Annotated in this window: 51 protein-coding genes, 1 tRNA gene, 1 pseudogene and 3 riboswitches (2 of these 56 only partly in view); of the genes and pseudogenes, 25 read left to right on the top strand and 28 right to left on the bottom strand. The window is 72.6% G+C overall.

Translation table 11 applies throughout. From position 1 onward, the window contains the following. Positions 1-3,350: the 5' portion of a cobaltochelatase subunit CobN gene (gene cobN / locus LPU43_RS27150; RefSeq protein WP_229403388.1), read on the bottom strand. 250 nt of this gene lie to the left of the window's left edge; the window shows 3,350 of its 3,600 coding nt (coding positions 1-3,350); the start codon lies at positions 3,348-3,350; its stop codon lies beyond the left edge, outside the window. Next, the gene (locus LPU43_RS27145) at positions 3,347-4,000 is read right to left on the bottom strand and encodes a (2Fe-2S) ferredoxin domain-containing protein (protein WP_229403387.1); all 654 of its coding nucleotides are present in this window, start codon (positions 3,998-4,000) and stop codon (positions 3,347-3,349) included. The genes cobN and LPU43_RS27145 overlap by 4 nt, the downstream gene beginning before the upstream one ends. Before the next feature lie 125 nt (positions 4,001-4,125). Further along, positions 4,126-4,304: riboswitch (cobalamin riboswitch) on the bottom strand. 47 nt (positions 4,305-4,351) lie between these two features. On the opposite strand from LPU43_RS27145, the gene LPU43_RS27140 reads away from it, so the two are divergent. The 3 genes from LPU43_RS27140 to LPU43_RS27130 are packed head-to-tail and all read left to right on the top strand — an operon-like array spanning position 4,352 to position 7,391. Then, on the top strand, positions 4,352-5,230 hold the full coding sequence (locus LPU43_RS27140) for a ferredoxin-like domain-containing protein (RefSeq protein ID WP_229403386.1): 879 nt from the start codon (positions 4,352-4,354) through the stop codon (positions 5,228-5,230). After that, positions 5,227-5,892, top strand: coding sequence for a precorrin-8X methylmutase (locus tag LPU43_RS27135; RefSeq protein WP_229403385.1), 666 nt, complete (start codon positions 5,227-5,229; stop codon positions 5,890-5,892). Before LPU43_RS27140 ends, LPU43_RS27135 begins: the two co-directional genes overlap by 4 nt. Beyond that, a complete protein-coding gene (locus tag LPU43_RS27130) occupies positions 5,889-7,391 on the top strand; it encodes a precorrin-2 C(20)-methyltransferase (RefSeq protein WP_229403384.1) in 1,503 nt (500 codons plus the stop codon). Before LPU43_RS27135 ends, LPU43_RS27130 begins: the two co-directional genes overlap by 4 nt. Here LPU43_RS27130 and cobM read toward each other — a convergent pair whose 3' ends face one another. Beyond that, the gene (cobM, locus tag LPU43_RS27125; protein ID WP_229403383.1) at positions 7,392-8,147 is read right to left on the bottom strand and encodes a precorrin-4 C(11)-methyltransferase; all 756 of its coding nucleotides are present in this window, start codon (positions 8,145-8,147) and stop codon (positions 7,392-7,394) included. After that, the gene (cbiE, locus tag LPU43_RS27120) at positions 8,144-9,352 is read right to left on the bottom strand and encodes a precorrin-6y C5,15-methyltransferase (decarboxylating) subunit CbiE (protein ID WP_229403382.1); all 1,209 of its coding nucleotides are present in this window, start codon (positions 9,350-9,352) and stop codon (positions 8,144-8,146) included. Before cbiE ends, cobM begins: the two co-directional genes overlap by 4 nt. A 68-nt stretch (positions 9,353-9,420) precedes the next feature. Further along, positions 9,421-9,565: riboswitch (cobalamin riboswitch) on the top strand. A gap of 46 nt (positions 9,566-9,611) precedes the next feature. On the opposite strand from cbiE, the gene LPU43_RS27115 reads away from it, so the two are divergent. From LPU43_RS27115 to LPU43_RS27085, 6 genes are all read left to right on the top strand, one after another. Further along, positions 9,612-11,594: a VWA domain-containing protein gene (locus tag LPU43_RS27115; RefSeq protein ID WP_229403381.1), complete on the top strand. Its 1,983-nt coding sequence runs from the start codon at positions 9,612-9,614 to the stop codon at positions 11,592-11,594. Continuing rightward, positions 11,594-12,208 carry a cob(I)yrinic acid a,c-diamide adenosyltransferase gene (gene cobO / locus LPU43_RS27110; RefSeq protein WP_229403380.1) on the top strand — a complete coding sequence of 205 codons (615 nt, stop codon included), beginning with the start codon at positions 11,594-11,596 and terminating at the stop codon, positions 12,206-12,208. The genes LPU43_RS27115 and cobO overlap by 1 nt, the downstream gene beginning before the upstream one ends. Next, the gene (gene cobBC / locus LPU43_RS29080; RefSeq protein ID WP_505846389.1) at positions 12,202-14,625 is read left to right on the top strand and encodes a bifunctional hydrogenobyrinic acid a,c-diamide synthase/histidinol phosphate aminotransferase CobBC; all 2,424 of its coding nucleotides are present in this window, start codon (positions 12,202-12,204) and stop codon (positions 14,623-14,625) included. Before cobO ends, cobBC begins: the two co-directional genes overlap by 7 nt. Continuing rightward, positions 14,616-15,668 carry a uroporphyrinogen-III C-methyltransferase gene (cobA, locus tag LPU43_RS27095; RefSeq protein ID WP_229403379.1) on the top strand — a complete coding sequence of 351 codons (1,053 nt, stop codon included), beginning with the start codon at positions 14,616-14,618 and terminating at the stop codon, positions 15,666-15,668. The genes cobBC and cobA overlap by 10 nt, the downstream gene beginning before the upstream one ends. Continuing rightward, a riboswitch (adenosylcobalamin (AdoCbl) riboswitch) is annotated at positions 15,660-15,743 on the top strand. (Overlaps the previous gene by 9 nt.) 41 nt (positions 15,744-15,784) lie before the next feature. Further along, positions 15,785-15,994: a CbtB domain-containing protein gene (locus LPU43_RS27090; protein ID WP_229403378.1), complete on the top strand. Its 210-nt coding sequence runs from the start codon at positions 15,785-15,787 to the stop codon at positions 15,992-15,994. A gap of 103 nt (positions 15,995-16,097) precedes the next feature. Beyond that, a complete protein-coding gene (locus LPU43_RS27085; RefSeq protein ID WP_229403377.1) occupies positions 16,098-16,883 on the top strand; it encodes a CbtA family protein in 786 nt (261 codons plus the stop codon). Positions 16,884-16,910: 27 nt separating this feature from the next. Here LPU43_RS27085 and LPU43_RS27080 read toward each other — a convergent pair whose 3' ends face one another. From LPU43_RS27080 to LPU43_RS27070, 3 genes are all read right to left on the bottom strand, one after another. Beyond that, positions 16,911-17,651, bottom strand: a complete 741-nt coding sequence (locus LPU43_RS27080; RefSeq protein ID WP_229403376.1) for a cobalt-precorrin-6A reductase — start codon at positions 17,649-17,651, stop codon at positions 16,911-16,913. A 284-nt stretch (positions 17,652-17,935) separates the two neighbouring features. Beyond that, positions 17,936-18,703 (bottom strand): SDR family oxidoreductase, encoded by a 768-nt coding sequence (locus LPU43_RS27075; protein ID WP_229403375.1) that lies wholly within the window; start codon positions 18,701-18,703, stop codon positions 17,936-17,938. Between the two features lie 5 nt (positions 18,704-18,708). Beyond that, positions 18,709-19,524 (bottom strand): alpha/beta fold hydrolase, encoded by an 816-nt coding sequence (locus LPU43_RS27070; protein ID WP_229403374.1) that lies wholly within the window; start codon positions 19,522-19,524, stop codon positions 18,709-18,711. A 105-nt stretch (positions 19,525-19,629) separates the two neighbouring features. On the opposite strand from LPU43_RS27070, the gene LPU43_RS27065 reads away from it, so the two are divergent. Then, positions 19,630-20,958: an aminotransferase-like domain-containing protein gene (locus LPU43_RS27065; protein WP_229403373.1), complete on the top strand. Its 1,329-nt coding sequence runs from the start codon at positions 19,630-19,632 to the stop codon at positions 20,956-20,958. A gap of 61 nt (positions 20,959-21,019) precedes the next feature. Here the strand turns inward: LPU43_RS27065 and LPU43_RS27060 are convergent, their stop codons facing one another. Next, entirely contained in the window at positions 21,020-21,772 is a 753-nt protein-coding gene (locus LPU43_RS27060) for an IclR family transcriptional regulator (protein ID WP_229403372.1), read from the bottom strand. A gap of 69 nt (positions 21,773-21,841) precedes the next feature. Between LPU43_RS27060 and LPU43_RS27055 the strand changes: the two genes are divergently transcribed. Genes LPU43_RS27055 through dmpG form a run of 3 tightly spaced genes read left to right on the top strand, consistent with a single transcriptional unit; the run spans position 21,842 to position 24,614 of the window. After that, positions 21,842-22,648, top strand: a complete 807-nt coding sequence (locus tag LPU43_RS27055) for a 2-keto-4-pentenoate hydratase (RefSeq protein WP_229403371.1) — start codon at positions 21,842-21,844, stop codon at positions 22,646-22,648. Beyond that, complete coding sequence (locus LPU43_RS27050; RefSeq protein WP_229403370.1) at positions 22,648-23,592, top strand: acetaldehyde dehydrogenase (acetylating); 945 nt, start codon at positions 22,648-22,650, stop codon at positions 23,590-23,592. Before LPU43_RS27055 ends, LPU43_RS27050 begins: the two co-directional genes overlap by 1 nt. Beyond that, positions 23,589-24,614: a 4-hydroxy-2-oxovalerate aldolase gene (gene dmpG, locus LPU43_RS27045; RefSeq protein WP_255686659.1), complete on the top strand. Its 1,026-nt coding sequence runs from the start codon at positions 23,589-23,591 to the stop codon at positions 24,612-24,614. The genes LPU43_RS27050 and dmpG overlap by 4 nt, the downstream gene beginning before the upstream one ends. Before the next feature lie 148 nt (positions 24,615-24,762). Here dmpG and LPU43_RS27040 read toward each other — a convergent pair whose 3' ends face one another. Then, positions 24,763-25,125, bottom strand: coding sequence for an alpha/beta fold hydrolase (locus LPU43_RS27040; protein ID WP_229403369.1), 363 nt, complete (start codon positions 25,123-25,125; stop codon positions 24,763-24,765). Between LPU43_RS27040 and LPU43_RS27035 the strand changes: the two genes are divergently transcribed. Continuing rightward, complete coding sequence (locus LPU43_RS27035) at positions 25,124-25,795, top strand: IclR family transcriptional regulator (protein WP_229403368.1); 672 nt, start codon at positions 25,124-25,126, stop codon at positions 25,793-25,795. The genes LPU43_RS27040 and LPU43_RS27035 overlap by 2 nt on opposite strands. Positions 25,796-25,921: 126 nt before the next feature. Here LPU43_RS27035 and LPU43_RS27030 read toward each other — a convergent pair whose 3' ends face one another. The 5 genes and pseudogenes from LPU43_RS27030 to LPU43_RS27010 all read right to left on the bottom strand — a co-directional run. After that, complete coding sequence (locus tag LPU43_RS27030) at positions 25,922-26,254, bottom strand: hypothetical protein (protein ID WP_229403367.1); 333 nt, start codon at positions 26,252-26,254, stop codon at positions 25,922-25,924. Between the two features lie 474 nt (positions 26,255-26,728). Next, a complete protein-coding gene (locus LPU43_RS27025) occupies positions 26,729-28,888 on the bottom strand; it encodes a TerD family protein (RefSeq protein ID WP_229403366.1) in 2,160 nt (719 codons plus the stop codon). A 55-nt stretch (positions 28,889-28,943) separates the two neighbouring features. Further along, a tRNA-OTHER gene (locus LPU43_RS27020) sits at positions 28,944-29,073 on the bottom strand. 164 nt (positions 29,074-29,237) lie between these two features. Next, positions 29,238-30,503 carry a COG1361 family protein gene (locus tag LPU43_RS27015; RefSeq protein WP_229403365.1) on the bottom strand — a complete coding sequence of 422 codons (1,266 nt, stop codon included), beginning with the start codon at positions 30,501-30,503 and terminating at the stop codon, positions 29,238-29,240. Positions 30,504-30,906: 403 nt separating this feature from the next. Next, positions 30,907-31,143, bottom strand: a pseudogene (locus LPU43_RS27010) (NADPH:quinone reductase); the annotation flags it as partial. Positions 31,144-31,151: 8 nt separating this feature from the next. Here LPU43_RS27010 and LPU43_RS27005 point away from each other — a divergent pair. Continuing rightward, positions 31,152-31,832, top strand: coding sequence for a helix-turn-helix transcriptional regulator (locus tag LPU43_RS27005; protein ID WP_229403364.1), 681 nt, complete (start codon positions 31,152-31,154; stop codon positions 31,830-31,832). Positions 31,833-31,842: 10 nt separating this feature from the next. Here the strand turns inward: LPU43_RS27005 and LPU43_RS27000 are convergent, their stop codons facing one another. Further along, positions 31,843-32,658 carry a leucine-rich repeat domain-containing protein gene (locus LPU43_RS27000; protein ID WP_229403363.1) on the bottom strand — a complete coding sequence of 272 codons (816 nt, stop codon included), beginning with the start codon at positions 32,656-32,658 and terminating at the stop codon, positions 31,843-31,845. A gap of 75 nt (positions 32,659-32,733) precedes the next feature. Beyond that, entirely contained in the window at positions 32,734-32,868 is a 135-nt protein-coding gene (locus LPU43_RS28605) for a hypothetical protein (RefSeq protein ID WP_255686657.1), read from the bottom strand. Between the two features lie 173 nt (positions 32,869-33,041). Here LPU43_RS28605 and LPU43_RS26995 point away from each other — a divergent pair, with 173 nt between their 5' ends. The 6 genes from LPU43_RS26995 (at position 33,042) to LPU43_RS26970 (ending at position 39,332) form a co-directional block, all read left to right on the top strand. After that, positions 33,042-33,674: a hypothetical protein gene (locus LPU43_RS26995; protein ID WP_229403362.1), complete on the top strand. Its 633-nt coding sequence runs from the start codon at positions 33,042-33,044 to the stop codon at positions 33,672-33,674. A gap of 654 nt (positions 33,675-34,328) precedes the next feature. Beyond that, complete coding sequence (locus LPU43_RS26990) at positions 34,329-35,261, top strand: GNAT family N-acetyltransferase (RefSeq protein ID WP_229403361.1); 933 nt, start codon at positions 34,329-34,331, stop codon at positions 35,259-35,261. A gap of 616 nt (positions 35,262-35,877) precedes the next feature. After that, the gene (locus LPU43_RS26985; RefSeq protein ID WP_229403360.1) at positions 35,878-36,687 is read left to right on the top strand and encodes an ABC transporter permease; all 810 of its coding nucleotides are present in this window, start codon (positions 35,878-35,880) and stop codon (positions 36,685-36,687) included. An 11-nt stretch (positions 36,688-36,698) separates the two neighbouring features. After that, a complete protein-coding gene (locus LPU43_RS26980; RefSeq protein WP_229403359.1) occupies positions 36,699-37,709 on the top strand; it encodes a taurine ABC transporter substrate-binding protein in 1,011 nt (336 codons plus the stop codon). Beyond that, positions 37,696-38,466, top strand: a complete 771-nt coding sequence (locus LPU43_RS26975) for an ABC transporter ATP-binding protein (RefSeq protein ID WP_229403358.1) — start codon at positions 37,696-37,698, stop codon at positions 38,464-38,466. Before LPU43_RS26980 ends, LPU43_RS26975 begins: the two co-directional genes overlap by 14 nt. Beyond that, positions 38,463-39,332, top strand: coding sequence for a TauD/TfdA dioxygenase family protein (locus LPU43_RS26970; protein ID WP_229403357.1), 870 nt, complete (start codon positions 38,463-38,465; stop codon positions 39,330-39,332). Before LPU43_RS26975 ends, LPU43_RS26970 begins: the two co-directional genes overlap by 4 nt. A gap of 203 nt (positions 39,333-39,535) precedes the next feature. On the opposite strand, the gene LPU43_RS26965 is transcribed toward LPU43_RS26970, so the two are convergent. From LPU43_RS26965 to LPU43_RS26910, 12 genes are all read right to left on the bottom strand, one after another. Next, a complete protein-coding gene (locus LPU43_RS26965) occupies positions 39,536-39,790 on the bottom strand; it encodes a hypothetical protein (protein WP_229403356.1) in 255 nt (84 codons plus the stop codon). 141 nt (positions 39,791-39,931) lie between these two features. Beyond that, positions 39,932-41,050: an LLM class flavin-dependent oxidoreductase gene (locus LPU43_RS26960; RefSeq protein WP_229403355.1), complete on the bottom strand. Its 1,119-nt coding sequence runs from the start codon at positions 41,048-41,050 to the stop codon at positions 39,932-39,934. Between the two features lie 28 nt (positions 41,051-41,078). Beyond that, the gene (locus LPU43_RS26955) at positions 41,079-42,146 is read right to left on the bottom strand and encodes an LLM class flavin-dependent oxidoreductase (RefSeq protein ID WP_229403354.1); all 1,068 of its coding nucleotides are present in this window, start codon (positions 42,144-42,146) and stop codon (positions 41,079-41,081) included. A gap of 28 nt (positions 42,147-42,174) precedes the next feature. Further along, entirely contained in the window at positions 42,175-42,657 is a 483-nt protein-coding gene (locus tag LPU43_RS26950) for a GNAT family N-acetyltransferase (protein WP_229403353.1), read from the bottom strand. After that, on the bottom strand, positions 42,654-44,009 hold the full coding sequence (locus tag LPU43_RS26945) for an NtaA/DmoA family FMN-dependent monooxygenase (protein WP_229403352.1): 1,356 nt from the start codon (positions 44,007-44,009) through the stop codon (positions 42,654-42,656). The genes LPU43_RS26950 and LPU43_RS26945 overlap by 4 nt, the downstream gene beginning before the upstream one ends. Before the next feature lie 15 nt (positions 44,010-44,024). Continuing rightward, positions 44,025-45,233, bottom strand: coding sequence for an LLM class flavin-dependent oxidoreductase (locus tag LPU43_RS26940; RefSeq protein ID WP_229403351.1), 1,209 nt, complete (start codon positions 45,231-45,233; stop codon positions 44,025-44,027). Then, the gene (locus LPU43_RS26935) at positions 45,230-46,873 is read right to left on the bottom strand and encodes a dipeptide ABC transporter ATP-binding protein (RefSeq protein ID WP_229403350.1); all 1,644 of its coding nucleotides are present in this window, start codon (positions 46,871-46,873) and stop codon (positions 45,230-45,232) included. The genes LPU43_RS26940 and LPU43_RS26935 overlap by 4 nt, the downstream gene beginning before the upstream one ends. Further along, complete coding sequence (locus LPU43_RS26930) at positions 46,873-47,763, bottom strand: ABC transporter permease (protein WP_229403349.1); 891 nt, start codon at positions 47,761-47,763, stop codon at positions 46,873-46,875. Before LPU43_RS26930 ends, LPU43_RS26935 begins: the two co-directional genes overlap by 1 nt. Positions 47,764-47,767: 4 nt before the next feature. Further along, positions 47,768-48,697, bottom strand: a complete 930-nt coding sequence (locus tag LPU43_RS26925) for an ABC transporter permease (RefSeq protein ID WP_229403348.1) — start codon at positions 48,695-48,697, stop codon at positions 47,768-47,770. After that, positions 48,694-50,337, bottom strand: coding sequence for an ABC transporter substrate-binding protein (locus LPU43_RS26920; protein ID WP_229403347.1), 1,644 nt, complete (start codon positions 50,335-50,337; stop codon positions 48,694-48,696). Before LPU43_RS26920 ends, LPU43_RS26925 begins: the two co-directional genes overlap by 4 nt. A 440-nt stretch (positions 50,338-50,777) precedes the next feature. Then, positions 50,778-51,311 (bottom strand): flavin reductase family protein, encoded by a 534-nt coding sequence (locus LPU43_RS26915; protein WP_229403346.1) that lies wholly within the window; start codon positions 51,309-51,311, stop codon positions 50,778-50,780. Positions 51,312-51,344: 33 nt separating this feature from the next. Further along, the gene (locus LPU43_RS26910) at positions 51,345-52,208 is read right to left on the bottom strand and encodes a DUF1684 domain-containing protein (protein ID WP_229403345.1); all 864 of its coding nucleotides are present in this window, start codon (positions 52,206-52,208) and stop codon (positions 51,345-51,347) included. A 750-nt stretch (positions 52,209-52,958) separates the two neighbouring features. On the opposite strand from LPU43_RS26910, the gene LPU43_RS26905 reads away from it, so the two are divergent. The 4 genes in view from LPU43_RS26905 to LPU43_RS26890 are tightly spaced (each overlapping or abutting the next) and all read left to right on the top strand, a layout consistent with a single transcriptional unit that may run on beyond the window. After that, the gene (locus tag LPU43_RS26905; protein ID WP_229403344.1) at positions 52,959-54,023 is read left to right on the top strand and encodes an ABC transporter substrate-binding protein; all 1,065 of its coding nucleotides are present in this window, start codon (positions 52,959-52,961) and stop codon (positions 54,021-54,023) included. Continuing rightward, positions 54,020-54,856 (top strand): ABC transporter permease, encoded by an 837-nt coding sequence (locus LPU43_RS26900; protein ID WP_229403343.1) that lies wholly within the window; start codon positions 54,020-54,022, stop codon positions 54,854-54,856. The genes LPU43_RS26905 and LPU43_RS26900 overlap by 4 nt, the downstream gene beginning before the upstream one ends. After that, positions 54,832-55,569 (top strand): ABC transporter ATP-binding protein, encoded by a 738-nt coding sequence (locus tag LPU43_RS26895; RefSeq protein WP_229403342.1) that lies wholly within the window; start codon positions 54,832-54,834, stop codon positions 55,567-55,569. Before LPU43_RS26900 ends, LPU43_RS26895 begins: the two co-directional genes overlap by 25 nt. Continuing rightward, on the top strand, positions 55,566-56,689 hold the 5' portion of the coding sequence (locus tag LPU43_RS26890; protein WP_229403341.1) for an LLM class flavin-dependent oxidoreductase. It continues 214 nt past the right edge of the window; only the first 1,124 of its 1,338 coding nucleotides appear in the window; the start codon lies at positions 55,566-55,568; its stop codon lies off the right edge, out of view. The genes LPU43_RS26895 and LPU43_RS26890 overlap by 4 nt, the downstream gene beginning before the upstream one ends.

Raw genomic sequence — 56,689 nt, 5'->3', positions numbered from 1 at the left:
AGGTAGTCCACGGTCGCGGCGAGCTCGAACGCGCCCTTGTACCCGTGGCGCTGCATCGCCGCGATCCAGCGCGGGTTGACCACGCGTGAGCGGAAGACGCGGTGGGTCTCCTCCTGCAGCGTGCGGGTGCGCACGGCGTCCGGCGTGGTCGAGTCCCCGACGTACGCCTTCGGCTCGGCGCCGGTCAGCGCGCGGACCGTGGCGATCATGCCGCCGTGGTACTGGAAGTAGTCGTCGGAGTCGGCGATGTCGTGCTCGCGCGAGTCGATGTTCTTCGCCGCGACGGCGATGCGCCGGTAGCTGGTGCGCATGTCGTCGGTGGCGGCGACGCCGTCGAGCCCGCGGCCGTACGCGAAGCCGCCCCACGCGGTGTAGACCGCGGCCAGGTCGGCGTCGTCGCGCCACGTGCCGGACTCGACGACCTGGAGGATGCCGGCACCGTACGAGCCCGGCTTCGAGCCGAAGATGCGGGTGGTGGCCCGCCGCAGGTCGCCGTGCTCGGCGAGGTCCTCGCGGGTGTGCGCGCGGACGAAGTTCAGCTCGTCGGGCTCGTCCAGCGCGGCGACGATCCGCACGGCGTCGTCGAGGATCTCGATGACGTGCGGGAAGGCGTCGCGGAAGAAGCCCGAGATGCGCACGGTCACGTCGATGCGCGGCCGGCCCAGCTCGTCGAGGTCGACCACCTCCAGGCCGTTGACGCGTCGCGAGGCCGGATCCCAGGTCGGGCGCACGCCCAGCAGCGCGAGCACCTCGGCGACGTCGTCGCCGGACGTGCGCATGGCGGACGTCCCCCACACCGACAGGCCGACCGAGCGCGGGTGCGCGCCGGTCTCGGCGAGGTGCCGGGCGACGAGCGACTCGGCCATGGCCTGTCCGGTCTCCCACGCGAGGCGCGACGGGACGGCACGGGGGTCGACGGTGTAGAAGTTGCGGCCGGTCGGCAGGACGTTGACCAGTCCGCGCAGCGGGGAGCCGGACGGCCCGGCCTCGACGAAGCCGCCGGCGAGCGCGTGCAGGACGTTGGTCAGCTCGTCGGTGGTGGCGGCCAGGCGCGGGACGACCTGCTCGGCGGCGAACCGCAGGACGTCGCGCACGACCGGGTCGCCGTGCAGCGCGTCGATCGCGTCGACGGCCCAGCCGGCCTTCTCCATCGCCTCGACCAGGGCGCGGGCCTGCCCCTCCACGGCGTCGACCGCGGAGAGCGGGGCGTCCTCCGCGAGCCCCAGGGCGGCACGCAGGCCGGGCAGGGCGCGGTTCCGGCCGCCCCACACCTGGGCGGCCCGGAGCACGGCGAGCACGAGGTTGACCCGCGCCTGCCCCGTCGGCGCCTGGCCCAGCACGTGCAGCCCGTCGCGGATCTGGACGTCCTTGATCTCGCACAGCCAGCCGTCGACGTGCAGCAGGAAGTCGTCGAACTCCTCGTCGTCGGGTCGCTCCTCCAGACCGAGGTCGCGGTGCATCTGCGCGGACTGCATGAGCGTCCAGATCTGCTGGCGGATCGCGGGCAGCTTCGCCGGGTCCATGGCCGCGACGTTGGCGTACTCGTCGAGCAGCTGCTCGAGCCGGGCGACGTCGCCGTAGCTCTCGGCGCGCGCCATCGGCGGCACGAGGTGGTCGACGATCGTGGCGTGCGCCCGGCGCTTGGCCTGGGCGCCCTCGCCGGGGTCGTTGACGAGGAACGGGTAGATCAGCGGCAGGTTGCCGATGGCCGCGTCCGTGGCGCACGCGGCCGAGAGCGCCGCGTTCTTGCCCGGCAGCCACTCCAGCGAGCCGTGCTTGCCCAGGTGCACGACCGCGTCGGCGCCGAAGCCGTGCTCGAGCCAGCGGTACGCCGCCAGGTAGTGGTGCGACGGTGGCAGGTCGGGGTCGTGGTAGATCGCGACCGGATTCTCGCCGAAGCCGCGCGGCGGCTGGATGAGGATGACGACGTTGCCCGCCCGCAGGGTGGCCAGCACGATGTCACCGGCGTCGTCGACGAAGAGCGAGCCGGGGGCCTCGCCCCAGGTCCCGACCATGGCGGCACGGAGTTCGTCCGGCAGGTGGGCGGTCCAGCGCAGGTAGTCGTCGCGGGCGATGCGCACGTGCGACCGGCTGAGCTGGGCCTGCGTGAGCCACTCCTCGTCCTGGCCACCGGCCTCGATCAGCGCGTGGATGAGCGCGTTGCCGGCCGTCGTGTCCGGGTCCTCCCCCTCGACCGGCGGGAGCGGGTCGAGCCCGGGGATCTCGCCGGGCCCGCCCAGGTCGTAGCCGGCGTCGCGCATCGCGCGCAGCAGCCGGATCGCCGACACGGGCGTGTCGAGGCCGACAGCGTTGCCGATGCGGCTGTGCTTGGTCGGGTAGGCCGACAGGACGAGGGCGACCTTGCGCTCGGCCGGTGGAACGTGTCGGAGCCGCGCGTGGTTCACCGCGATGCCCGCGACGCGGGCGCACCGCTCGGCGTCGGTCTGGTAGCGCGGCAGACCGTCGGCGTCGATCTCCTTGAACGAGAACGGAACGGTGATGAGCCGGCCGTCGAACTCGGGGATGGCGATCTGGGTCGCGGAGTCGAGCGGGGTGACGCCGTCGTCGGACGCCTCCCACTCGGCCCTGCTGGACGTGAGCGCCAGCGCCTGCAGCACGGGGACGTCCAGGGCGCGCAGCCGCTCTACGTCCCAGGACTCGTCGTCGCCGCCGGCCCCGGCGGTGGCGGGCCTGGAGCCACCGGCGGCGAGGACGGTGACGACGAGCGCGCCGAGCGTGGCGAGCTCGGTGAACAGCTCGTCGGGCGCCGCCCGCAGCGAGGAGACGAAGATCGGCACGCCGACCGCCCTGCCGGTCGCGTCGATCGCGTCGGCGAGTTCGCGCGCGAACGCGTTGTTGCCGCTCACCTCGTGCGCCCGGTAGTACAGGACACCGACCCGGGGCAGATCGCTCGCCGCCGCCTGCCGGCTCACTCCCCACTCGGGCAGGACGGCCGGCGGCTCGAAGCCCTCGCCGGTCAGCAGCACCGTGTCGGAGAGGAAGGCGTGCAGCTGGCGCAGGTTCTCCGCGCCGCCCTCGGCGAGGTAGCGGTGCGCCTCGGCGCAGACGCCGATCGGCACGGTCGACAGCTCCATGAGCGCGGCGTTCGGCGTCCGCTCCCCGCCGAGGACGACCAGGGGACGGCCGGCGTCGCGCACGAGGGCGGCGACGTCCCGCACGTCCTCCGGCGAACCGAGCACGCGCAGCACGACCAGGTCCGCCTCGGCGGTCAGGGCGTCGCGGCGCTCGTCGGTGACCCGGGCAGGGTTGGCCCAGGTGTAGTCCGAGCCGCTGGCGCGCGCCGACAACAGGTCGGTGTCCGACGTCGACATGAGAGCGATGCGGGTCATGCTTCTCCTTCGGTGGCGGCGGGCCGGGAGCCGAGGCGCAGGTCGTCGACCGGGCGGCCGGCGCGCAGGTGCTCGCCGACGAGCCGTGCCGCGTCGCCGGGCCGCACCGGCCCGTACCAGGTGCCGTCGGGGTGGACGACGGCCACGGGGCCGTGGTTGCACGGGAACAGGCACCCGGTCTGCGCCATGAGGACGTCGGAGTCGGTGAGCCGGTGCGCGACGAGCGCGCCGACGAGCGCGCGGTAGGTCTCGTCCGCGCCCCGCGCGCTGCAACGCGGGCCGCGGCACAGCAGCAGATGGTGCCGGTACGGCGGGGGCGCGTCCCAGGCCGGTGACGACAGCGGCGCCTCGCGACCGGTGATGGTCCGCTCCCCGAACCGGATGACCGGCGGGTCGATCTGCTGGCGGTGCCAGTGGCCGGCGACGCGTCCCACCCACGAGCGCGCGTAGGTCAGGTCGTCGGTGCTCACCGGCTCGAGGCGGACCTCTCGGACGCCGTCGGCGTGCAGCAGGTCGAGCACGTGGGTGAGCGTCGGCTCGCCGCCCTGCAGGAAGGCCAGGCGGGCGCCGGCGGTCTCGGCCTCCCGGCGCAACACCGCCGGTCGGGCGGCGTCCGGCAGCGCGGTCGCGACGTGCACGAGGACGCTCACAGGTCAGGAGCGGACGAGCCGGGCGTGGGGATAGGAGCCGATCAGCTGCGAGCGGGGCTGACGAGACACGACGGTCTTCCTTCGTCCGGAGGCCTGTGCGCGAGGCCTGGCTGGGCAGGTGTCGCAGACGGGGTCTGCGGCCAGCAGGTCTTCGGACTCGGGATCGACCGGACGGAGCGCCTTCCCAGACCGTCGGCCCAGTGGCGTCGTGCTCCGCCCGTCACCCTCACCGCTGCGCGTCAGTCCCGGACTCTCACCGGGTTCCCTGGCTCATTGCTGAGTGTGGCTGGCACGACGAACGTAGCACCGCCGACCGACAATGTCCGCGACGGGTTCTGGCACGATGGCGCCGTGACCCGGAGGACCCGCCGCGATCTGTGCCCCGGCCTGCTGCGCCCCTGGATCGCCGACGACGGCGCGCTCGTCCGGCTGCGCGTCCCCGGTGGCGCCGTGCCGGCCGAGGCGCTCGGCGCGCTCGTCCGGGTGGCGGGCAGGTACGGCGACGGCACGGTCCACCTGACCAGCCGCGCCAACCTCCAGGTGCGCGGCATCGCGCACGACCACGGGCGCCTGCCGGACGCGGTCGTGGACGCGATCACGGCTACGGGGCTGGTGCCGTCGACGTCGCACGAGCGGGTGCGCAACATCCTCGCCTCACCACTCACCGGGCGCAGCGGTGGCCGCGCCGACCTGCGGCCGGTCGTCGCCGGCCTCGACGCCCGGCTGTGCGCGGAGCCCCGGCTGGCCGCGCTGGCCGGCCGGTTCCTGTTCGTGCTCGACGACGGCCGCGGCGACCTGGTCGAGCGCGACCTGGACCTCGGTCTCGTGGCGCTCGACGCGGGCACCGCGCAGCTACGCGCCGGAACGTCGGCGTGGGGGCCGGTCGTCCGGCTGGACGAGGCCCCCACCGCGCTGACGGCACTCGCCGTGCGGTTCGTCGAGCTCGCCGGCGGCGAGCCGGGTTCCCCCTGGCACGTCGACGAGCTGCCCGGCTCCGGCGCGGCGGTGCTCGGCGAAGAGCACGAGCGTGCCGCGCCGACCCGGGTGGGCGCGCCGCCACCCCCGCTTGGCAGGATCACGCAGGACGACGGCCGCGTCGCGCTGCACCTCGCGGTCCCCGACGGCCGGGTGGACGCCCGCCTCATGGCCGAGGTCCGCGCCCTCGGTGCCGGCGACCTCGTCGTCACGCCACGGCGCACCCTGCTCGTCCCCGATCTGGAGAACGCATGACTCTCGCCCCACCGAAGCGCCGCTACGACTACGTCACCGACGGCGCGGCGATCTACGCCGACTCGTTCGCGACCATCCGGGCCGAGGCCGACCTGTCGCGCGTCCCCGCCGACGCCGAGAAGGTCGCGGTGCGGATGATCCACGCGTGCGGGCAGACCGACCTGACGCGGGACCTGGTGATCCACCCCCGCCTCGTGACGGCGGCCCGGGCGGCGCTGGAGGCGGGAGCGCCGATCCTGACCGACGCGCACATGGTCGCCGCCGGCGTCACCCGCGCCCGGCTGCCCCGCGACAACGAGGTCCGCTGCTTCCTGCGCGAGCCCGAGGTCCCGGCGCTCGCCCGCGAGTGGGGCACGACCCGGTCGGCGGCGGCGGTGTCCCTGTGGGCCGAGCACGTCGGGGGTGCCGTCGTCGCGTTCGGCAACGCCCCCACGGCCCTGTTCCACCTGTTGGAGATGCTGCGTGACGGCGCCCCGCGTCCGGCCGCGATCATCGGCACGCCGGTGGGTTTCATCGGTGCGGCCGAGTCCAAGCAGGCGCTCGTCGACCTCGCCGCCGACGCGCCCGGGCTCGACGTGCCCTACCTCGTGGTGACCGGGCGGCGCGGCGGCTCGGCGCTGGCTGCCTCGGCGCTCAACGCCCTGGCGCGGGAGGCGGAGTGAGCGGGCGGCTGTTCGGGGTCGGCGTCGGCCCGGGGGATCCCGAGCTCGTCACGCTGAAGGCCGCCCGGCTGATCGGCGCGGCGGACGTCGTCGCCTACCACCGGGGCGTCGGCAAGCAGTCCAACGCGCGCCGCATCGCCGCCGACCTGCTTCCGGACGGCGTGATCGAGGAGGCCCTCGTCTACCCGGTGACGACGGAGACCACCGACCACCCGGGCGGGTACGCCGGCGCGATGGCGGACTTCTACGCCGAGTGCGGCGAGCGGCTCCGCGCGCACCTCGAAGCGGGCCGGGACGTCGTCGTGCTGGCCGAGGGCGACCCGATGCTCTACGGCTCGTTCATGTACCTGCACGACCGGCTCGCGGACGACTTCGAGACGCAGGTCGTCGCAGGCGTGCCCGCCTTCGCCGCCGCCACGGCCGCGACCGCCCTGCCCCTGGTCCGGCAGACCGACGTGCTGACCGTGCTGCCCGGCACGCTTCCCGAGCCGGAGCTGGCCCGCCGCCTCGCCGACACCGACGGCGCCGTGATCATGAAGCTCGGCCGCACGTTCGCCAAGGTCCGCTCGGCGCTCGAGCAGGCCGGACGCGTCGAGGGGTCCTGGTACGTCGAGCGGGCGTCGATGGACGCCGAGCGGGTGCTCCCGGTCGCCGACGTGGAGCCCGAGACGGTGCCGTACTTCTCGATCGTCCTGGTCCCCGGCGACACCCGTCCCGGTGTGGCCCGCTACGACCGCCCGGTGGGCGAGGCCGCCGAGCCCGTCGCCGGTGCCGAGGTCGTCGTCGTGGGCCTCGGTCCCGGTCCCGACCGGTGGCTCTCCCCCGAGGCGTCCCAGGTGCTCGCCGAGGTCGGCCACGTCGTCGGCTACGGGCCGTACGTCCAGCGCGTGCCGCAGCGCCCGGGCCTGACGCGTCACCCGTCCGGCAACACGGTGGAGGTGGACCGGGCCCGCGAGGCGCTCGAACTGGCGCTCGCCGGTGAGCGCGTCGCGGTCGTCTCCGGCGGCGACGCGGGCATCTTCGGCATGGCGTCGGCGGTGTTCGAGGCCGCCGAGGACCCGCGCTACGCCGACGTCGCCGTGCGCGTCGTGCCCGGAATCTCCGCCGTCCAGGCGGTCGCGGCGCGGGCCGGCGCCCCCATCGGCGCCGACTTCGCGGTGCTGAGCCTGTCGGACCGGCTCAAGCCCTGGGACGTCGTGGTGCGGCGGCTACGCGCCGTCGCCGAGGCGGACCTCGTGCTGGCCCTCTACAACCCACGGTCGCGCTCGCGCACGGAGCAGGTCGCGCAGGCCCGGGCGGTGCTGCTGGAGCGCAAGCCGCCCGAGACCGTCGTCATCGTGGGGCGCGACGTCGGCCGCGCCGGGGAGAGCCTCACCGTCACGACGCTGGGCGAGCTCGACCCGGAGACCGTCGACATGAAGTGCCTGCTGCTCGTCGGCGCCTCGTCGACACGGGTCACGGCGGCCGGCCGCGTCTGGAGCCCGCGCTTCGTCGCCTAGTCAGCCCCGGGCGCGGCGTTCGCGGCCGGCGGCGTACAGGAACGACTCGCCGCCGCGGACGTCGGGAGCCAGCGCCGGGCCGACCAGGATGACCGCGGCCTGGCGCAGCCCCGCGGCCTCGACCTGGTCGCCGATGTCGGCCAGCGTGCCGCGCAGGACGAGCTCGTCCGGCTGCGTCGCCTTGGACACGACGGCGACCGGGCACCCGTCGCCGTAGTGCCCGGCGAGTTCGGCGGCCAGCTCGCGGGTGCGGGTGACGGCCAGGTGCAGGGCCAGGGTCGCGCCGGTCGCGGCGAACGCCGCGAGCTTCTCCCCCGGCGGCATGACCGTGGAACGGGCCTGGGCGCGGGTGAGCACCACCGACTGGGCGAGCTCGGGGACGGTCAGCTCGGCGCCGAGGATCGCCGCGGCAGCCGCGTAGGCCGGCACGCCGGGGGTGACGTCCCACGGGACGTGCGCCGCGTCGAGCCGGCGCGCCTGCTCGTGCACGGCGGAGTACAGCGACGGGTCGCCCGAGCAGAGCCGCACGACCTCCAGGCCGTCGGCGTGCGCCCGCACCAGGTGGGCGGTGATCTCGTCCAGGTCGAGGTGCTGGGTGTCGATCAGCCGGGCGTCGTCGCGGCAGTGGCCGAGCACGGCGGCGTCGAGGTAGGTGCCCGCGTAGAGGCACACGTCCGCGGCCTCGAGCAGGCGCACCGCGCGCAGCGTGAGCAGGTCGGCGGCACCGGGTCCGGCCCCGACGAAATGGACGGTCATGGCTCTCCCTTGGTGACGGTCCACTGGCTGACGGCACGCGCGGGCGTCCAGCCGGTGAAGTCGCCGAGCGGCTCGGCGCGCTCGACGTGCAGGCGGACGAGTTCGCCGCCGTGGCGACGGTACCGCTCGAACAGCACCGACTCGGTCTCGGCCGTGACGCCGTGGACGACGAGCCGGCCACCGACGCCGAGCGCGTCCCAGGCCGCATCGAGCACGCCGGGGACGGTCGCTCCCCCGCCGACGAACACCGCGTCGGGGCGTTCGAGACCGGCCAGGGCGCCGGGTGCCGAGCCCTGGACGAGGCGCAGGCCCGGTACGCCGAGCGCGGCGGCGTTGCGCCGCACGAGCGCGGCGCGGTCGGCGCGGGGCTCGATCGCGATCGCCCGCGCCGTCGGCCAGGCACGCATCCACTCCACGCCGATCGCGCCGCTGCCGGCGCCGACGTCCCACAGCAGGTGGCCGGGAGCGGGCGCGAGCCGGGCCAGGGCGCTGGCCCGCACGTCGCGCTTGGTGATCTGCCCGGTGTGCGCGAACGCGTCGTCGGGCAGCACCCCGCCCGCAGCCCAGCCCGGTCCGCTGCCCCGGACCTCGACGGCCAGGACGTTCAGCCGGGGCACGTCCACGACGCTCCACGAGGCCGCGGTCGACTCGGCACGCGACTCGCATTCGGCGCCGAGGTCACCGAGCACGACCAGCCTGGACTCTCCCCAGCCGAGGCCGGTGAGCAGCGCGGCGACGGCGGCGGGCGTCGTCTCGTCGCTGGAGAGCACGAGCAGCCGCCGCCCCGGTGCGAGCGCGGGGACGACGAGGCGCACGTCGCGGCCGACCAGGCTGACCGTGGTGGCGGTCTCCGCCGGCCACCCGAGACGGGCCCGGGCGAGCGCCACGGAGGAGACGGCGGGCACGATCGTCACCCGTCGCGGCCCCAGGACGTCCAGCAGGGTCGTGCCGACGCCCGACACGAGTGGGTCGCCCGACGCCAGCACGACGACGGGCCCGCGCGCGGCACCCAGCAGGCCCGGCAGGTTCTCCCGCAGCGGCGACGGCCACGCGACGCGCTCCTGGCCGTCGACCGGCGGCACCGCACCGAGGTGCCGGGCCCCGCCGAGCAGCGTCGCCGCCCCGCGCACCAGCGCCCGGGACGGCTCCGGCAGGCCCGCCCAACCGTCGGCCCCGAGCCCCACCACGGTCACCTGCGCCTCCACGGTTGCACCCTAGCCCGCCCCCGTCCCGACGGCGGGACCGCTACCGGGGCCGGCAGGACGGCGTCTAGGGTAGTGCCCAGGTTCGAGGTGCCCCACGGCCGATGGCCACGGGGAGAATCTGGGAAGCCGGTGAGATTCCGGCACAGGGCCCGCTGCGGTGACCCAGGCACAGACCTGGGAAGTCCGAAGACCGGCCTCGATCCGAGCCGCGACGCGTCCGCGTCGTGGACGGTCATGGCAGATCGAGCGGGAGCCCTACATGCCAGCGCAGTACCCCTTTTGTGCCGTCGTCGGCTCCGACGACATGACCCTCGCCCTCACCCTGGTCACGATCGACCCGCTCATCGGCGGCGTCCTGGTGCGCGGGGAGAAGGGCACCGCCAAGACCACCACCGTGCGCGGCCTCGCCGAGGTGCTGCCGCTGGTGCGGACGTACGCGGGCGACCGGTTCTCGGTCGACCCGGACGACCCCGTGGCGCTCCGCCCCGACGGGCCCGTCGACGCGTCCACACCCGTCGTCGAGCGGCCGGTGCGGCTCGTCGAGCTGCCCGTCGGTGCGAGCGACGACCGCGTGACGGGCTCCCTCAAGCTCGACGCGGCGCTGCGCGACGGGGTCGTGGCGTTCGAGCCGGGCCTGCTCGCCCGGGCCCACCGCGGCCTGCTCTACGTCGACGAGGTCAACCTGCTCCCCGACCATCTCGTCGACCTGCTGCTCGACGCGGCGGCGACCGGCCGGGTCAGCGTGGAGCGCGACGGCGTCTCGGTCGAGCACGCCTGCCGGTTCGTGCTGATCGGCACGATGAACCCGGAGGAGGGCGAGCTGCGCCCGCAGCTACTCGACCGGTTCGGCCTGACCGTCGAGGTCGCCGCGCCGCGCGACCCCGCCCTGCGGGTGGAGGTCGTGCGTCGCCGGCTGGCGTTCGACGCCGACCCGGAGGGCTTCGCCGCGCGCTGGGCCGGCGAGCAGGACGCCCTGCGCGCGCGGCTGGCGGCGGCGCGGCGGCTCGTGCCGGACGTCGTGCTCGACGACGGAACACTCACGACCATCGCCGAGGTCTGCGCCGCCTTCGACGTCGACGGCCTGCGCGCGGATCTCGTCACCGCCCGTGCCGCCGTGGCGCACGCCGCCTGGCAGGGGCGCGCACACGTGACCCGCGAGGACGTCCGCGTCGCCGCCCGCCTCGCGTTGCCGCACCGCCGACGCCGCAACCCGTTCGACGAGCCCGGCCTGGACGCCGACCGGCTCGACGACCTGCTGGGCAACGACGACGCCGATCCCGGACCGGACGACCCCGGTGGTCCCGGCGGCGGGCCGCCGGACGGCCCGTCCCACGACGCCCACGACGCCCACGACGGAGGCTCGCCCGCGCCGGACGGCGCGCCGCAGCCGACCGGCGCCACCTCGGTCGCGTCCGCCGGCCAGCCGGCACGCGCCCGCCTGCTCGTCGTACGGGGCACCGGCGAGGGCCAGGCCGGCCGGCGGTCCCGGGCACGCACGCCCCAGGGCCGGGTCGTCGGGCAGCAGCCCGGAGCGTCCGTCGCCGGCCGCCTGCACCTGGCGGGCACCATCACCGCGGCGGCACCGCACCAGCGTTCCCGTGGCGGCCTGGCCCAGGGCCGCGGTCTCGTCTTCGCCCCGGGCGACCTGCGCCGCGCGGACATCGTCGGGCGGGAGTCGAACCTCGTCCTGCTCTGTGTCGACGCGTCCGGCTCGATGGCCGCGCGACGCCGCATGGAGCAGGTCAAGACCGCCGTGCTCTCGCTGCTGCTGGACGCCTACCGCCGTCGGGACAAGGTCGCGCTGGTGACGTTCCGCCAGCACACCGCCGACGTCGCCCTGCCGCCGACCGGGTCCGTCGAGGTCGCCTCCCGGCGTCTGGCCGACCTGCCGGCCGGCGGACGGACGCCGCTCGCCGAGGGCCTGGAGCGTTCCGCGCAGGTGCTGCGCCGCGAGGCGCTGCGCGACCCGTCCCGCCGGCCGCTGCTGGTCGTGGTGACCGACGGTCGTGCGACCTCCGGTCCGGACGCGCTCGGTCGTGCCCACCGCGCCGCGGCGCGCCTGGCCGCGTCCGGCGTGCAGGGCGTCGTGGTCGACTGCGAGACCGGACGCTTCCGGCTCGGACTCGCCGCGCGACTGGCCGGGCACCTGCGGGCCGAGCACGTGCCGCTCGGCGAGGTGACCGCCGACGGGCTCACCGGCGTCGTCCACGCGGCGACCGCGCCGCGCGAGGGGGTGGCCTGATGCCGCAGGGCAAGCCGCTGGTCGTCCCGGACGACGGCAGCACCACCCGGGCCCGGCGCAACCGGCCGCTGCTGATGGTCCACACCGGCAACGGCAAGGGGAAGTCGACCGCCGCCTTCGGCCTGGCGATGCGCGCCTGGAACCAGGGCTGGGACATCGGGATCTTCCAGTTCGTCAAGTCGGCCAAGTGGCGCATCGGCGAGCAGACGGTGTTCGAACGGCTCGCCCGCCTGCACGAGGAGACCGGCGAGGGCGGGCCCGTCGAGTGGCACAAGATGGGCTCGGGATGGTCGTGGAGCCGCAAGGGCGGCACCGAGGCGGACCACGCCGCCGACGCCGCCGAGGGCTGGGCGGAGGTGAAGCGGCGCATCCAGGCCGAGCGGCACCACCTGTACGTCCTGGACGAGTTCACCTACCCGATGCAGTGGGGCTGGGTCGACGTCGACGACGTCGTGGAGACCCTCACCAACCGCCCCGGCCGCCAGCACGTCGTCGTCACCGGCCGCCGCGCCGACCCCCGCCTCGTCGCGGCGGCCGACCTGGTGACCGAGATGCTGCACGTCAAGCACCCGATGGACGTCGGCCAGAAGGGTCAGCGAGGCATCGAGTGGTGAGGCTGCCGCGCGTACTGCTCGCGGCGCCGGCCTCCGGCCACGGCAAGACCACCGTCGCGACCGGGCTCATGGCCGCGCTGGCCGCCCGGGGGCACGCCGTCTCCGGGCACAAGGTCGGGCCCGACTACATCGACCCCGGCTACCACTCGCTGGCCACCGGGCGGCCGGGCCGCAACCTCGACCCGCACCTGACCGACCCCGCGCTCGTGGTCCCGCTGCTGCTACACGGGGCCCGGGACGCGGACGTCGCGGTCGTCGAGGGGGTCATGGGCCTGTTCGACGGCCGCATCGGCGGCGACGGGTTCGCCTCCACCGCCCACGTCGCGACGCTCACCCGGACGCCGGTCGTCCTGGTCGTGGACGTCTCGCACGCCTCGCGCAGCGTGGGGGCGGTGGTGCACGGGATGGCCACGTTCCAGCCCGGCGTCACCATCGCCGGGGTCGTGCTCAACAAGGCCGGCTCCCCACGGCACGCCGCCGAGGCGGCCCGCGCGGTCGAGTCCGCCGGCGTCGCCGTGCTGGGCATCCTGCACCGCGACCACGGTGTCAGCGCTCCGTCGCGGCACCTCGGGCTCGTCCCCGCAGCCGAGCGCGACGAGGCTGCCGCCTCGCTGGGCAGGCTGGCCGAGCAGGTCGCCCGCCACGTCGACCTCGATGCCGTGCTGGAGGTGGCGCGGACCGCGCCCGACCTCGACGGCGAGCCGTGGGACCCGGCCGCGCACGTCCGGCGCTCCGGCACCGGGTCCCCCGTCGTCGCGGTCGCGGCCGGGCGGGCGTTCACCTTCCGGTACGCCGAGACGACCGAGCTGCTGCGGGCGGCGGGCTGCACCGTCGTGCCGTTCGACCCGGCCCGGGACGAGCGGCTTCCCGCCGGGACGCGCGGTCTCTACCTCGGCGGAGGCTTCCCCGAGGTGCACGCCGCCTCGCTGAGCACCAACACGGCCCTGCGCGACGAGCTGCGTCAGGCCGTCCTCGACGGCGTCCCGACGGTGGCCGAGTGCGCCGGACTGCTGTACCTGTGCCGCTCGATCGACGGGCACCCCATGGTCGGGGCGCTCGACGCCGACGCGGTCATGACGCCCCGGCTCACCCTCGCGTACCGCCGGGCCGAACTCGGCTCGGACCAGCTCCTCGGCCCGCGCGGGACCGTCGCCACGGCGCACGAGTTCCATCGCACCACGGTCACTCCCGGGCAGGGCGGGCGTACCGCGTGGACGGTGGAGGGCGGGAACGTCGGGTTCGCGGGCCCGACGCTCAGCGCGTCCTACCTGCACGTGCACTGGGCCGGGCACCCACGCCTGGCCCAGTCGTTCGCGGACGCCGCGCACCGGGCGGACGCCGTCGCGACACCCGGTGCGCGACGGAGACCCGCCGTCGCCGCGCCACCGGTCCCCGGACCGGCCCCGGCCCCGGTGCGCCAGCACGGCGGCGTGGAGCTGCCCGCCGGCCTGCTGGACCTGACTGGCGACGGCAGCCACCTCCCCCGCCCCGAGTGGCTCGACCGGGCGCTGCACGACGCCATCGCGGCCTCCGACACCTACCCGGAGGCGACGGCGGCTCACGTCGCCACGGCGCGTCGGCACGGCCGTGACGAGGCCGAGGTCCTCGTCACGGCCGGCGTCGCCGAGGCGTTCTTCCTGCTCGCCCGAGCGCGTCCCTGGCGGCACCCGGTCGTCGTGCACCCCCAGTTCGCCGAGCCCGACGTCGCGCTCCGCGCCGCGGGCCACACCGTCACCCGTGTCCTGTGTCGACCCGAGGACGGTTTCGTCCTCGACCCCGGTGCCGTCCCCGAGGACGCGGACCTCGTCGTGGTGGACAACCCCGCCAACCCGACCGGGCGCCTGCACGCCGCCGCGACCCTGCGCGCCCTGTGCCGCCCCGGGCGCGTCGTCGTCGTGGACGAGACGTTCATGGCCTTCGTGCCGGGCGAGCCCCAGACGCTCACCGCGCACCGGCTACCCGGGCTGGTCGTGCTGCGCAGCCTGACCAAACTGTGGTCGATTCCCGGCATCCGCGCCGGTTACGTGGTGGGCGACGCCACCGTGGTCGCCGACCTGCGCGCCCAGCAACCGCCCCGGTCGGTCACCACCCCGGCGCTGCACGCCGTCGTCGCGGCCACCGGGCCGCAGGCCGAGGCCGAGGCGGGGCGCCGGGCCGCGCTGTGCGTACGGCAGCGGGGCACGCTCGTGGACGGGCTGAGCGAGCTCGGCCGCACGGTCGTGGAGTCCCACGCCCCGTTCGTCCTCGCCCGCCTGGGCGCACGCGCGCACGCGCGCCTGCGGGACGCGGGCGTGGCCGTACGCCGGACCGACACCCTCCCCTGCCTCGACGGCTCGTGGGCGCGCATCGCCGTCCGCGAGCCGACAGCCACCCGCCGTCTGCTCACCACGTTGGGACTTGCCGTCACATGGAGCTGAACGTCACCGGTCGCCGCGTGCTCGTCCTCGACGGGGGCCCGCGCGCCGTCGCCACGGTCGCCGCGCTGCTGCGTGAAGGCGCCGCCGTCACCGTCGCGGCGCCGACCGTCTGCGCCGCGCTGGAGGACCTCGCCCTCCGTCGGCGGCTGGTCTGGGCCACGCAACCCGTGGACGAGAGCCGCTTCGACGTCGTGCTGCGGGCCGTCGCGCCCCCGACGGCTGCGGCACCCGCCCGGACGGACCGGGCCGGTCACGTCACGCTGGTCGGCGCCGGCCCCGGGGACCCCGGTCTGGTCACCGTCGCCGGGCGTGCGGCCATCGAGCAGGCCGACGTGATCGTCGCCGACCGGCTCGCGCCGTGGGAGGCGCTGGCGTGGGCGCGCCCGGAGGCCGAGGTCGTCGACGTCGCGAAGATCCCCTACGGGCGGAGCACGAGCCAGGAGGAGATCAACCGCCTCCTCGTGGAGCACGCCCGCGCCGGGCGTCACGTCGTGCGGCTCAAGGGCGGCGACTCCTACGTGTTCGGTCGCGGCTTCGAGGAGGTCGTCGCGTGCGCCGACGCCGGGATCGCCACGACCGTGGTGCCCGGCGTGACGTCCAGCGTCGCGGGCCCCGAGCTCGCCGGCATTCCGGTCACCCACCGCGGCCTCGTCCAGGGCTTCACCGTCGTCTCCGGCCACGTGCCGCCCGGCCACCCCGATTCCTCGATCGACTACGCCGCCCTCGCCCGCTCCGGCACCACGCTCGTGGTGCTCATGGGCGTGCGCACCCTTCCCGCCATCGCCGAGGCGCTCATCGCGGCCGGCCTGGACGAGGGCACGCCGTGCGCGGTCGTGGCGGACGCCAGCCTGGCCAGCCAGCGGGTCGTCCGCAGCACCCTCGCCCGCGTCGTCGCCGACACCGCCGCAGCCGGCATCGGCGCCCCCGCCGTCGCCGTCATCGGCCGCGTGGCCGCGCTCGAGCCGCGTCCCGCGCAGGCAATCGCGACAGTCGCCACCCCCCGTTCCCGCTCGATACCTGCTATGGTCGTGCCACCTTGCTGAAGGAAGCCGGTGTGATTCCGGCGCAGTCGCGCTACTGTGACGCCGCTCGCGGCGAAGCCAGACCCTCCAGCCAGGCGAACATTCATCGATGGGACGCAGAATTCCCGAGGAGTGTCATGTCTCAGGCGACCACGGCCGCTCCGGCCGCCGTTCCCACCATCCCCGTGCGCGAGATCGCCCCCTGGGCGCTGTTCTTCGCGCTGCTCACCGCCGTCGTCCTGTTCTTCGTGGGCGCCGAGCAGGGAGCGTTCTCCGTCTTCGAGGGCACCGCCGTCCACGAGTTCGTGCACGACGCACGGCACGTCCTGGGCTACCCCTGCCACTGACGCTCGCGCGTCTGGCGTCCGGTCGGCCGGATTCGTCTTCCTCCCTCTCCCGGCCCCGCCGGCGGCTCGTGCTGCCTGCGGCCGGCTCTCGAACGGACCCCCGATGGCCCCTCGTACCTTCCTCGTACACGGCCTGCTGGCCGGCCTGATCGCCGGCTTCGCGGCCTTCCTCGTCGCCTACGTCGTCGCCGAGCCCCACGTCAACGCCGCCATCGCCCTGGAGGAGGCGGGCCCGGCCGAGGACGGGCACCCGCACGACGCCGCAACCGCCGGGCAACCACACAGCCACGGCGAGGAGGCCGAGGTCTCCCGCGACACGCAGTCGACCTGGGGCCTGGCGACCGGCACCGTCCTGCTGGGCGCCGTCCTCGGCGGCGCCACGGCGCTCGCTGCCGCGTTCGCTGTCGGGCGTCTGGGCAGGCTCTCCGCGCGGGCCTCCACGGCGATCGTGGTCGGCGTCGGCTTCGTCGCCACGGCGCTGGTGCCCTTCCTCAAGTACCCCGCCACGCCCCCGGCGGTGGGCTCGGGCGACACGATCCGCGAGCGGACCGCCCTGTACTTCGGCTTCTGGGCGCTGAGCCTCGTCGCGGCGATCGGCGCGGTGCTCCTGGCCCGACGGCTCCTGCCCCGGCTGGGCGCGTACGGCGCGGTGCTGGCCGGTGCCGCCGCGTACCTCGTGGTGGTCGTGATCGCCGGCGCCGCCCTGCCGACGGTCAACGAGGCCGGCGACTTCCCGGCCGACACGCTCTGGAACTTCCGCCGCTCGTCGATCGTGACCATGGCCGCGATGTGGGTCGTCCTCGGCTTCGCGCTGACCGGCCTGGTCGGGCGGGACGCGGACCGGGCCGCCGAGCGGCTGCGCCGCCGGGAGCTGGCCGCCACGCTGTGAGCCGCCCCGTCGGCTGCGCGGCTGCGGTCAGCGCGCCGGCGACGCCCGCACCCAGGCCAGCGCCGCGTCGACGTCGCCGACGACCCGCACGCCGTCCGGCGGGCCGGCCCGGCGGACGACGACCACCGGCAGCGCCCGCTCGGCCGCGACGTCGAGCTTCGCGACGGTGTGGTCGCCACCGGAGTCCTTCGTCACCAGGACGTCCGCGTCCGCCATCACCTGCCGCTCGTGGTCGAGCGTGTACGGGCCACGGCTGCGCAGCAGCAGCCAGGCGGCCGGGAGACGGATCTCCGGCTCGTCCACCACGCGCACGAGGCACGCGTGGCGGCGCAGCGGCTCGACGAAACGGTCGAGCGACTGCCGCCCGACGGTGAGGAACGGGCGTTTCCCCAGCCCCGCGGCCAGGTGGGCGGCCTCGTCGTGGTCGCCGGCCCAGTGCCAGCCGGAGGCGTCGGGCCGGCCAGCCCAGCCGGGGCGCTCCAGGCGGAGCAGCGGAACGCCGACCGCCGGGCACGCCGCGGCCGCGTTCGCGCTGATCCTCTCCGCGAAGGGGTGTGTCGCGTCGACGACGGCGTCCACCCCGGTCTCCCCCAGGTACGCCGCCAGCCCGTCGACGCCGCCGAAGCCACCGACCCGCACCTGTCCGACGGGCAGCCGGGGACGCGCGACACGTCCCGCGAGGGAGGTCACCACGTCGGCACCGTCCTCGACGAGCGCGGCTGCCAGGGCGCGGGCCTCGCCCGTTCCGCCGAGCACGAGGACCCTCACGCGCGAGGTCCGCTCACGGCGACCCTGACGCCGCGCCGCGCGAACGCCCGGCACAGGGCGGTCGTCACGAGGCTCCTGCCCGCGTCGGAGGTCGTGCCCGCCGCCATGAGCCGGGCGGTACGGCGAGCCGGTGCGTCCACCACGTCAGTATCGCTTCCCGCCTGCCCGGCGGTCCGGCGGCCCACCTCGTTGGCCGAGACGTTCTTCACCACCCTCGGAACCGGGCCGGTCCACACCCGGGCGGGGCGGGGTCGACGTGCGGGCATGAGCACCGCCTGCCCGGATCAGGCCGGCGTGGGAAGGTCTCGGTGCACCTGAAACGGTGCGAAGCTCTGGGCGACGGGCATGAGCTCGATGACGTTGATGTTGACGTGCGCCGGCTGTGACGTCGCCCAGGACACCGCTTCGGCGATGTCGGCGGGGCCGAGCGGCCGCATTCCGGCGTAGACGGCATCGGCCCGCTCCCGATCCCCGTCGAACCGTACGGTGGAGAATTCGGTGTCCCCGCACATGCCGGGTTCGACGCAGGTGACGCGGACGCCGGTGCCGTGCAGGTCACTGCGCAGGTTCTGGCTGAACTGGTGGACGAAGGCCTTGGTCGCGCCGTAGACGTTGCCTCCGGGGTAGGGGTAGGTGCCAGCGACCGAGCCCACGTTGACCACGTGGCCACGGCCGCGCGCCACCATGCCGGGGAGGATCGCCCGGGTGCAGTACATGAGGCCCCTACAGTTGGTGTCGAGCATCTGGTCCCAGTCGTCCGGGTCGGCGTCGTGAGCGGGTTGCAGTCCCTTGGCGAGACCGGCGTTGTTGACCAGCAGGTCGATCTCGGCGAACGCGGCCGGCAGGGTCGCGATCGCGCGCTCGACCGCCGTCCTGTCCCGGACGTCCAGTGCGAGCGGGTGGACGGTGTTCGGGTAGTCGGTCGCCACCTTGACGAGCAGGTCCACTCTCCGCGCCGACGCGACGACGCGGGCGCCGTCGGCCGCCAGGCGGCGGGTGATCGCGGCGCCGAAGCCGGTGCTGGCCCCGGTCACGAACGCGGTCGTGGTCATGGGCTTCATCGCTCCTGGGGGATCGAGTCGAGGAACTTGCCCAGCGCCTCGTTGAATTCGGCCGGCCGTTCGAGGTTGGGCATGTGCGCGGTGTCCTCGATGACGACGAGCGTGGAGTCGGGGATGAGCCGGTGCATGAGCCGGGCGTCGTCGACCGGGGTGAACTCGTCGTCGCTGCCGACGACGATGAGGGTGGGCACGCGGACGCGCGCCAGTGACGCCGTATAGTCGGGGCGCGTTGCGCGGCCGCGCAGCGCGGCGGCTGCGCCGTCCGGCGGCGTCCTCCGCATCATGTCGAGGACGTGCCCGGTCACCGCGGGGAACCGCCGGATGTTGGCGGGCGCCACCATCTTGGCCAGGACCTCGTTCGCGTAGCCGCCCATACCCTCCCGGAGCAGTCGGTCGGCCATGGCGTCGCGGGCTCGCCTGCCCTCCTCGGTCTCCGCCTGCGGGGCGGTGTCGGCGAGCACGAGGCCGCGCAGCCGGTCCGGAAACAGGCGATGAAACTCCATGACGATCTGTCCGCCCATGGACAGGCCACCGAGGACGATCTCTGCGACGCCGAGGTGGTCGAGAAGGTCGGCGACGTCCTGGGCGAAGGTCTGCAACGGTGTTCTGCCCGGGACGACGGTGCTCCGGCCGTAGCCGCGCAGATCCGGGACGATCACCCGGCGCCCGCCCCGGCCGACGTGCTCGACCTGGGGTGCCCACATCGAGCGATCGAAGGGGTGCCCGTGGATGAGCACCAGCGGCGGCCCGTTGCCCTCGGGGTGGTGGTCGTCATATGCGATGGCGACCTGTCCGGTGACGAACGTGTCCATAGTGGCTCCTTCCCGATTGGCCAGGCTTGACGGCTCGATGCTATGGGAGGCAATATCTCGGTGCAATGAAGAAATTGCACTCGGTGCAATATCGTTGGAGATGAGATGGACGACTACCGGCGGATCGCGGACGTGCTCGCGGCGGAGATCGCCTCCGGTCGGCTCAGGGCCGGGGACCGACTGCCGCCGCAGCGGCACTTCGCCCGCAGGCACGGCATCGCCAGCTCCACGGCGGCGCGGGTGTACGGCGAGCTGATCCGCCGCGGCCTCGCGGTCGGCGAGACGGGGCGGGGCACGTTCGTGCGCGCTGCCGCGCCGTCGAGCGAGCCCGCACTCGCCGAGCCGGCCCGCGCACGGGTGGACCTGGAGCTGAACTTCCCCATGCCCCCGGAGCAGCCCGCGCTCCTCGCGGAGAGCCTGGGCGGAATGCTGCGCCCCGACGTGCTCGCGGGAGAGCTCATCCCCATGGGCGCGGCAGGCACGCCAGCGGTGCGGGAGGCGGCGGCGGCGATGATGTCCCAACCGGGCTGGATCCCCGATCCCGGACGCCTGCTGCTCGCGGGCAACGGGCGGCAGGCGATCGCGGCCGCGCTCGCGGCCCTCGTCCCGGCCGGTGACCGCGTCGGCGTGGAGGAGCTGACCTACCCCCTGGTCAAGGGCATCGCCTCCCGACTCGGCATCACGCTGGTCCCGCTCACCATGGACGAGTGCGGGGTGCTCCCGGAGGCCATCCGGTCGGCCGGGCCGCTGCGTGCGGTCTATCTCCAGCCGACGCTGCACAATCCACTCGGTGTCACCATGCCCGAACAGCGGCGCGCGGAAATCGCGGCCACTCTCCGGGAGCTCGGGATCTACGCGGTCGAGGACCGCATCTACGCGTTCCTCCGCGACGGCCCGCCGCCGCTGGCCGCGTTCGCGCCGGAACACGTCATCGTCGTCGACAGCCTCTCGAAGCGGGTGGCCCCGGGTCTGACCGTCGGCTTCGCGGTCACACCGGAATCGATCGGCGGCCGGGTCGCCTCGGCGTTGCGCTCCGGCGGCTGGACCGCCCCGCGATTCGCCGTCGGGGCCGCGACGCGATGGCTCACCGAAGGCACCGTCGCGACCCTCCAGGAGATCAAACGCCGCGACGCGGCGGCACGCCAGCAGCTCCTACGCGAGCACCTCGCCACGTTCGCCGTCGCCGCCGACCCGCAGGCCTTCCACTGCTGGTGGCGGCTGCCCGACCCGTGGCGGGCCGACACCTTCGTCGCGGCCGCCGCCCGTCGTGGCATCGCGGTCACCCCCGGCGCCGCCTTCACCGTCGTCGTGGCTCACGCACCCAACGCCGTACGCCTCGCCCTGTCAGCGCCGCCGCTCGGCACCCTCGCCACGGCGCTGGCGACACTCGCCGCCCTGGCCAGGAGCGGTCCGGAGGACAGCGAGGTCGAGTAGGAGCCGTCGGACGTACCCGGGCTGACCGACCTGGTCTTCTTCCTGACCTGGGGTTTCCCGGTCAGCGGAGGCGGCGACCGGCGAGTTGGTTGGCCAGGCCGGTGGCCGCCGCGCGGATCGCGTTGACGTGGACGTCGGGGCGGAACCGGCCCACGGGGCCGGACACGCTGATCGCGAGGTCGGTGCGGCCCTCCGTGTCGAGGACCGGGGCGGCCACGCAGAGCAGCCCGGGGGCCGACTCCTCGTGCTCGAAGGCGACCCCCGCCTCTAGTACGTTCCCGAGCTGGCGTTCCAGCATCCCCGGCGCCACGATCGTGTGCGGCGTGCGCCGTTCGAGGGGGCCGCCCAGGACCTGACGGCGCAGCTCGGGTGCGGCGTGGGCGAGCAGCACCTTCCCGATCGCCGTGCAGTAGAGGGGCATGCGCCCGCCGGTGCGCGAGGGGCTGGCGGCCTGACGATGGCCGCCGATCTTGGCGATGTAGACGACCTCGTCGCCGTCGCGGACGCCGAGGTGAACGGTCTCGTGGGTGCGTTCGTACAGGTCCTGGAGGAAGGGCATGGCCAGCTCCAGCAGCGTGCGCTCCACGGAGGCGCGCAGGCCGAGCTCGAACAGCCCTCCGGAGAGCCGGTAACCGTACGGGTCCCGGTCCAGGAGCCGGTGCGCGACCAGGTCCGCGGCGACGCGGCTGACCGTGGCCTTGGGCAGCCCGGTGCGTCGCACCAGCTCGGCCAGGCTGAGGACCCGGTCGTCGCCCGTGAACGAACGCAGGATGGCCACGGCCTTGCCCAGCACCGTCTTGAGCTGCGGATCCACTCGAAGAGCGTATCGCTGGGTGGAACGTTTCCCTTGGTCGCCGCCCGTCGCGCTGCGAGTGTGGTCGGCATGACCCATATCCCGGTGACCGAGGACGCGGTGACCCAGGCAGCCGACCGGCTCCGCACCGCTCAGTCCGTCGGCGTGCCGTGCCCGCCGGTGCGGGACCTGATCGGCCGCGAGGACGTACACGCGGCGTACGCCGTCCAGCAGCGCATCACCCAGGCATGGGTCGCCGACGGCGCCCGCGTGGTGGGCAGCAAGATCGGCCTCACCTCGGAGGCGGTCCAGGCCCAACTGGGCGTGGACCAGCCCGACTTCGGCACCCTCTTCGACGACATGCGGTACGCCGACGGCGACGTCGTTCCCGCCGGCTCGGTCCTGCAGCCGCGCGCCGAGGCGGAGATCGCCTTCGTGCTGAAGGAGGACCTCGCCGAGGGCGACCTGTCGCTCCCGCAGATCCGCCGCGCGATCGACTACGCGGTCGCGGCGATCGAGATCTGCGGCAGCCGTGTCGAGAACTGGGACATCAGCTTCGCCGACACGGTCGCCGACAACGCCTCGGGGGGTGCCTTCGTGCTCGGCCGGGACCGGAGGAGCCTTGCCGACTTCGAGCCGCGCGACGCCGTGATGCGGCTGGTCGTCGACGGCGAGGAGGTCTCCACCGGCACCGGGGCGGCCTGTCTGGGCGACCCCCTCGTCGCCGTCCAGTGGCTGGCCCGTCAGGTGCGTGAGTTCGGGGAACCGCTGCGCGCCGGCCAGGTGATCCTCTCCGGCGCCCTCGGCCCCATGCGGTCCGTCGACGCCGGGAGCGCCGTCCAGGCCACGGTGGCCCCGATCGGCACGGTCCGGTTCACCCTCGGTAAGGAGCAGTGATGACGAGGACGAAGGTCGCCATCATCGGGTCGGGCAACATCGGCACCGATCTGATGATCAAGGTGCTGCGCGCGTCGCAGCACCTGGAGATGGGCGCGATGGTCGGTATCGACCCCGACTCCGACGGGCTCGCGCGAGCCCGTCGGCTCGGCGTCGCCACCACCGCCGAGGGCGTCGACGGGCTGACGGGGCTCCCCGGGTTCGACGACATCGAGATCGTCTTCGACGCCACCTCCGCCAAGGCCCACGAGTACAACGCCGGCAGGCTGCAGCCCCTGGGCAAGCGGCTGATCGACCTGACGCCGGCGGCCATCGGGCCGTACGTCGTTCCGGCGGTCAACCTCGACGAGCATCTGCACGCGCCGAACGTCAACATGGTCACCTGCGGTGGCCAGGCGACCATTCCGATCGTCGCCGCGATCTCCCGGGTCGCGCCGGTGCACTACGCCGAGATCGTCGCGTCGATCGCGAGCAGGTCCGCCGGCCCGGGTACGCGAGCGAACATCGACGAGTTCACCGAGACCACCTCGGCCGCGATCGTCCAGGTCGGCGGCGCCGGGCGCGGCAAGGCGATCATCATCCTCAATCCGGCGGAGCCGCCGCTGATCATGCGGGACACCGTCTTCGCGCTCGTCGACGCCCCGAGCGCGGCGCTGCACGAGCAGATCCGGCAGAGCATCGGCAAGATGGTCGCCGACGTGGCCGCCTACGTCCCCGGCTACCGGCTCAAGCAGCAGGTCCAGATCACGGAGATCGCCGGGGACCAGCCGGTGCACACGCTGCTTCCCGGGGGCGTCTCGCGTCCGACCCACCAGGTGTCGGTGTTCCTCGAGGTCGAGGGCGCCGCGCACTACCTCCCGGCGTACGCGGGGAATCTCGACATCATGACCTCCGCCGCCATTCAGGTGGCGGAGCGCATCGCAGCCCAGAAGGTGCAGCCGTGAGTACTTCGATCTTCGTCCAGGACGTCACCCTGCGCGACGGCATGCACGCCATCCGCCACCGGATCACTCCCGCCGACGTGAAGCGCATCGTCGCCGCGCTGGACGAGGCGGGAGTCGATGCGATCGAGGTCGCCCACGGTGACGGCCTCGCCGGCGGCTCGGTCAACTACGGCCCCGGCTCCCACACCGACTGGGAGTGGATCGAGGCCGCCGCGTCGGTGCTCAGGAACGCCCGGCTGACCACGCTGCTGCTGCCCGGGGTGGGCACCGTCCACGAGCTGAGGCGCGCCTACGAACTCGGCGTGCGCTCGGTCCGGGTGGCCACGCACTGCACCGAGGCCGACGTCTCCGCCCAGCACATCGCCGCGGCCCGCGAGATGGGCATGGACGTCTCCGGCTTCCTCATGCTCTCCCACATGGCGCCGCCCGAGGAACTGGCCCGGCAGGCCAGGCTCATGGAGTCCTACGGCGCCCACTGCGTCTACGTCACCGACTCCGGCGGCCGGCTGACAATGAACGACGTGGCGGCCCGGATCCGCGCCTACCGCGACGTGCTCGACCCCGCCACCGAGATCGGCATCCACGCCCACGAGAACCTCTCGCTGTCGGTGGCCAACTCCGTGGTCGCCGTCGAGAACGGCGCCACGCGTGTCGACGCCTCGCTGGCGGGCCACGGCGCCGGCGCCGGCAACTGCCCCATCGAGGCGTTCGTCGCGGTGGCCGACGTGTCGGGCTTCACGCACGGCTGCGACCTGTTCAAGCTCCAGGACGCCGCCGACGACATCGTCCGGCCGTTGCAGGACCGGCCCGTCCGGGTCGACCGGGAGACCCTCACCCTGGGGTACGCCGGTGTCTACTCGTCCTTCCTGCGGCACGCCGAGAACGCCTCCGCGCTCTACGGGGTCGACGTCCGCGACATCCTGATGGAGTGCGGGCGGCGGCGGCTCGTGGGCGGCCAGGAGGACATGATCATCGACATCGCGCTCACCCTGGCCGCCGGACGAGCTCCGGCCGCCGGATGAGCCGGTTTCCCTGCTGAGCCGGTCCCCCTCGGAGCCGACCGAAGGGGACCGTCGCGCGCCGAAGGCTCCGTCCCCTCGCGGGACGGAGCCTTCGGCGCGACGGCGGCGTCCGCGTCGCCGGGGTCGTCCCCCGGCGGCGCGGCGCGGGTCAGTGGTGGGTGACGAAGTCGACCACGAGGCGGTTGAACTCGTCGGCGTGCTCGAGCTGGGCCCAGTGGCCGCAGCGGTTGATGAGGTGGGCCCGGGAGTCGGGAATGTTGGCGGCGAGGAAGAGCGTGGACTCGAAGGAGACCACGCGGTCGTCGCGGCCGTGGATCAGCAGCGTGGGCGCGGTGATGCCCGAGACCCGGTTCAGATCGAGCCAGATCGGGATCGGGGCCTTCGGGGCGACGGCGGCGATGTTGCGCAGGTGCTCGGGGCGCTGGAGGGCGGCTTCCGAGCGCAGGCGGCACAGCTCCGGCGTGGCGAAGCGGGCCTTGTCGTAGACCATGATCTCGACGAGGCGGCGCATGCCCTCGGGCGTCGCGCACCGGCTGCTCCAGATGCTCGTCTACCGCGACTTCGCGGTGCAGGACGAAAACCGGACCTACCGCGCCGGACCGGTCCTCGAACTCGCCGCGCGCTCCCCCTCCCAGACCGCGCAGCTCCGGTCCGTCGCGCTGCCGCACCTGCACAGCCTCGTCGACACGGTGCAGGAGTCGGTGAACCTCACGATCCGCACCGGCGCGACGGCGCGCTTCATCGCCTCGGTCGAATGCGCCCAGATCCTCAGGGTGGGCTCGCGCGAGGGCATGGTCTTCCCGGCCCACCGCACCACCGGTGGGCTCCTGCTCCTCGCCGAACTGAGCCCGGCCGAGCTGGAGGCGGCCTACTCGGACCCGGCCGGCACCGAGGCCGACCGTCCCGACCTTCCGAACGACCGGCCTGACCTCGCGAAGCTCCACGCCAAACTGGTTCGAATCCGCAAGCAGGGCTTCGCGGTCAACCAGGGCCGCTCGGAGCGTGGCCTGGTCGCCGTCGGCGTGCCGGTGCGCGACGCCGGGGGCGCAGCCGTCGCGGGGCTCTCGGTGTCGATGCCCTCGGTCCGCTACGACCGCGACCGGCTCCCGGCTCTGGTCGCGGCACTGAGCCGCGCGGCCGGCGCGATCGAGGCGGAGCTGGCACGCGCCGGCCGGTCATAGGCGCAAAATCCAGCTCGTCCCTGGCGGCGGCGCGGCTGAACGGCGACCGGCCACAGCGCGGCGAACGGGAACGGCGGGGCAAACGCGAGGTGGCGCGTGTCGCGTACGGCACGCGCCACCTCGTAGTCAGCGGATCACACGGCAGATCAGAACGTCTGAGGGACCGCGCAGCGCGGCCATCACCACGTCGAGTGTGAGGTGCTTGCAGGCGAGGTACGGGTCACCCTGCCCGGCGAACGCGAGCCCGCCGCCCAGGGCGTTGCCGTAGCAGCGCAGGCCGCTGCTCTCGTAGAAGCCGATCCACGCGCTGCTGCTGACCTTCGCGGCGCAGTATTCGCCGATCCGGAGCGGGCTGAAGGTGAGATCGATGGTGACCGCCTGCGCGGGCGAGGCGATTGCGAACGTACCGGCGCAGGCGAGGGCTGCCGCGGCGGCGAGGGTGGCTAGACGTCGAAGCACGGGTACCTCCGGCGGGGAGAGGGACTGCCAGGTTTCGGTGCCAGCTCGATTATTCAATAGGAAACATTCTTAATCAATAGGCGCACGTTGATCTACTTATCACCTGTCACGGCAGTTCACGGCGGAGCCGGGAGGCCGTTCGTCAGTACCGCGCAAGCCCGTGGGAGGTATGGGTGCTGCCCGAGGGGGGATTCGTACACAAATTTGCGGCAACCATGCTCAGAATGGTGCTCATGTCGTCATTCGTATCACAGGTCTTGAATCGTCAGGCCAAACCCCGACGCCTCAACGTAGGGAAGCGCGAAGTATGCGACCTCAATTGATTGCCACAGCGATCGGACCAGATTCCCATCTGTGGTTCGCGGGCGAGAGCCGAGGAGAGCGCGGGCGCTGAGCGCCAGATCTCCGCTTGCGCGGAGTTCCCGAATCGAACGGAATAGTAGGAAGCGCCCGCATGGCCTCGGCTGTCGCCGCTCACTCAGGGATCAGTTCGCTGAGCCGGTCCAGTGTATACGTCTGCGATCCCTCCGGTAGGTCCTCGGGCACCTCGATGCCGATGAACGTGACCGGCTCGTCCGGCAGCCGGCCGTTCCACGTCGTCACCTCGCCCCTCGCGCGCCACCGGTCGACGAGGTACGAGACGGTGAGGTACCGCCGCTCCATCAGTGCCCGTACCCGGTCGGCAGTGGTGAACGTGTTCCCCTCGACCCTGTTGAACGACGGCCTGCCCCGCAGGTACAGGTGCAGCCACACGGCCTGCCAGCCACTCTCGCCCCTGGCGAACACCATCGGCAGCGCCACCTGGCCCTGGCCGCGCAGGTGCGACCGCGCCCGCACCGTCCGCGCGTCGAACGGGGCACCGCGCTGATCCCGGGCTCGGGTCTGGTACCCGAACATCGACTCGGCGACCTCGTCGAACGACTCGCCCGCAAAGATGTGGACCTGCGGCACCACGTACCGCCCGCCAACCGTCAGGGGCACGTCGATGAACTCGGTCGCACCGTTCGCCGCGTCGGTGACGTCGCCGGAGTGCACCACACCGTCGTGGTGGTAGTTCGTCCAGGACACCTGGCCGGCGCTGTGGAACTCGTCGTCGAGCAGCAGCACCGACAGGTCGTAGTCGGTACGACGGCTCGTCTGACGCCAGTAGGTGAAGAAGCGCAGCAGCTCACCGGAGACCGCCGCCCGCGAGCCCCTCGGCAGCACCGCGAATCCGCCCTCGGCCGCCTTGCCCGACAGCGGCAGTGCGACGTCGAGCACCTCCGGGTCCACCACCAGCGGTCGTTCCGGCGCCGGCAGGCGGGCGCTGATCTCGGCGTCGAGCAGCGACGACAGCTCGGCCACCAGCGAGGCGGGCAGCGGCGGCCGTCGGTCCGGCCCGACCCACGCGCGCCGCGAGCGGTTCACGTACATCCGGGCGGACTCGGGCGTCAGGCGGTTGCCGACATGCTCGCGCAGCGAGAGGAGCACCCGGCCCGACGCCGAGGTGAGCGCACCGCTGACCGCCTCGACGACGGCGGCCCGCTCCGCAGGCGACGCCAGCCGCAGCAGCCGGTCCGCGGACCGCAGGAGCAGGCCCGGCGCGGCCGACAACACCGAAGCCGCCGGGCCGATGGCTCCGGCGCGGATCGCCGCCTCGGCCCGGCCGGCGAGGGTGGGTACCCGTCGCTCGCCCCGCGCGACCGCGAAGACCTCCTGCGCGTACGGCCACTGGGCGTACTCGTGCGGGTGCAGCCGCTCCCCCAGCCGCTTCCACCGCTCGGCGTAGCGCACGACGTCACCGAGCTTGTTCGGGTTCGCCCCGACGACCTCGTTCAGCGCGGCCAGCAGGATCCGCCGCTCCGGGCGCCGGAAGGCACGGAACCGCGTGGATGTCCCGAGCGAGGAGTCCCCGCCGGAGACGTGGCAGGCGAGGCGCAGCACGTCGGTCGCGGTGTCCACGGCGACCAGCGGTCGGCCGAGGACGAGCCGGATCCCGTTGAGCACGGCACGGTTCTCCCGCACCGGGACCTCGGCCGGCTGCGCACCGTCCACGCAGGCGACGGCGAGTTCACCGAGGATCGCGAGGTCCGCCTCACCGGGCGGCGTCGCGCTGCCGGCGAGGGCCAGATACAGCCGCGCCGCCTCCACGTCGGCCGCGTCGCCGAGACGCAGCACCGTCAGCCGGTCACCGGCTGCGGCGATCAGCGCGTCGTGCACGGCCAACAGCTCGGCGTAGGTGTGCTGGTACGTCCCGTAACCCGGCAGGTCGAGCAGGTTCACCCCACCCGAGGCGACGGCGTCCCGTAGCTGCGCGTCGGTCGCCGTTGCCCCGCCGGCGAGCACGGCCGCCCGGAGCCGATCCGTCCAGAACTCGATGGTGTCCGGCACGCCGTTCGGGAAGCCGATGAAGTAGGCGTTGTGCTGGACGTGATCGCCCACCAGCTCACGCACCGCCGACACGACCGTGGCGGCGAGGTCCATCGCCGGCCCGGGGGCCAGGGCGCCGACGTGCTCCAGCAGAGCCCGCGACGCCGAGAACCCGACGTCGAGCAGCGCCGCGTCCAGTTGCCGGGCCACCGTCGTGCCGTCGCCAGCCGCGCCGTCGCTGGCCGGTACGCGCAGCGTCCTCTGGATGATCAGCTTTTCGAGCACGTGGTCCCCCGTCCCGGTCGACTCCGGCGGTTGCCGGCCTGCAGCCGCAGCACAGTGGGTCGCCGGGGACTCGAACCCCGAACCCTTCGATCCAAAAGAGGAGAAGGAAGCGCTGCCATGACCGCGCAGGCGGAAAGCGGACGCGCTACTCAGTCGAATGCTCTGTCCAGTTGAGCTAGCGACCCAGATGTCGATCATCGCACCGGCCGGGCGGGCGGGGCCATCGAGTTTCGGAGTCGCTGCCGGACACTGTGGACATCGGAGCGTCGCTCCCCGACGGTGACGGCAGTGCGGGACGGTTTCCCGTCCCGCCCGCACGTCGACGGCGCTCACCGGCCGACAAAGCAGATCAGGCTGCTGGCCTCTCGTCCTCGGGAGTCACCAGGATCATCCGGCGACGCCGGGCAGCGAGGAACAACACGCCTCCAGCCACCAGCGCGGCGACGCCGACGCCGCCGATCAGCCCGGCCTGCGGGCCCGTGACCGGCAACCCGCCGTCACCGCCGCCGCCGCCATCGTCGTCGCCATCGTCATCGCCGCCATCGTCGCCGCCGCTCTTCGCGGCCAGCACCACGGCGAACCCATCCTGATTGTCGCTGTGGTCCGCGTCGGCCACCCGTACGGCGACGGCGTTCGCGGGCAGCTCGGTCCGCGCAGGCTTGGAGCGGTCGTTCGTCGACCGCTCAGCGAGGCCCTCCACCTGCACGGTTCCGCCCCGCAAGGTGGCCGGCGCGGTGGCGGATGCCGCAGTCGTCACCAGGTTGTACAGCTTGACCGCCGAGTAGATCGTGTCGTTCGGATCGGTGTCCTCGTCGGCCGGAACGAGTGTGAGTTTCTCGTAGGTGCAGACCGCCGACCGTCCGGCGTTGGCGAGCACGCATTGGATCGGCGCCCTGGTGAAGGTCACGCCCTTGGGCAGGTGCAGCCTGACCCGCACTCCGCTGACCGCCTTCCGGCCCTGGTTGGCGACGGTGTGCCACACCGCGCCCGTCTCACCGGGGTGCAGCGTCCCGGTGGACGTGGGCGTGCCGTCGCCGTCGGTCCGCACCGACTGCTTCACGTCCCGGGCGACCAACGAGAGGTCGGCACTGGGCTGGTCGACCAGCTCCAGCGGGAACCATTTGGCGTTGTCGGCCGGGTTCGCGTCCTTGTCCGGTGCGATGGTGACCGAGACATGGAATTTGCCCTCGTAGGGCTCCGTAGCCCTGTAGGTGGTTGCGTCGATGGGAACGTCGACGGTTTCGCCCGGCCCCGGAATCACCTCTGGCGACAGCCGGCAGTAGAACCCATCGGAATCACCGTCGCAATCGCCCACACCCTCCGTACCCCCGCCCCCGCTATGCCACAGCAGGGAGATCGGCAAGGGGTCAGGGTCCCCCGGCGGCTGGTCGACGCCGACGACGACGTCGCTCGGGGTCTCGTCCCCCAGGTTGCTGACCTTCAGATAGATGACCTTCTTATCGACTCCCAGCGGGATCCTTGTCCCGGACGCGTCGATTGCGAGGTCCGGCCCCCTCTTCGCCGCCTCGGCGGGGCCGGCGGGGAGAGCCACTCCGGCGAGGAGCAGCAGCGCGGCGGCGACAGTTCGCGACAGCCGCCGACGATCAAAGCTCATGGCAGAACCCTTCAGGACGCGCGGACAGTGTGGTGGAGAACACTATCGGCAATCGGCCGCCATGAGTGCCGGTCGCGCCGTTGAAACCAGGGAAAAGTTGTCGATCAGGTCCCGCAGATCGTCTTCCCGCATTTCTCCCCTGCCCTTCAGTCAGGTCTCTTCGCGGCCTTCCTCGTTCGGCTGCGGACCTGGCGTGAACACGACTGACAGGTCCCACCCTCTCTGAACGAGACCCACTGCCCGGTCAAGGGTTGCCTTCCGTCCCAGCCGCAGAAGTTCCGGACCCGTGCCACCACCGAGGCGATCATCGGCTGAACTTCAGGGCGTAACGTCCACCAGCACCTTGCCGACCGCGCCGGTCTCCACCGCGCGGTGAGCGTCGGCGGTGCGGTGCAGCGGGAAGCGCTGCAGTGGCGAGCTTCGCCTTCTGCGGGCCGCTGACCGTGCCGATCACGGTGGCGCCGGCCCATCGAGCGAGCTGGATCACTGCGTACCCGACCGCGCCGGCCCCGCCGGCGGCAAGCACCACCTTGCCGTCGAGTACGCCGGGGTACAGGCGGCGTGGCCCGTCCTCGGCGACGGTGAGTGCGCGGTGTGCGGTGAGCGCGGGGACGCCGAGCGAGGCGCCGACGTCGAAGGCACGGCGCGGTGGAGGGCCTCGCCGAGTCCTCGGTGCGAATGCTGGCCAAGGTGGTGCAGGTGATGCCGGCCCGGCTACGACGCCAGGTCGAGGCGCTGCGCGCGATGACCCTGCCCGCCGGCGGGGACGGCCCGCCCCGGCCGGGCGTCGATCCGGGCGTGCTCACCACGGTCGCGCTGGCCTGCCGGGACGGCGAGCACCTCCGCTTCTCCTACACCGCCGCCGACGGCCGACACACCGACCGGCACGTCGAACCGCACCGGCTGGTCTCCCTCGGCCGCCGCTGGTACCTGGTCGCCTACGACCTCACCCGGCACCACTGGCGCAGCTTCCGAATCGACCGCCTCACCGCGCCGCACGGCACCGGCTTTCGGTTCCGGCCCCGCGACCTGCCCGCCGCCGACGCCGCCGAGTTCGTCCGCACCAGTCTGGGCAAGGTGCCCCGCCTGTACCACGTGGAGGCCCTGGTCGACGCCCCCGCCGCTGTGGTGCGCGAGCGGATCGGCCGCTGGGCCACCGTCGAGGAGCTCGACGCCGGGCACTGCCGGGTACGGATGACCGCCGACTCCCTGGACTGGCCGACCATGGCATTGGGCACGCTCGACGCGGACTTCCGCGTCCTCGACCCGCCCGAACTGCTCGAACAGATCCACAACTGGGGAGCCCGGTTCACCCGAGCCAGGGCGTGATCCGCCCTCCTCAGTCGACGTGGCCTGAACGCCACCCAGGTGGCTGAAGGATGGGCGGGCCGCCGGTGTGCGGTGTCGGGTGGTAGCCGGGGTACGGCAGCGGCAGTGCCGCCACACACGCTGTGGAACATACGTTCACCAACATCGGCAGCACGTCGGTGGCGACCAGACCAGAGATCCAGACTTGATGCAGCTCACCGTCGACTGGGCCATCGCAGACGCTGCAGGCTCGCACCGTTTCGCAGCCCCACGTGCCCGGGTCGAGTGCGGCGAAGTCGGCCTCTGTCGAGGGGGTCAGCGCCCGCAGCTTCGGAAACGGCGGACGGAACTTGAAGTTTCCGTAGAGGACCCGGGTACTCACCGTGCTGTCCACGAGCCTCGTGCATCTGGTCAGCTCGTACGGGTACCAGTGCAGCCGGTGGGAGGTGTACGGCTCGAAGTGCTCAAGGCTGGTCATTGCCCCAATCTCCGGCGGGATACGAACCAGGTTCGTGCCGTAGAGCACCAGATGTTTGACAGCGGTCAGCTTCGCGATCGTCGCCGGCAGCGTGACGATCTGCCGCCGCTCAGGAGCGCTCAGCTCCACGAAGGGCTTGAACACCGACCGCCCATCCGCTGCGGCCTCGTCGATCAGCGCCAACAGATGCCGCCAGCCGGCCGCCTCGGTGTCCTGACGGTCCGCGTGGAACACGACACTGCTCGGCCGGGTCGCCGCCGAGTAGCCGACGCAGCGGCAATGGTCGCGGACCGGACCGCCCGCACCGGGTCCGACCGCATCCGCGAAGCGATTGGAAAACAGCTGCGGTCCGTTGTCGTTCGCGTCCACGCCGAGACCCTACTCAGTCTCGTCAACCGTATGCGGTGTGATCGGCAGAGCCGTTCCCCGGGTTCCGAAGACCACCTAGGCGGCGGGATTGCAGTTGGGGTGGCGGTTGAGGTTCCTGCGGGCGCGGTCGTAGCGCGTGGTGGCGCGGGGATCGGAATGCCGGCCGGCAATGCCGTTCGGGCCGGTCGACCGCCGCACGGTCGTGATCACGGCTTTGAACTGGAGGTGGGCCCAAGTCAGAACGGCACTTGTCCGGGAAGACGGACGTACTCACATCGGCCATGACCGTCGCAGCTTGAACGGCAACGAGCCGTGACGGTGCGTCCCGCGGGTCACGGCGTGTCCGGATGCCTCTGGGCAGGGCCGTAGGCAGGATTGGAATCATGTGCAGCGCGGCCGGATTTGGTTACAAGACGTCGTGGTTGGCTGTCCGAAACCGGAGCCCTAGCAAGGTTGCCGACGCGCTTGGTTTGCACGACCGGGAAGTCCTCGACTGGGCCACCGGCACCGACCGGGCCTACCGGCACGGCGTGTACGTCGCCGCACCGGTGCCAGGCTGGACCCTCGCCCACGGCCGGCGGCATATGCCGCCGCGTTTCGACGCAACTGAGCCGCCCTTCCCCGATTGGCTCAGAGCGCTGAGTCGGCATCTGGGCGAGGTGCAGTTCTTCGCCAACGAACGAGTCCCGGACTATCACGCCTGGGCCCGAGCCCAGGATGGTGAGCTGTTGCGCGCCTACTGCTTCAACGGCAAGCGAGGCGAGATTCCGCTGTTCGTCGGTGCTCCGACAGCCGACGAGATCGAACTGGGCATCGGCATTCGCGGCATGGAACCCGGGTGGGAACACTGGTCCGACGATGAGTGGACAGCCTGGCACGAAACGACGCCGTCCGAGTCGGACGTGATGGCGTTGGCCGCTCGCTGGAGCATCGACCCGAGCGCCGCCGAGGACGCCACCGTGGCTACAGCGGGCATTTACGGGCTACCACCACCGGTCCCCAACGTCTCGCCGTGACAATCCGGCCAGCGCGCGACGGGAATCCGCCAACCAGCGGCCCCGACGCGTCCGCAACCCGTACGTGTCCGCGGACTCGTACACTGCGCCGTCTGCCGGCTCCGCATACAGGGCCAACAGCCACCACCGCCACCATTGCCGACGGCGACGCGGAACTCGGACGCTACCGATCTGCCCTCGACTCCGGTCCCGCAGTGGTCATCGGACGGATAGCCCGGACACAAGCCGAACGAACCCGAGCAGAAGTCCATCTACAGACGCTTCTACGACCGGACGCCCCGTCAGCCGAACAAAGATCACCGACCTGGCCCTGATCAGAAACCAGACAGCTCAGGGCAACAGGCCGCAATCTGCTTGGGGGCATGTCCGGCCGAGCGCCTGGCGGTGCGACGGCATTCGTTACCTGCCGTATCCGCCAGCCCAACATGAGGGGCTCCGGGCGCAGGTGCGGACGCCGCTCCAGAGGCATGTGCCTTGTCCAGTTGGTTTGGTTAATGGGTTGCGGGGACTGGACGCGCTGACTAGAACTGGCAGCCGAACCTACAAGGAAGGAGGGCTGAGCCATGTACGCCACGCACACCGCGCTCGTGTCCTCCCGGGTGACCAGCTGAGCTGATCCCGGAGCGGGCGAAGCGCCTCCAGACGGAGATCGCCTTGACTTTGCACCAGCATGATCTGACCCTGCGCCCGATCACCGGGCCCGATGAGCTGGACCTGTTCAACAGCCTGCCGTACGTCCTCAACGATGAGCTCGGCAGTGACCTGGCGGCCGGTCGCCGCCGCCCGGAATGGCTGTGGCTCGCGCTGCACGGTGATCGCGTGGCGGCCCGGGCCGGATGGTGGTCGCGCCCCGGGGACGAGCACGCGCTGTCGATGGACATCTTCGACTTCGACGGCACCGTCGAAGACGGCGTGCGGTTGCTGAAGGCCGCACTGCCCGCCGTGGTCTCCGCCGGCGCGACACCCCCAGAGTACAGCCGGTTCCTCCCGGCGGACTGGCGCAACCACCAACACACCCGTCAGGCCGTCAACGACCGGATGGGCGCACTCGAACGTGTCGGAGCCAAGCTGTTCGTCGAACGGCTGGGTCTGGAATGGCGGCCCGGAACGCCCGTCCCCGAGCTCAGCGGGCGGCTCGTCTTCCGTCCGGTTCGCAACGCGGGCGAGCTCATCGAGCTGATGGCGTTTGTGCTGGACGGCACCCTCGACGCGCACAGTCGCGCGGATTTGACCCGCATGACCGCACGCCAGGCCGCTCAGGGGCAGTACCAGAACGAACTCGAGCGCTACGCGAGCCCGCACGATTGGTGGCGGATCGCGACGCTTCCGGACGGAGAACCGGTCGGGTTCGTCATCCCCGCGCACAACGGCTACAACCCGATCATCGCGTACCTCGCAGTGGTGCCCGCGCATCGCGGCCACGGCTACATCCACGACATCCTGGCCATGGGTACGAGTTTGCTCTCGGCGCAGAACGTACCGCGGATCCGGGCAGCCACCGACGTCGGCAACACGCCGATGGCGGCAGCCTTCGCCCGGGCCGGCTACGTCACCATCCAGCGCCAGATCGACATGACCTGGCAATGATCACTGAGCCGATCCAGGTGAGGCCGGGAGCCCAGCCGAGAGCGGTCATCACTGCCCGATCGGCGGCGCGGCCACGTACATCAAGAGTCGCGAGCCCATACACCGTGCTGCCGTCACGAGTAGGAGCCAGTCCGCCAGCGGCAGAGGTGCCCGCTTCGTCGCGGGGCGCGAATCACCGGGGATCTTGAGTCCGCCTGACGGAACCACCGCCGGGATCACGCCGACGGTGGACGGTGTGCCGCAGGTCTGGTTGCTGGGCGTGGGCCCGTCGAGTGCCGTGCTCGCCGGGCGGCTCGGCCTGCCTACTCGTTCGCGCACTTCGGCCGTCCCGAGGTTGTCACCGAAGCGGTTCGGGCGTACCGCGACAGTTTCGGCACGCCCGGCGGCAGCCCGAGAGTGATGGTCGGCATCGGGGTGCATTGCGCGCCGACCCGCGCCGAAGCTGAGCACGTCTTCGCCAGCCCATGGAGGCGGACGGCCCCCGCCGGGCGCGCCCTCCGCTCTCCCACTCCTCGATCTCCCCCTTGCCTATTTCCTAGCTACACGATAGGAAAACTGGGTGACTACCACGGTCCCCGCGCCACCTGCCGCGGAAACCTCGATCGGCACGTCAGCGGTGACCCCTGACGCACTGGCACCGCACGGCGGACGCCGCCGCCGGATCCTGTTCCGGCTACTCGCCCTCGTCGTGCTCTACGCGCTGTGGGAGATCGCCGCCCGAGCCACCAGCAACCCCACCTTCATCCCCTCGCCCGGTGCGGTGTGGCACCAACTCATCCAGACCTCGACCACCCACGACGGCATCCGTGGTTACAGCGGACACCTGCTCATCGAGCACCTCGGGGTGAGCCTGCGCCGCATCCTGATCGGATCCGTCATCGGTGTCGTCGGCGGAGTGCTCCTCGGCGTCGTCATGGGAACGGTCAGCTGGATCCGGGTGGTCGTCGAACCGGTCGTCACCTTCATCCGGGCGCTCCCACCCCTGGCCTACTTCAGTCTCTTCATCATCTGGTTCGGCATCGACGAGACACCCAAGCTCTGGCTGCTCTCCATCGCCGCGCTGCCCCCGGTCGCGGTTGCCACCGCGGCAGCCGTCCACTCCGCGCCGACCGGTCTGGTGGAGGCCGCGCAGGCGCTGGGCGCCAACCGCGCACGGGTGATCCGCGACGTGGTGCTACCCAACGCGCTACCGGAAATCTTCACCGGGATCCGGATCGCCGTCGGGGTCGCGTACTCCTCGGTGGTCGCCGCGGAGACGATCAACGGCGTACCCGGCATCGGCGGCATGATCCGCGACGCCCAACGCTACTCACAGACCGATGTGGTCGTCCTCGGTCTCTTCGCCATCGGCCTGTCGGGCCTGCTCATCGACGCCCTGCTGCGGACCGCCGAGAACCGGCTGATCCCGTGGCGGGGCCACGTCTAGGAGAACACCACATGCGCAAGATCATTGGCCTGTTGGCCGCCGCCACCCTCCTGCTACCCACCGCCTGCGGTGACGGCGACCCGGGCCGGAAGACCATCCGGATCGCCTACCAGGCGTTCCCGAGCGGCGACCTGATCGTGAAGAACCAGAAACTGCTGGAGAAGGCCCTGCCCGACTACCAGATCACCTGGACCAAGTTCGACTCCGGAGCCAGCGTCAACACCGCCTTCGTGGCGGGCAGCATCGACATCGCGGCGATCGGATCCAGCCCGGTGGCCCGTGGGCTCTCCGCGCCGTTGAACATTCCGTACCAGGTCGCCTTCGTCCTCGACGTGGCCGGCGACAACGAGGCACTCGTCGCCCGCAAGGGCTCCGGAATCACCGACGTGGCCGGCCTGCGCGGCAAGAAGGTGGCGACCCCGTTCGCCTCCACCGCCCACTACAGCCTGCTGGCCGCGCTGGACCGCGCCGGCGTCAAGGAGTCCGACGTCACCATCGTCGACCTGGAACCGCAGGACATCCAGGCCGCCTGGACCCGCGGCGACCTGGACGCCGCCTACTCCTGGCTGCCGTCGCTCGACGAACTCAAAAAGACCGGCACCGTACTGGTCACCAGTCGCGAACTGGCCACCGCAGGCAAGCCCACCCTCGACCTCGGTGTCGTCGCCACCGACTTCGTCAAGGCACACCCGGCCGCCGTGGACGCCTGGCGTAAGGCCCAGTCCCAGGCACTGAACCTGATCCACAACGACCAGGCCGCAGCCGCGAAATCGGTAGGCGTCGAGCTCAACCTCAGCCCGGAGGAAGCACAGCGGCAGCTCTCCCAGGGTGTCTTCCTCAAGCCCGCGGACCTGGCCAGCCCCGAGTGGCTCGGCACCTCGGCGGCCAAGGGAAAACTCGCCGACAACCTCCTCAGCGCCGCCCAGTTCCTGAAGGGCCAGCAGAAGATCGACGCCGTACCGGACCTGGCGGCCGTGCAGGCCGCCATCTACACCGAGGGGCTGCCGGATGCCCTCGGCTGAACCCGCTGGTGCGGCTGCGATCACCGTCACCGGCGTCGAGCACGCCTACGGCGACGTCGTCGCCCTCGGGCCGATCGACCTGACCGTGCCGACGGGTGAGTTCCTCGTCCTGGTCGGCGCCTCCGGCTGCGGCAAGAGCACGCTGCTGCGGCTGATCGCCGGCTTCGAGCGGCCCACCACCGGGACGGTCCTGACCGATGGCGGGTCGCCCGTCCCGGGGCGCGGCGCTGGCCTGGTCTTCCAGCAGCCCCGCCTGTTCCCGTGGAAGACCGTCGGCGGCAACATCGAGTTGGCCCTGCGCTACGCCGGACAGCCCGCCGACGGCGTGGACCGGCTTCTCACCCGGGTCGGTCTGCCCGGTGTGGCGAACCGCCGCACCTGGCAGATCTCCGGCGGCCAGCAGCAGCGGGTCGCCATCGCCCGGGCGCTGGCCGCCGACCGCCCGCTGCTGCTGCTCGACGAGCCGTTCGCCGCCCTCGACGCCCTCACCCGGGAACGCCTCCAGGAGGACCTGCGAACGGTCAGCACCACGACCGGCCGAACCTCCGTCTTCGTCACGCACAGTGTGGACGAGGCTGTCTTCCTGGGCAGCCGGGTCGTGGTCCTCAGCCCGCGCCCCGGCCGAATCGTCCTGGACCTGCCCATCGACCTGCCTCGCACCGACATCACGCCGAACGACCTGCGCGGGCTGCCGGAGTACGCCGCGCTGCGAGCCGAGATCGGGCACGCCGTCCGGAACGAAGGAGCATCCGCATGACCGCCCTGCTCGTGCAACTCGACCTCGAACCGCTGGGGCCGCACTTCGGCGCCCTGGTGCACGGACTGAAACTGGCCACCGCCACCGACGACGAGATCGTCGCCCTCCGCGCCGCACTGGTCGACCGCAAGGTGCTCTTCCTCCGCGACCAGCGCCTCGACGACGACGCCCAGGTGCTCCTGGGCCGCCGGATCGGCGAGCTCACCGCCGCACACCCGGTCGTCGGCGGCGTCGACGAGGACCACCCCGAGGTGTACGCCCTCGACAGCACCGACAACGGCTTCGCCGACGTGTGGCACACCGACGTCACCTTCATGAAGCGACCACCGCTCGGCTCGATCCTGCGCCCGGTCGTCCTTCCCCCCACCGGGGGAGACACCAACTGGGCCGACACCCAACTGGCCTACGACTCGCTCAGCGAACCGGTACGACGGCTCGCCGATCAACTCACCGCCGTCCACGACGGCACCCGCGAGTTCGGCTACTACCTGGCCCAACGCGGAGGCAACGTGTGGGAGGGAAAACCGGTGTCCCGCCTCGACCCGGTCGAGCACCCGGTGGTCCGGGTGCACCCCGAGACCGGCCGGCGGGGAATCTTCGTGAACCCCGGCTTCACCTCGCACATCGTCGGGATGTCGGACGTCGAGAGCAGGGCCATCCTGGACCTGCTCTACGCCCACCTGACCAAGCCCGAACACCTCGTGCGACACCGGTGGCGCCCCGGCGACGTGGCGCTCTGGGACAACCGCAGCACCGCCCACTACGCCAACCGCGACTACGGCTCGGCGAAACGGGTGATGCATCGGATCACCCTGCGCGGCGACATCCCCCACGGGCCGCAGGACCAGCCCTCGCTCCTTGGGTAGCCTTCGGCCAGGTGCGCGGGCGTATCGGCGTCGGACACACCCGGTGCCACCGGCGCCGTTCTCGGCCTCGTCGGGGGCCTGCCAGCCCCATGCGCCAGACGTGGCCGGGCCTGGGCCGTGCGGCAAGTCCCTCCGCAGACAGGCCACGGGGCCCACGGCGATCGTTCGCCGTGGGCCCCGCGACTCCGTACGTCACACGCGGGCTAGCCCCGGGTCTTCACCAGGAACGCATACCCGATCCGCTTCGATCCGTCCCAGTTGTACATCGGGTAGCACGCCTGGGGCTTTGTCCAGGACGAGTTGTACTTCGGTCGGGCCTCGTTGCACGCCTTCAGTGTCGAATAGATCGGGCTGGTGTAGTCCGCGTACGCGGGCGCGGCCAGACCGAGAACCAGGGCGCTCGCTACCGAGGTCGCTGCGACGAGGTTGCGGAGCCGAGGGCGTCGCAAGGCTTTCATGTTTTTCTCCCGTTCATCGTCCGTCGATCGACGGCCTACCGTCGGCAGCCGCTTCCGAGGAACGCGACGACCATGATCATGGTAGGTGGGCGACGCAAGGCCGGCCCCCGTCCCGGCGCGTCGATCGCGAGGCAGGCGTCGTCAGTCCCGCCACTCCTTCGCGAGCAGTTCGTACGAGTTGACCCGGTCGTCGTGCGCGTGGGTGATCGTGGTGATCAGCAGTTCGTCGGCGGCGGTGACGTCACGCAGGACGCGCAGCCGCTCGACGACGGTGCCGGGCGACCCGACGAACTGGGTGTCCACCCGGTCGGCGACGAGTTCGCGGTCCTCGTCGGTCCACGGCAGCGCGGCAGCCTGATCCGGGCGTGGAAACGGGATCGCGCCGGCGCCGCTGCGGATGCTGCGCACCCAGGGCCCGTACGGCGCGGCGAGCCGACGTGCCGTCTCATCGGTGTCGGCGACGACGACGTCGGCGGAGACCACCAGGTACGGCTGGGCCAGTACCGCCGAGGGCCGGAACGCGGCCCGGTAGGCGGTCGCCGCGTCGAGCACCGAGGAGGGGCTGACGTGGTAGTTCGCGGCGAAGGGCAGGCCGAGCGCGCCGGCGAGTTGGGCGCTCTCGCCGCCGCTGCTGCCCAGCAGCCACACCGAGAGGTCGGTGCCCTCCCCCGGCACGGCGTGCGCGTCCAGGCCGTTCTCGTCGGTGTAGTCGCCACGAAGGAGGGCCAGGACGTCGGCCACCTGGTCGGCGAAGGCCGGCGGCTGCGCCCCTGGCTGGTGCAGCAGCGTGTCGGCCAGCGCGAAGCGCGGTGAGGCGAGCACCCTGGCGTAGGAGAACGGCGGCGGGATCAGCAGTCCGTCGACGACCCGGGCCTCGACGGGCGGCGTGTTCGTGGGCGCGGTGGGGGCCCGGGCCGCCTCGACGCGCCGCTGCCCGGAACGGCCCAGCCCGAGATCGATCCGCCCCGGGTGCAGCGCGGCGAGGGTGCCGAACTCCTCCACCACCGACAGTGCGGTGCGGTGACCGACCTGGACGGCGCCGGAGCCGACGCGGAGCACGCTGGTGGCCGCTGCGACCTGCCCGATGAGCACAGCCGGCGCCGAGCTGGCGACGCCTGCGGCGAGGTGGTGTTCGGCCAGCCAGTAACGGTGGTAGCCGGACTGCTCGACCCGGCGGGCCAGGTCGACGGTGTTGCGTAGAGCGTCGGCGACGGTGCCCCCGGCGGGCACCGGCGACAGGTCGAGGACGGACAGTGGCATCGATGGCATGGTGGTTTCCCGTCTCTTCTCAGACCGCCGGCGTGGCGGTCACCGCCGGTGCGAAGGCGCGACTGGGGATCTCTCGCCGCAGCACCGGCGCCACCTCGGCCTGGAACAGCTCCAGGCTCTGTCGGTGCTGCTTGTCGGTCAGCCCGTCGTGATCGGCCTGGAGGTGCATGACCTCGTGGCCGAACTCCTCGTGGTAGCGCAGCACCTTGTCGACGATCTGCTGCGGGCTGCCGACCAGGATGGAGCTGCGTTCGATGGCGTCCTCAAGGGTGGGAAAGACCGTCGGCAGGCCGAGCCGCCGGAACGCGGCGACCCGGGCGTCGAAGATCGGCCGGTACCGCTCGATCGCCTCCTGCGAGGTACGCGTCACGTAGAAGCCGGCCGAGCCGGCGCCGACCAGGGCGGCAGCCGGGTCGTGGCCGTAGTGGACCCAGCGGTCCCGGTAGTGGCGGATCAGCTCGGCGTACGGCTCGATGGGGTTGGTGACGTTGGCGGAGAAGAGCGGGTCGCCGTAGCGTGCGGCCAGGTCGACCGACTCCCGGCTGGTGGCGCTGCCGTGCCAGACACGGATCGGCTGTTGCAGCGGGCGCGGCCAGGTCTCGGCCTCGGTCAGCGACGGCCGGTACGTCCCCGACCAGGTGACCTTCTCCTCCCGCCAGAGCCGACGGAACAGCTCGTAGCCCTCCCGGTTCCGGTCCCACTGGTCCTCGGCCGTGACGTGGAACAGTTGGGCCTGCGCGGCGCCGTTGCCCTTGCCGATGATCAGTTCGAGTCGGCCTCCGGAGAGGTGGTCGAGGGTGGCGTAGTCCTCGTACGCGCGGACCGGGTCGAGCAGGCTGAGCGTGGTGACGGCGGTGAAGAGGCGGATGGCGGACGTACGGGCCGCGATGTGGCTCAGCACCACCGGAGGCGACGACGAGATGAACGGCCGTTCGTGCCGCTCGCCGACGCCATACCCGTCGAAGCCGAGTTCCTCGGCGAGGACAGCCGTGTCGACCACCTCCCGGAACCGCTCGCTGGTGCTGCGGCGCTGACCGGTGACCGGGTCGGGAAGGTGGGTGATCAGGGTGATCAGCAGGAACTTCATGCGGGGACCGTCACTTCCGGCGCAGGGGTCATGGGCGGCGTACCGCCAGGGCGAAGCAGCGCGAGTAGGGCAGGGTGTCGTACGGGGCGAAGACCGGGATCGGCCGGTAACCCGCCTGCTCGTACCGGCGGATCGCGTCGGGTTGCCGGTCGCCGGTCTGCAGCACGATGCGGGACGCGCCGAGCTGGCCGGCGGCCTCCCGGGCCGCGTCGAGCAGACTCCCGGCGACCCCGCGCCCCCGATGGGCGGGCGGTACGTACATCCGCTTGAGCTCCAGGTCGGGACCGTGCCACCGCATGGCGGCGTGCCCCACCGGCGTGGCGTCGGCCGTGTACGCCACGCCGGTCCACGCGACCGAGGTCGGGGTGAGCACCTGGGCCGTGGGCAGGTGGATCGGGTCGTCGGGGCGGTCGGCGTACCGGTGGCGCAGTTCGGCCGTCATTCCTGCCCGCAGGGCCGTGGCGTCCGGGTCGTCCCAGCGCCGGCGGTAGACCGTGACGGGCGTGGTCACGCCGCACCGACGCGGCCGACCGGGCGGGCGGGGCCGAGACCGAGGTGGTCGCGCAGGGTGGTGCCGGTGTACTCGGTGCGGAAGACGCCGCGTTCCTGTAGCAGTGGGACGACCTGGTCGACGAACCGGTCGAGACCGCCCGGGGTCAGGTGTGGCACCAGGATGAACCCGTCGGCGGCGTCGGACTGGACGAAGTGGTCCATCCGGTCGGCGACCTGCCGGGGGGTGCCGACGAACGACTGCCGGCCGGTGACCTCGATGATGAGGTCACGGATTCCGAGGCCCTTCTCCTCGGCCAGGGCGCGCCACCGGCGGGCGGTGGCCACCGGGTCCGGGTACATGCCGGCCCGGCCTCGACTGATCGCGTCGGCGCTCACGTCCGGGTCCACGGCGGGCAGTGGGCCGTCCGGGTCGTACGCGGACAGGTCCCGGTTCCACAGCTGTTCCAGCAGCAGGATCGCGGTCTGCGGGCTGACCTGCTGGCGGCGGATGTGGTGGGCGCGTTCCTGCGCCTCGGCGTCGGTGTCGCCGAGCACGAAGGTGACCCCGGGGATGATCTTCAGGTCGTCGGGGTGACGGCCGTATCGAGCGAGCCGGGACTTCACGTCCCGGTAGAACTCCTGGCCGTCCTCCAGGGTGCCGTGCCGGGAGAAGATGGCGTCGGCGCTGGACGCGGCGAACTCGCGACCGTCGGGCGAGTCGCCGGCCTGGAGGATCACCGGGTGCACCTGCGGGCTGCGCGGCACGGTGAAGTGCCCGGCGATGTCGAACTGGTCGCCGTGGTGGGCGAACGCGCCGGGATCCGCCTCCGTCACGTACCGTCCGCCGTCGCGGTCCCCCACGATCGCCTCCGCCGGCCAGGACTCCCACAACTCGCGGGCGGTCCGGACGAACTCGGCGGCCCGCTCGTAGCGCAGGGAACGGTCGAGGTAGCCGCCCCGGCGGAAGTTCTCCCCGGTGAACGCGTCGGACGTGGTCACGACGTTCCAGGCGGCGCGACCGCCGGAGAGGTGGTCGAGGCTGGCCAACTGGCGGGCCAGCTCGTACGGCTCACGGAAGGTGGCGTTCAGGGTGCCGGCCAGCCCGAGGTGGCTGGTGACGCTCGCGAGGGCGGCCAGCAGGGTCAACGTGTCCGGACGGCCCACCACGTCCAGGTCGTGGATGCGACCGCGCTGCTCGCGCAGGCGCAGCCCTTCGGCGAGGAAGAAGAAGTCGAACTTGCCGCGCTCGGCGGTGCGGGCCAGGTGGACGAACGAGGAGAAGTCGATCTGACTACCGGAGTCGGGGTCGCTCCACACGGTCGTGTTGTTCACGCCGGGAAAGTGCGCGGCCAGGATGATCTGCTTGGGCATGGCGGTCTCCAGGAATCAGGCGGTCTCCGCGACGGCGTACCGGCTGGCCGGTCGGGGCAGGCCGAGCAGGTCGCGCAGCGTCCCGCCCGGGTATCCGACGCGGAACAAGCCCCGGCCTCGCAGCGCGGGCACCAACGCACGGGTGATCAGGGTCAGGTCGTGGGGAAGCACGGCAGGCCGCAACCGGAAGCCGTCCACACCCGAGCGCTGCCAGGTGGCGAGCAGGTCCGCCAGGTCGGCCGCCGTTCCGGTGAACGCGGTCGCGTCCGAGCGGAACTCCCGGCCGTGCAACTCGTCGAGGCGGGCGCCGCGCCGGCGAGCGAGGGAAGGCGACTCGTCGAGCAGGACATTCAGGTCGGCGAAGACGCGCAGCGGCGGTTCGGTCCGGCCGACGGCCGCCTCGGCGGCCCGGACCTCGGCGACGATCGCGGCGGCGTGCGCGGCGTCGGTCGGGGTGACGAAGACGACGTCGGCGTGCCGGGCGGCGAAGGCGTACGGCACCGACGAGTGGGCCAGCGCGGCCACCACCGGCTGGCCCTGCGGCGAGCGCGGCACGATGGAGGGGCCCTTGACCGAGAACCACCGACCCACGAAGTCGATGTAGTGCAGCCGTTCCCGGTCGACGAAGCGCCCGCTGGCGACGTCCCGGATCTCGGCGTCGTCCTGCCAGCTGTCCCACAGCCGGCGGACCACCTCCACGGCGTCGCCGGCCTCCGCGATGAGGTCACCGACGAGGCGGACGACCTCCGGATCGTCGAGCCGCGTCGGATCCCACGCGGGGAACTCCCGACGGCCGAAGTGACCGGCCTCGGCTCGCCGGGCGGAGACCCGGGGCCGCCAGCCGGCCCGGCCACCGCTGAGGTGATCGAGGGTGGCCAGCCCGGTGGCGAGGTGGAACGGTTCGGTGTGGGTGGTGCTGGTGGTCGGCACCAGCCCGATGTGCCGGGTCAGCGGGGCCAACCGGGCCGCGATCTGTACCGCGTCGAGGCGTCCGCGGAGCTGGTCGACCCGGCCGTCGGGGCCGTCGGGTCGCGTCGACTGGAGGTCGAGGCTGTCCTCGAAGGTGAGCAGGTCCAGGGTGGCGCGTTCGGCCTCCCCGGCGAGGGCGGCCCAGTAGCGGGCGGTCAGCGGCGCCGACGCGCCGGCGCGGGAGAGACGCCAGGCGGCCGGGTGCCAGCCGAGGCCGTCGAGGGCGACTGCCAGGTGCAGGGTCTTCTCGGTCATGGGCGTTCCTCCTGCGGTCGGCCGGCGGCGACGAGCGTGGGCAGCGCGTCAAGCAGGGATCGGGTGTAGTCGTGTCGCGGGTGGGTGAAGACGTCGCCGACCGGTCCCTGCTCGACCACCGTGCCGTCGTGCATCACCAGCACCCGGTCGCTCAGGTGGTGCACCACGCCCAGGTCGTGCGAGATGAAGAGCAGCGCGGTGCCGTCGGCGGCGCGTAGCTCGGCCAGTAGGTCCAGGACCTGCGCCTGGACGGAGACGTCGAGGGCGGAGACCGGTTCGTCGCAGATGATCAGACTCGGTCGGGGGGCGATCGCGCGGGCGATGGCGACCCGCTGCCGTTGCCCGCCGGAGAGCTGGCGGGGGTGCCGGTCCAGCAGGTCCGGCCCGAGGCCGACCCGGCGTAGCAGGTCGACGACGTGCGGCCGCCGGTCCCGCCGGTCCACGTCGGGGTCGAGGTTCTCCCCGATCACCTGACCCACGGTGTAGCGGGGGTCGAAGGAGCTGAGCGGATCCTGTGAGATCAGTTGCAGCCGGCGGCGCATCGGGCGGCGGGTGCGTTCGCGGACGGCGGACCACGGCGTTCCCTCGAAGGAGACGGTGCCGGCCTCGGGGTCGAGCAGGCCGGCGACGATCCGCGCCACGGTGCTCTTGCCAGAACCCGACTCCCCCACCAGCCCGAGCGTCTCGCCGCGCCCCACGGAGAAGGTGACGTCGCGGACGACGGTGTGCTCGCCGTACCTCTTGGTCAGCCCGCGTGCGTCGAGCACCCGGTCGGCGGGACGGACCTCGACGCGGGCAGGAAGTGCCACCCGGGCACCCGCGACCGGGGGCGTCGCGGCGAGTCGGCGGCCCCGCGACGACGCCGACGGCACCGCGGCCAGCAACTGCCGGGTGTACGGGTGTTCCGGGGCCCGCAACAGCCGGTCGGTGGGCCCGTTCTCGACGACGCGACCGTCGCGCATGACCAGCACCCGGTCGGCGACCTGGGCGACCACCGCCAGGTCGTGGCTGATCAGCAGCAGGCTCACCCCGGCGGCCCGCCGTTCGGCGAGCAGCCGCAGGATCTGGGCCTGCACGGTGACGTCCAGCGCGGTGGTCGGCTCGTCGGCGATGAGCAGTGCCGGTTCCCCGGCGATCGCCGAGGCGATCAGCGCCCGCTGCCGCAGCCCGCCGGAGAGCTGGTGCGGATACTGTCGGGCCCGACGCTCCGGCTCCGGCAGGTGGACCAGGTCGAGCAGGTGGGCGACCCGGCCGGCCCGTTCCCGGCGGCCGACGATGCCGTGCGTGGTGAGCACCTCGCCGACCTCGGCGCCCACTGTGCGCAGCGGGTCGAGGGAGACCAGCGCGTCCTGGAGGACCAGCCCGGCGAGGCGTCCCCGAACCCGCCGCCAGTCCCGTGCGCGGTGGGTGCGCACGTCCTCGCCGGCCAGGTCGAGTCGGGCGGCGCGGATCCGCGCACCCGGGCCGGCGAGACCGACCAGGGTACGGGCGGTGACGCTCTTGCCGGAGCCGGACTCCCCGACGACGGCCACGCACTCGCCGCGATCGACAGTGAAGCTGATCCCGCGCACCGCGGCCACCCGGCCGGTCGGGGTGTCGAAGTCGACGTGCAGATCCTCGACCGTGACCAGCGGCGCCATCAGCGCCGCCGCCCGTCGAAGCGGGCCTGCCAGTGCCGACCGACGACGGTCAGCGAGACCACGGTGGCGGTGACGGCCAGGCCGGGCAGGATGCTGATCCACCAGGCCACCTGGAGATAGTTGCGCCCCTCGGAGAGCATCGCGCCCCACTCCGGCGACGGCGGCTGGGGGCCCATGCCGAGGAAGCTGAGCCCGGCGGCGGCCAGGACCGCCTCACCGAGCCCGATCACGGCGAGTACCGGCACCGGACCGACCACGTTGGGCAGCACGTGCCGCAGCACCAGCCGAGGCCGGGACTGCCCGAAGGTGACGGCCTGTTCGACGAAGCCGGAGCGGCGGACCAGAAGCGTCTGACCACGCACCACCCGGGCGTGGTGCGGCAGGGTGGCGATACCGATGGCGCCGATCAGGCTGGCGGTGCCGGGGCCGGCGATGGCGATGAACAGCAGGGCCAGCAGCAGCATCGGAAATGCCGACAGCGCGTCGAGCGTGCGGCTGAGCGCCTCGTCGGCGACCCGGTGCGTGAGGCCGGCGAGCAGGCCGAGCAGCACCCCACCGGTCACCGCGATCGCGGTGGCGGCGACACCGATGGTGAGCGAGTGACCGGCGCCGTGCACCACCCGGGTCAGGACGTCGCGGCCGAGGTGGTCGGTCCCGAACCAGTGCCCGGCGCCGGGCGGACTCAGCACGGCGAGCGGATCGGCCGCGAGCGGATCGGCGGGGGCCAGCGCCGCCGGCGAGGCGGCGGCGACGACCAGCAGGACGAGGTACGCCCCGGCGGCGAGCAGACCGGGTCCCGGCCGGAACCGTCGGCGTACGGCCGGTTCGGTCGGGTCGACGCGGATCCGGGCGGGCGCGTCGGTGAGCGGAGGGCCCAGGGTGACGGTCATTCGGTCAGCTCCTTCGCAGACGCGGGTCGACCAGCAGGTACGCCAGGTCGGCGGCGGTGTTGACCACGACGTAGCCGGCGGCGGAGAGGGTGACCACGGCCAGCACCACCGGCATGTCCTGGTTGGCGACGGCCGAGAGGATGACCTGGCCGAGGCCGGGCCGACCGAAGACCTGTTCGACGATGACGGTGCCGCCGATCACGATGCCGAAGACCCAGCCGGCAAGGCTGACGGCCGGCAGTAGGGCGTGCCGCAGCGCGTGACGAAGCAGGACACCCCGTTCCCGGACGCCTCGGGACCGGGCGGTGAGCACGAACGGCTGGTCGATGGCCCGGTCGAGCCCGTCGCGGAGCACCTGGGCGAGCAACCCGGCGATGGGCAGCGCCAGGGTCACGGCGGGCAGCACGAGCGCGCCGGCCCCCTGATCGCCGGAGACCGGGAAGAACCTGAACCGGAACGACAGCACGCTGAGCAGCAGGAGCCCGATCAGGAACGACGGGGTGGAGACCAGCAGCAGTTCGGTGCCGGAGCTGAGCCGGCGCAGCCACGGTCGCCGGTTCCCGGCGGTGGCCACCGCGATGACCAGGGCGAGCAGCACCCCGAGCCCGGCGGCGGCGACCGCGAGCGCGAGAGTGGGGAGGAGCTGTTCGCCTATCACGTCGGAGACCGGACGTTGCAACAGGTAGGAGCGGCCCAGGTCGCCGTTGACGAGCCGCACCAGATAGTCGACGTACTGCACCACGGCGGGCCGGTCCAGACCCCACTGGGCGATGATCTCGGCACGGATGTCCGGGGTGTCCGCGCCGTCGCCGATGATGTTGTCCACCGTGTCGCCGGGAGCGGCCAGCAGCGCCAGGTAGGCGGCGGTCGCGGCGACCCAGAGGACGAGCAGGCCGGCACCGATCCGGCGGGCCACCGCGCGCAGGGCTCTCACTTCCCGATCCACAGGTCGTACGCGCTGGCTGGTACGCCGGCGGTGGGCTCGAAGCGGACCCCGCCGACGCTGGTGCTGGCGGCGATCTGGTCGGCCGGGGCGTAGAGCGGCAGCACCAGTGCCTGCTCGGCGACGACGCGCTGCTGCAGTTCGGCGTAGATGCCGGCCCGCTTCGCCGGGTCGCCGGTGGCCTGGCCGGTTTGCAGGAGCTGGTCGATGCGCGGATCGTTGACCCGGGCGCGGTTGATGCCGCCCTTCGAGTGCAGCAGCAGGTTGAGCGCCGCACCGGCGTCGGTGTCGGCCCGGGAGTTGTCGAACACCTCGTACTCGTTGCGCGCGAACGCCTCGTTGGCGGTGCCCTGGTCGACGAGGGAGACCTTCAGGTCGATGCCGGCGCTCTGCTTGACCGCGGCCTGCACGGCCTGGGCGAGGACGTCGCGACGGTCCCGGACGAAGGGAGCGGACTGCACCAGCCGTACGGTGAGCCGCCTGCCGTCCTTCACCCGGAAGCCGTCGGCGTCACGTGCCGTCCAGCCGGCCTGGTCGAGCAGGGTGTTCGCCTCACCCGCGTCGCCGCCGTACCCGCCTTCGAGGCTCTTGTCGTAGAGCGGGCTGGACGGGCTGATCACACTCCAGGCGCGGGTGGCGGTGTCCCGGTAGACCGACCGCAGCACCGTGTCCACGTCGACGGCCTCCCGGAACGCCTGCCGGACCCGCAGATCGTCAAAGGGGGCGTGGGAGCTGTTGAAGTAGTAGGAGTAGGCGGAGCCGGAGTTGAGTTCGCGGCTCAGTCGCAGGCTCGCGTTGCCGGTGACCAGTGGCTGGTCGGTGGCGGGAACACCTTCGACGAGCTGCACCTGACTCGACGTGAGGGCGCCGACGCGGACCGCCGATTCCTTGAGGAACCGGTAGGTGATCTCGTCGAGGTACGCCGGGCCGGTGTGGGTCGCGGTGGGCGGCGCCCAGTCGTAGCCGGGGTTGCGCCGGTAGTGCAGCTCCTGGCCGGGGACGTAGCGGTCCAGCACGAACGGTCCGGTGCCGGCGACGTCGACGCCGCCGGCCTTGAGGTTCTTCGCCGCGCGCAGCGACTTCGGCGAGACCTGAGCGCCCTGCGGGGAGGCGAGGAAGTCGAGGATCAGCACGTCGGGCGTGGTGAGGGTGAGCCGTACGGTGCGCGGGTCGACGACCTCGACGGCCTTGAGGTTGCGCAGTTGCACGGCGGCGACGGCGGGGGCGTACCCGGGCTCGCGGAGTTTGTCGATGTTCGCCCGCACGGCTGCGGCGTCCAGGGGCGTGCCGTCGGAGAAGGTGACGCCATCGCGCAGTGTCAGGGTGTATGACAACCCGTCCGGGGCGGTCTGCCAGCCGGTGGCCAGCCACGGCACCAGCTTGCCCTGCTTGTCGTAGGTGAGCAGGGACTCGAAGGTGTTCCAGACCAGCAGGCGGGCCTTGGCCTGGGCGTACTGGTGCGGGTTGAGGGTGATCGGCTCGGTCTCCACGGCCCAGGTCAGGCTGCCGCCGGAGCGCGGCTGACCGGCGGCCTCGCCGGCCGGCCCGGCGGCGTTGGCGCAGCCGGCGGCGACGGCGAGCAGCGGGGCGAGCGCGGCGGCGGCGAGGGTTCGCAGACGGTTGGCGGGCATGGCGAGGTCTCCTGTCCAGGCAGGCGGTTCGGGTACGCCGACACCTGGCCCGGCGCGGTGGGCGCGGGTGGTCAGGGTGTCGGTGCTGATGGCTCGGCGGCCGGCTCGGCGTTGAGCCCCACCTCGGCGGGCCGGTGGGCGGGCCGGGTGAGCGGGGTGCCGGTCAGGCCAGACAGGAACTCGACCACACCCGACCGAAGTCGATGTGGCCACGGATCGTCAGCCGCAGCTCGCTGGACATGAACCGAGTCCACCTCTCCCGCGCGGCGGCGTCAACGAATCGCTCGATGGATGTCGGCTATCGCACGCAAGGCCGTCGATTCGTTGACGCAATACCTACTAAGGCCATAGGGTTTACAGGGATTGTGCCCGGCGGGTCGACAGGTGGCCCACGCTGATGACCCTTTCGACGACGACCGGCGGAGGACGCCGGCCCGATGTCAGGCGGCGGTGCGTCGGGCCGTGCCGTCCGAAGCGTCCGCGAGACCGGCGTAGCGACCCCGGTGGTAGAGCAACGGGGAGCCGACGTCGGCGTGCCGGAGCAGTTCCGGCTCGGCCAGCACGACCACGTGATCGCCGACGACCACCCGGTCGACGACCCGGCACACCAGCCAGGCCAGGGCGCCGTCGAGGATCGGCAGCCCGTTCGGCCCGGGCCGCCAGCGGGTCGGAGCGGCGAAGCGGTCGATCCCGCTCGTGGCGAAGGTCCGGGCCAGGTCCTGCTGGCCGTGGGCGAGCAGGTGCACCGCCACGTGCCGCGCCTGCGCCAGCGTCGGCCACGTGGACGAGCCGAGGTTCAGGCAGAACGAGACGATCGGCGGCGTCAGCGACACCGAGGTGAACGATGTCGCGGTGAAGCCCACCGGCGGCGCGCCGGGGGCGGTGACCACCGTGACGGTGCTGGCCTGGTGGCGCAGCAACCTGCGCAGCGCGTCGGCGTCGGCGTCGGTCGGGTCGTCGGTGGACGAGGTCATGGCGTTCCTCCCGAGGGGTGAGGGCGCGGGTCGCTAGGGACGGGCGGCGAGGTCGGCCGCCAGCCGGTCGAACGGGATCTTCTCGCCGGCTTCGACGGCGACCGGCAGCCGGTTCTCCGTCGGTGGCAGCGGGCAGGTCGCGAAGTCGGTGTACGCGCACGGCAGGTTGACGGCCCGGTTGAAGTCGAGCGTCACCCGGCCCTGCTCGTCCGGTGCCCCGACGGTCAGCGACCGGTTGGCCCCGTAGGTGGTGACGCCGGAGGTGGTGTCGGTGAACAGCACCGACAGGCTGCCGGGCGTCGCGCCGTTGAACGCGGTCAGGCTCAGCGGCAGCCCGTCGACGCTGAACTCGATCCGACCGGGCGCGTCGTAGACGTGCTGGAGGCCCTCCACGGCAGCGCCGACCGTGGTCGGCCGGGGACGATCGAACGGCACGAACCGCCCCTGGAGCACCCACCGTTCGGCGGGCGGGTAGGTGGGGGTGCCCTGGTAGCGCGTCCGCAGCGGGTGATCGGGGCGTCGGGGTCGAAGGATGTCGTGCCCACCCCGCCTGGCCACCTCGAGGACACCACCGTCGATCTCCACGGTGATGCCGGCGCGCTCGGCAATCGCCCCGAACTGATGCCTCTCCCGGACACGCCGGCCGTCGACGACGATCTCCTCGTCGTCGGCGAGGGTCACCACCGGCCCGTCCTTCCCGGTGCGCCACTCCCCGGGCACACCGGGGAACCGCTGCGCCTCCCCGGTGAGCCAGTGCAGTCCGGCCACGGCGAGGAAGCCGTGGCGGTCCGCCCGCGCCGCCTCGTGCCGGCGGTGCCACTCCTGCCAGTCCTCGGCGAACGCGCGGGTGGATCGTGCGGCGTCGGCGGATGCGGACGGTGCGAGATCACTGGTCATGACGGATCCCTCTCGTTGAGGTGCGGCTGCTCGGAAACGGGTGCGGAGGTGCCGGACCCGAGCCGGCGGGACGACGACCGACGGGCAGGGATCGCCCGTTCAGGCCGGTAGGGCCGGAAGGATCGCGACACGACAGAGCTGCGCGGCGACCCGCATCAGGTCGACGACCCGGCGGGAGGTGAAGAGCCGAACAAGCAGCATGGGCCGATTTTCCTACCAACCAAGTAGGATTTCAAGCCCCCGTAGCCGGGCATCTCCGGGCGGGTCCCAGGGCCCAAAATCCTACTTGACACATAGGGAATGTGGGTTACCGTCGTATCCGTGACCAGCCGACGCACCCTGTTTCAGGGCACCGCCATCGCGGTGTCGCGGGGATGCTGCCGTGGCTGGACCGCCGCCTGCGGCCGCTGCCGCTGAGCCCGCGCTCCCTTCTTTTCCCACTCGCGCCGCCGGCTCGACGACGACCGGCAGCCGACTCCTCGCACCGATCGACCGTTGCTCGCCGCCCTACGTCCACGCGTACCCGGGGCGGCGCGTACCTGTCTTCGTCGACCAGGAGGACAGCCATGACCGTCATCGCCGAACCCGTGACTCCGGTCGACCCGGACGTGTTCCGTGCTCTGCCGCGCCGGCACGCCGCCTCAGTCCTGGCGGTCACCGCCGCCGATCGCCAGTCACCGCGACGGTGCGCCCCTGCTCCACCACATGGGGCGCTACGCCGCCCCGCAACCAGCGACGAAGGAGTCGTACGTGACCTCATCATCCTTCCTGGACCGTCGGGCGTTCCTGTCCGCGACCCTCGGCGCGGTGACGCTGAGCCTGACCGCCTGCGCCGGCGACGACACACCCGCCGTGGCGTTGGCCGCGGACGCGCCGCTGCCTGAGGTCGTGCCGAAGGGCACCAGGCTGGTCGTCGGCGACAAGGAGCACCAGAAGGCGATCGAGTTCTCCGGTGAGGCGGACAAGTTCAGCTTCGAGGTGGAATGGGCGAACATCAGCGGCGGCCCGCAGACCCTGGAGGCATTCCGCGCGAAGGCGCTCGACGTCGGGTCGGTGGCCGACATCCCGCCGATCCACTCGCACTGGACCGGCATCCCCACGAAGATCGTGGCCTCGAAGTTCCGCCAGGACCCGCTCAACCACGCCATCTACCGGCTCGGCATCGCGCCCGGTGTCACGGTCGCCACCCTCGCCGACCTCGGCGGGAAGAAGATCGCTTACAGCCCGGGACAGGCGCAGGGAGCGCTCGTCCTGCGGGTACTCCACAAGGCCGGACTCACCAAGAAGGACGTCAAGCTCGTGGAGCTGCCGAGCACCGATGATGTCTACGCGACCGCGCTCGCGAGCCGCCAGGTCGAGGTCGCGCCGATCGGCGGGGTGCAGATCAAGCGCTACGAGACCAAGTACGCCCGGGACGGCGCGACGACGATCGCGCACGGACTGCGCGACGATCCCGGTCACCTCTACGCGCCCGTCACCGTGCTCGGTGATCCGGCGAAGGCGGCGGCGATCCGCGAGTACACGCAGGCGTGGGCGCGGGCCTGGCGGTGGCGCGAGGCCAATCCGGACGAGTGGATCGAGCGGTACTACGTCAAGAACCAGGGCCTCACCGCCGACGACGGCAGGTGGCTGGTCCAGAACGGCGGCGTGGCCGACATCCCGGCGAGCTGGACCGAGGCCATCGCCCGGCACCAGGAGACCATCGACCTGCTCGCGAAGGAGACCGGCAACAAGCCCCTCACGGCGGAGGACCTGTACGACCGACGGTACGAGTCGGTCGGTGCGCAGGCGCTGACCGCCGGGGGTGCCCGGTGACCGTCTCGGCACCGACCCGGCCCCGGTCGGCCGCCGCCGTTCCCGCCGGCCGGCCGCGACGCCGGCTCAAGCCGGGTCGCCCGATCCCGTTCGGGGCGGCGATCGGTCCGACCCTGCTGCTGGCGGTATGGGCAGCCGGCTCGGCGGCCGGCTGGATCGACCCCCGTACGCTGTCGGCGCCCTGGACCGTGGTGACCACGGCGGGTGACCTCATCGCCGACGGCCGCCTGCAGGACAACCTGGCTGTCTCCGCTCAACGGGCGGGCCTGGGCCTCGCCATCGGCACCGCCGTCGGCACGGTGCTGGCCGTGCTCGCCGGTCTGAGCCGGTGGGGCGAGGCCATCCTCGACGGTCCGGTCCAGATCAAGCGGGCCATTCCGGCTCTCGCGCTGCTTCCGCTGCTCGTTCTCTGGTTCGGCATCGGCGAGCAGATGAAGGTCGTCACCATCACGCTGGGCGTGTTCGTTCCCGTTTACATACATACGCACCACGGGCTGCGCACCATCGACAGCCGCTACGTCGAGCTGGGCGAGTCGCTTCGGCTGCGGCGTACCGCGTTCATCCGCCGGATCGTGCTGCCCGGCGCGCTGCCCGGTTTCCTGCTCGGCATGCGGTTCGCGGTCGTCGGGGCGTGGCTGTCCCTGGTGGTCGTCGAGCAGATCAACTCCACGAGCGGCATCGGCTACATGATGGAGCTGGCCCGCGAGTACGGCCAGACCGACGTGATCATCGTTGGACTCGTGCTGTACGGACTGCTCGGGCTGCTGTCCGACGGCGCCGTCCGGCTCGCGCAGAGGAAGGCCCTGTCGTGGCGACGCACGCTGGCGGACTGACCGCATCCCGCGCCGTACGCGTGCACAACCTGGCGCGAGGATTCGGGGACCGGGTCGTCCTCGACGGATTCGACCTGGAGATCGCCCCGGGCGAGTTCGTCGCGCTGCTGGGGCGCAGCGGCTCGGGCAAGAGCACCCTGCTGCGTGCGCTCGCCGGCCTGGACGGCGACGCCGCCGGCTCGGGCCTGGTCGACGTGCCGGAGAACTCCTCGGTCGTCTTCCAGGACGCCCGGCTCCTGCCGTGGCAGCGCGTGCTGGACAACGTCCTCCTCGGCCTGCGCGGGCCGGACGCCACCGAGCGCGGCCGTGCGGCGCTCGCCGAGGTCGGCCTCGCCGGGAGGGAGCGGGCCTGGCCCAACGAGCTGTCCGGCGGCGAGCAGCAACGCGTGGCGCTGGCCCGGGCGCTGGTGTCCGAGCCGGAACTGCTGCTCGCCGACGAGCCGTTCGGCGCGCTGGACGCGCTGACCCGGCTGCGCATGCACGCCCTGCTGCGCGTGCTCCATGCCCGGCACCGACCCACGGTGCTGCTCGTGACACACGACGTCGACGAAGCGATCACGCTGGCCGACCGGGTGCTGCTGCTGGACAGCGGCCGGATCGCCGTCGACCTCGCCATCGACCTGCCGGCACCGCGGTCGTACCGACAGCCGCAGTTCCTCGCGTACCGCGAGACCCTGCTGCGGGCGCTCGGCGTCGACGAGACGGAAGGATGAGCATGCTGCACCTCAACGCGTTCCTCATGGGCGTCGGCCACCACGAGGCGGCCTGGCGGCTGCCCGAGAGTGACCCGTTCGCGCAGACCGACGTCGAGCACTTCACGCGCCTGGCCCGCATCGCCGAGCGCGGCAAGCTCGACTCGCTCTTCCTCGCCGACAGTCCGGTGCTGTGGAACAGCATCGGTCGACGTCCGGGCGGCACTCTGGAGCCGACCGTGCTGCTCACCGCCCTGGCCGGCGCGACGAACCACATCGGGCTCATCGCGACGGCGTCGACGACGTACAACGAGCCGTTCAACCTGGCCCGCCGCTTCGCGTCGCTCGACCACATCAGCGGCGGGCGGGCCGGATGGAACATCGTCACCACCGCCGGCGAGAAGGCGGCCCGCAACTTCAACCTGGACGACCTGCCCGCCCACCGGGACCGGTACGAGCGGGCGGCCGAGTTCATCGAGGTGTCCCTGAAGCTCTGGGACAGTTGGGACGACGCGGCGCCGCTCGGCGACAAGGACGGCGGACGGTGGGGCGACGACGATCTGCTCTACCCGCCGGAGCACTCCGGGCGGCACTTCCGGGTGGCCGGCCCCCTCAACGTCCCACGTTCCCCGCAGGGTTACCCCCTGCTGGTGCAGGCCGGTTCGTCCGAGGACGGCAAGGACCTGGCTGCCCGCTACGCGGAGGCGGTCTTCACCGCCCAGCAGACGCTCGCCGAGGCGCAGGCGTTCTACCGCGACCTCAAGCGGCGTGCCGCGCAAATCGGCCGCGACCCGGACACCATCAAGATCCTGCCGGGCATCGTTCCGGCCATCGGGGCCACCGAGGCCGAGGCCCGCGCCCTGGAGGAGGAGCTGGACCGGTTGATCAAACCGGAGTACGCCCGGCAGCAGCTCGCCACGACGTTGCGGGTTGCTCCGGAAGACCTCGACCTGGACAAGGAACTGCCCGCCGACCTGCCGAGCGAGGACGAGATCGAGGGCGCCAAGAGCCGGTACACGCTGATCGTCACGCTGGCCCGGCGCGAACGGCTGACCGTCCGCCAGCTCATCGGCAGGCTCGGCGGCGGGCGCGGGCACCGCACCTTCGCCGGCACGCCGGAGCAGGTCGCCGACGCCATCGA

The organism is Micromonospora okii, from assembly GCF_020884795.1.
In the GTDB taxonomy this organism is placed as follows: Bacteria; Actinomycetota; Actinomycetes; order Mycobacteriales; family Micromonosporaceae; genus Micromonospora; species Micromonospora okii.
This window is presented reverse-complemented; position numbering and strand designations above follow the sequence as displayed.

Excerpts from the sequence above, each read along its gene's own strand:
- LPU43_RS26995 (WP_229403362.1), top strand. The coding sequence starts at position 33,042 with ATGTGCAGCGCGGCCGGATTTGGTTACAAGACGTCGTGGTTGGCTGTC.
- LPU43_RS26935 (WP_229403350.1), bottom strand. The coding sequence starts at position 46,873 with ATGGCGCCGCTGGTCACGGTCGAGGATCTGCACGTCGACTTCGACACC.
- LPU43_RS26930 (WP_229403349.1), bottom strand. The coding sequence starts at position 47,763 with ATGACCGTCACCCTGGGCCCTCCGCTCACCGACGCGCCCGCCCGGATC.
- LPU43_RS26915 (WP_229403346.1), bottom strand. The coding sequence starts at position 51,311 with ATGACCTCGTCCACCGACGACCCGACCGACGCCGACGCCGACGCGCTG.
- LPU43_RS27050 (WP_229403370.1), top strand. The coding sequence starts at position 22,648 with ATGACGAGGACGAAGGTCGCCATCATCGGGTCGGGCAACATCGGCACC.
- LPU43_RS27035 (WP_229403368.1), top strand. The coding sequence starts at position 25,124 with ATGCCCTCGGGCGTCGCGCACCGGCTGCTCCAGATGCTCGTCTACCGC.
- LPU43_RS26955 (WP_229403354.1), bottom strand. The coding sequence starts at position 42,146 with ATGAAGTTCCTGCTGATCACCCTGATCACCCACCTTCCCGACCCGGTC.
- LPU43_RS26965 (WP_229403356.1), bottom strand. The coding sequence starts at position 39,790 with ATGAAAGCCTTGCGACGCCCTCGGCTCCGCAACCTCGTCGCAGCGACC.
- LPU43_RS27135 (WP_229403385.1), top strand. The coding sequence starts at position 5,227 with ATGACTCTCGCCCCACCGAAGCGCCGCTACGACTACGTCACCGACGGC.
- LPU43_RS26960 (WP_229403355.1), bottom strand. The coding sequence starts at position 41,050 with ATGCCACTGTCCGTCCTCGACCTGTCGCCGGTGCCCGCCGGGGGCACC.
- LPU43_RS27075 (WP_229403375.1), bottom strand. The coding sequence starts at position 18,703 with ATGACCACGACCGCGTTCGTGACCGGGGCCAGCACCGGCTTCGGCGCC.
- LPU43_RS26975 (WP_229403358.1), top strand. The coding sequence starts at position 37,696 with ATGCCCTCGGCTGAACCCGCTGGTGCGGCTGCGATCACCGTCACCGGC.
- LPU43_RS27015 (WP_229403365.1), bottom strand. The coding sequence starts at position 30,503 with ATGAGCTTTGATCGTCGGCGGCTGTCGCGAACTGTCGCCGCCGCGCTG.
- LPU43_RS27065 (WP_229403373.1), top strand. The coding sequence starts at position 19,630 with ATGGACGACTACCGGCGGATCGCGGACGTGCTCGCGGCGGAGATCGCC.
- LPU43_RS26980 (WP_229403359.1), top strand. The coding sequence starts at position 36,699 with ATGCGCAAGATCATTGGCCTGTTGGCCGCCGCCACCCTCCTGCTACCC.
- LPU43_RS27090 (WP_229403378.1), top strand. The coding sequence starts at position 15,785 with ATGTCTCAGGCGACCACGGCCGCTCCGGCCGCCGTTCCCACCATCCCC.
- LPU43_RS26940 (WP_229403351.1), bottom strand. The coding sequence starts at position 45,233 with ATGACCGAGAAGACCCTGCACCTGGCAGTCGCCCTCGACGGCCTCGGC.
- cobO (WP_229403380.1), top strand. The coding sequence starts at position 11,594 with ATGCCGCAGGGCAAGCCGCTGGTCGTCCCGGACGACGGCAGCACCACC.
- cobM (WP_229403383.1), bottom strand. The coding sequence starts at position 8,147 with ATGACCGTCCATTTCGTCGGGGCCGGACCCGGTGCCGCCGACCTGCTC.
- LPU43_RS27040 (WP_229403369.1), bottom strand. The coding sequence starts at position 25,125 with ATGCGCCGCCTCGTCGAGATCATGGTCTACGACAAGGCCCGCTTCGCC.
- LPU43_RS27115 (WP_229403381.1), top strand. The coding sequence starts at position 9,612 with ATGCCAGCGCAGTACCCCTTTTGTGCCGTCGTCGGCTCCGACGACATG.
- cobA (WP_229403379.1), top strand. The coding sequence starts at position 14,616 with ATGGAGCTGAACGTCACCGGTCGCCGCGTGCTCGTCCTCGACGGGGGC.
- LPU43_RS27085 (WP_229403377.1), top strand. The coding sequence starts at position 16,098 with ATGGCCCCTCGTACCTTCCTCGTACACGGCCTGCTGGCCGGCCTGATC.
- LPU43_RS26970 (WP_229403357.1), top strand. The coding sequence starts at position 38,463 with ATGACCGCCCTGCTCGTGCAACTCGACCTCGAACCGCTGGGGCCGCAC.
- LPU43_RS27070 (WP_229403374.1), bottom strand. The coding sequence starts at position 19,524 with ATGGACACGTTCGTCACCGGACAGGTCGCCATCGCATATGACGACCAC.
- LPU43_RS26910 (WP_229403345.1), bottom strand. The coding sequence starts at position 52,208 with ATGACCAGTGATCTCGCACCGTCCGCATCCGCCGACGCCGCACGATCC.
- LPU43_RS26945 (WP_229403352.1), bottom strand. The coding sequence starts at position 44,009 with ATGCCCAAGCAGATCATCCTGGCCGCGCACTTTCCCGGCGTGAACAAC.
- LPU43_RS26920 (WP_229403347.1), bottom strand. The coding sequence starts at position 50,337 with ATGCCCGCCAACCGTCTGCGAACCCTCGCCGCCGCCGCGCTCGCCCCG.
- LPU43_RS27055 (WP_229403371.1), top strand. The coding sequence starts at position 21,842 with ATGACCCATATCCCGGTGACCGAGGACGCGGTGACCCAGGCAGCCGAC.